Source organism: Janthinobacterium longum, from assembly GCF_051380735.1.
GTDB lineage: Bacteria > Pseudomonadota > Gammaproteobacteria > Burkholderiales > Burkholderiaceae_D > Janthinobacterium.
This window is the reverse complement of record NZ_JBNYXQ010000006.1, coordinates 1-56404: the sequence shown is the minus strand read 5'-3', so window position 1 is coordinate 56404 and position 56404 is coordinate 1. Positions and strand designations below refer to the sequence as shown.

Annotated in this window: 50 protein-coding genes, 1 tRNA gene and 1 other RNA gene; 21 read left to right on the top strand and 31 right to left on the bottom strand. The window is 62.0% G+C overall.

Annotated features, from left to right (window positions below):
- Positions 1-24: 24 nt before the first annotated feature.
- A complete protein-coding gene (locus tag ACQ4WM_RS16340) occupies positions 25-591 on the top strand; it encodes a DUF3617 domain-containing protein (RefSeq protein WP_436547737.1) in 567 nt (188 codons plus the stop codon).
- Here the strand turns inward: ACQ4WM_RS16340 and ACQ4WM_RS16335 are convergent.
- Positions 579-1700, bottom strand: a complete 1122-nt coding sequence (locus tag ACQ4WM_RS16335) for a porin (RefSeq protein WP_436547736.1) — start codon at positions 1698-1700, stop codon at positions 579-581. The two genes, ACQ4WM_RS16340 and ACQ4WM_RS16335, sit on opposite strands and share 13 nt — an antisense overlap.
- Positions 1701-2011: 311 nt before the next feature.
- Here ACQ4WM_RS16335 and ACQ4WM_RS16330 point away from each other — a divergent pair, with 311 nt between their 5' ends.
- The 3 genes from ACQ4WM_RS16330 to ACQ4WM_RS16320 are packed head-to-tail and all read left to right on the top strand — an operon-like array spanning position 2012 to position 5942.
- Positions 2012-4120: a site-specific recombinase gene (locus tag ACQ4WM_RS16330; RefSeq protein WP_436547735.1), complete on the top strand. Its 2109-nt coding sequence runs from the start codon at positions 2012-2014 to the stop codon at positions 4118-4120.
- Positions 4117-5508, top strand: a complete 1392-nt coding sequence (gene cls / locus ACQ4WM_RS16325) for a cardiolipin synthase (RefSeq protein ID WP_436547734.1) — start codon at positions 4117-4119, stop codon at positions 5506-5508. Before ACQ4WM_RS16330 ends, cls begins: the two co-directional genes overlap by 4 nt.
- An 11-nt stretch (positions 5509-5519) precedes the next feature.
- Positions 5520-5942 (top strand): hypothetical protein, encoded by a 423-nt coding sequence (locus ACQ4WM_RS16320; RefSeq protein WP_436547733.1) that lies wholly within the window; start codon positions 5520-5522, stop codon positions 5940-5942.
- A 16-nt stretch (positions 5943-5958) separates the two neighbouring features.
- Here ACQ4WM_RS16320 and ACQ4WM_RS16315 read toward each other — a convergent pair whose 3' ends face one another.
- The 3 genes from ACQ4WM_RS16315 to ACQ4WM_RS16305 are packed head-to-tail and all read right to left on the bottom strand — an operon-like array spanning position 5959 to position 8451.
- A complete protein-coding gene (locus ACQ4WM_RS16315) occupies positions 5959-6777 on the bottom strand; it encodes a metallophosphoesterase family protein (protein WP_436547732.1) in 819 nt (272 codons plus the stop codon).
- 1 nt (position 6778) lies between these two features.
- A complete protein-coding gene (locus ACQ4WM_RS16310) occupies positions 6779-7711 on the bottom strand; it encodes a diacylglycerol/lipid kinase family protein (RefSeq protein ID WP_436547932.1) in 933 nt (310 codons plus the stop codon).
- Between the two features lie 14 nt (positions 7712-7725).
- Complete coding sequence (locus tag ACQ4WM_RS16305; RefSeq protein ID WP_436547731.1) at positions 7726-8451, bottom strand: phosphatase PAP2 family protein; 726 nt, start codon at positions 8449-8451, stop codon at positions 7726-7728.
- Positions 8452-8621: 170 nt separating this feature from the next.
- Between ACQ4WM_RS16305 and ACQ4WM_RS16300 the strand changes: the two genes are divergently transcribed.
- A complete protein-coding gene (locus ACQ4WM_RS16300) occupies positions 8622-8846 on the top strand; it encodes a hypothetical protein (RefSeq protein ID WP_065307247.1) in 225 nt (74 codons plus the stop codon).
- 303 nt (positions 8847-9149) lie between these two features.
- Here ACQ4WM_RS16300 and ACQ4WM_RS16295 read toward each other — a convergent pair whose 3' ends face one another.
- The 4 genes from ACQ4WM_RS16295 to ACQ4WM_RS16280 form a co-directional block, all read right to left on the bottom strand.
- Entirely contained in the window at positions 9150-10217 is a 1068-nt protein-coding gene (locus ACQ4WM_RS16295) for an AI-2E family transporter (RefSeq protein ID WP_436547730.1), read from the bottom strand.
- 103 nt (positions 10218-10320) lie between these two features.
- Complete coding sequence (locus ACQ4WM_RS16290; RefSeq protein WP_436547729.1) at positions 10321-11502, bottom strand: DUF1501 domain-containing protein; 1182 nt, start codon at positions 11500-11502, stop codon at positions 10321-10323.
- Positions 11503-11516: 14 nt separating this feature from the next.
- Positions 11517-13046, bottom strand: coding sequence for a DUF1800 domain-containing protein (locus ACQ4WM_RS16285; protein WP_436547728.1), 1530 nt, complete (start codon positions 13044-13046; stop codon positions 11517-11519).
- 110 nt (positions 13047-13156) lie between these two features.
- The gene (locus ACQ4WM_RS16280) at positions 13157-14059 is read right to left on the bottom strand and encodes a LysR family transcriptional regulator (RefSeq protein ID WP_436547727.1); all 903 of its coding nucleotides are present in this window, start codon (positions 14057-14059) and stop codon (positions 13157-13159) included.
- A gap of 97 nt (positions 14060-14156) precedes the next feature.
- Here ACQ4WM_RS16280 and ACQ4WM_RS16275 point away from each other — a divergent pair, with 97 nt between their 5' ends.
- Positions 14157-15170 (top strand): zinc-binding alcohol dehydrogenase family protein, encoded by a 1014-nt coding sequence (locus tag ACQ4WM_RS16275; protein ID WP_436547726.1) that lies wholly within the window; start codon positions 14157-14159, stop codon positions 15168-15170.
- Between the two features lie 18 nt (positions 15171-15188).
- On the opposite strand, the gene ACQ4WM_RS16270 is transcribed toward ACQ4WM_RS16275, so the two are convergent.
- Both ACQ4WM_RS16270 and ACQ4WM_RS16265 read right to left on the bottom strand, forming a co-directional pair.
- Entirely contained in the window at positions 15189-15893 is a 705-nt protein-coding gene (locus tag ACQ4WM_RS16270) for a hypothetical protein (RefSeq protein WP_436547725.1), read from the bottom strand.
- Positions 15894-15965: 72 nt separating this feature from the next.
- Positions 15966-17246 (bottom strand): glycerate kinase type-2 family protein, encoded by a 1281-nt coding sequence (locus tag ACQ4WM_RS16265; protein WP_436547724.1) that lies wholly within the window; start codon positions 17244-17246, stop codon positions 15966-15968.
- Positions 17247-17347: 101 nt separating this feature from the next.
- On the opposite strand from ACQ4WM_RS16265, the gene ACQ4WM_RS16260 reads away from it, so the two are divergent.
- Positions 17348-17698, top strand: coding sequence for a YnfA family protein (locus ACQ4WM_RS16260; RefSeq protein WP_436547723.1), 351 nt, complete (start codon positions 17348-17350; stop codon positions 17696-17698).
- On the opposite strand, the gene ACQ4WM_RS16255 is transcribed toward ACQ4WM_RS16260, so the two are convergent.
- Both ACQ4WM_RS16255 and ACQ4WM_RS16250 read right to left on the bottom strand, forming a co-directional pair.
- Positions 17695-18099: a tellurite resistance TerB family protein gene (locus ACQ4WM_RS16255; RefSeq protein WP_436547722.1), complete on the bottom strand. Its 405-nt coding sequence runs from the start codon at positions 18097-18099 to the stop codon at positions 17695-17697. The genes ACQ4WM_RS16260 and ACQ4WM_RS16255 overlap by 4 nt on opposite strands.
- A gap of 63 nt (positions 18100-18162) precedes the next feature.
- The gene (locus tag ACQ4WM_RS16250; RefSeq protein WP_436547721.1) at positions 18163-19125 is read right to left on the bottom strand and encodes a TerC family protein; all 963 of its coding nucleotides are present in this window, start codon (positions 19123-19125) and stop codon (positions 18163-18165) included.
- A gap of 174 nt (positions 19126-19299) precedes the next feature.
- On the opposite strand from ACQ4WM_RS16250, the gene nhaR reads away from it, so the two are divergent.
- The gene (nhaR, locus tag ACQ4WM_RS16245; RefSeq protein ID WP_436547720.1) at positions 19300-20199 is read left to right on the top strand and encodes a transcriptional activator NhaR; all 900 of its coding nucleotides are present in this window, start codon (positions 19300-19302) and stop codon (positions 20197-20199) included.
- A gap of 112 nt (positions 20200-20311) precedes the next feature.
- Entirely contained in the window at positions 20312-21670 is a 1359-nt protein-coding gene (locus tag ACQ4WM_RS16240) for a chloride channel protein (protein WP_436547719.1), read from the top strand.
- Here the strand turns inward: ACQ4WM_RS16240 and ACQ4WM_RS16235 are convergent.
- Complete coding sequence (locus ACQ4WM_RS16235; protein ID WP_436547718.1) at positions 21660-22139, bottom strand: MarR family winged helix-turn-helix transcriptional regulator; 480 nt, start codon at positions 22137-22139, stop codon at positions 21660-21662. The two genes, ACQ4WM_RS16240 and ACQ4WM_RS16235, sit on opposite strands and share 11 nt — an antisense overlap.
- Positions 22129-23997 (bottom strand): lipid A export permease/ATP-binding protein MsbA, encoded by a 1869-nt coding sequence (msbA, locus tag ACQ4WM_RS16230; RefSeq protein ID WP_436547717.1) that lies wholly within the window; start codon positions 23995-23997, stop codon positions 22129-22131. Before msbA ends, ACQ4WM_RS16235 begins: the two co-directional genes overlap by 11 nt.
- 390 nt (positions 23998-24387) lie before the next feature.
- Here msbA and ACQ4WM_RS16225 point away from each other — a divergent pair, with 390 nt between their 5' ends.
- A complete protein-coding gene (locus ACQ4WM_RS16225) occupies positions 24388-25359 on the top strand; it encodes a ribonuclease Z (protein WP_436547716.1) in 972 nt (323 codons plus the stop codon).
- Between the two features lie 7 nt (positions 25360-25366).
- On the opposite strand, the gene ACQ4WM_RS16220 is transcribed toward ACQ4WM_RS16225, so the two are convergent.
- Positions 25367-26023 carry a tetratricopeptide repeat protein gene (locus ACQ4WM_RS16220; protein WP_436547715.1) on the bottom strand — a complete coding sequence of 219 codons (657 nt, stop codon included), beginning with the start codon at positions 26021-26023 and terminating at the stop codon, positions 25367-25369.
- 117 nt (positions 26024-26140) lie between these two features.
- Between ACQ4WM_RS16220 and ACQ4WM_RS16215 the strand changes: the two genes are divergently transcribed.
- Entirely contained in the window at positions 26141-26620 is a 480-nt protein-coding gene (locus ACQ4WM_RS16215) for a GNAT family N-acetyltransferase (protein ID WP_436547714.1), read from the top strand.
- 61 nt (positions 26621-26681) lie between these two features.
- Here ACQ4WM_RS16215 and ACQ4WM_RS16210 read toward each other — a convergent pair whose 3' ends face one another.
- Together ACQ4WM_RS16210 and ACQ4WM_RS16205 are read right to left on the bottom strand one after the other, a co-directional pair.
- On the bottom strand, positions 26682-26882 hold the full coding sequence (locus ACQ4WM_RS16210; protein WP_436547713.1) for a DUF3079 domain-containing protein: 201 nt from the start codon (positions 26880-26882) through the stop codon (positions 26682-26684).
- Positions 26883-26981: 99 nt separating this feature from the next.
- The gene (locus ACQ4WM_RS16205) at positions 26982-27884 is read right to left on the bottom strand and encodes a LysR family transcriptional regulator ArgP (protein WP_436547712.1); all 903 of its coding nucleotides are present in this window, start codon (positions 27882-27884) and stop codon (positions 26982-26984) included.
- Between the two features lie 101 nt (positions 27885-27985).
- Here ACQ4WM_RS16205 and ACQ4WM_RS16200 point away from each other — a divergent pair, with 101 nt between their 5' ends.
- Positions 27986-28597 carry a LysE/ArgO family amino acid transporter gene (locus ACQ4WM_RS16200; protein ID WP_436547711.1) on the top strand — a complete coding sequence of 204 codons (612 nt, stop codon included), beginning with the start codon at positions 27986-27988 and terminating at the stop codon, positions 28595-28597.
- 9 nt (positions 28598-28606) lie between these two features.
- On the top strand, positions 28607-29002 hold the full coding sequence (locus tag ACQ4WM_RS16195; RefSeq protein ID WP_436547710.1) for an ACT domain-containing protein: 396 nt from the start codon (positions 28607-28609) through the stop codon (positions 29000-29002).
- Here the strand turns inward: ACQ4WM_RS16195 and ACQ4WM_RS16190 are convergent, their stop codons facing one another.
- Positions 29003-29743 (bottom strand): hypothetical protein, encoded by a 741-nt coding sequence (locus ACQ4WM_RS16190; protein WP_436547709.1) that lies wholly within the window; start codon positions 29741-29743, stop codon positions 29003-29005.
- A gap of 183 nt (positions 29744-29926) precedes the next feature.
- Between ACQ4WM_RS16190 and ACQ4WM_RS16185 the strand changes: the two genes are divergently transcribed.
- Positions 29927-31051, top strand: a complete 1125-nt coding sequence (locus ACQ4WM_RS16185; protein WP_436547708.1) for a metallophosphoesterase — start codon at positions 29927-29929, stop codon at positions 31049-31051.
- Here ACQ4WM_RS16185 and ACQ4WM_RS16180 read toward each other — a convergent pair.
- Positions 31048-31956, bottom strand: coding sequence for an ADP-ribosylglycohydrolase family protein (locus ACQ4WM_RS16180; protein ID WP_436547707.1), 909 nt, complete (start codon positions 31954-31956; stop codon positions 31048-31050). The genes ACQ4WM_RS16185 and ACQ4WM_RS16180 overlap by 4 nt on opposite strands.
- Before the next feature lie 162 nt (positions 31957-32118).
- Between ACQ4WM_RS16180 and ACQ4WM_RS16175 the strand changes: the two genes are divergently transcribed.
- The 3 genes from ACQ4WM_RS16175 to ACQ4WM_RS16165 all read left to right on the top strand — a co-directional run bounded on the left by ACQ4WM_RS16175 (position 32119) and on the right by ACQ4WM_RS16165 (position 35772).
- The gene (locus tag ACQ4WM_RS16175) at positions 32119-32748 is read left to right on the top strand and encodes a hypothetical protein (RefSeq protein WP_436547706.1); all 630 of its coding nucleotides are present in this window, start codon (positions 32119-32121) and stop codon (positions 32746-32748) included.
- Positions 32749-32910: 162 nt separating this feature from the next.
- Positions 32911-33369, top strand: a complete 459-nt coding sequence (locus tag ACQ4WM_RS16170; protein WP_436547705.1) for a hypothetical protein — start codon at positions 32911-32913, stop codon at positions 33367-33369.
- Between the two features lie 294 nt (positions 33370-33663).
- Positions 33664-35772: a LamG-like jellyroll fold domain-containing protein gene (locus tag ACQ4WM_RS16165; protein WP_436547704.1), complete on the top strand. Its 2109-nt coding sequence runs from the start codon at positions 33664-33666 to the stop codon at positions 35770-35772.
- Between the two features lie 516 nt (positions 35773-36288).
- On the opposite strand, the gene ACQ4WM_RS16160 is transcribed toward ACQ4WM_RS16165, so the two are convergent.
- From ACQ4WM_RS16160 to ACQ4WM_RS16135, 6 genes are all read right to left on the bottom strand, one after another.
- Positions 36289-36633 (bottom strand): hypothetical protein, encoded by a 345-nt coding sequence (locus tag ACQ4WM_RS16160; protein ID WP_436547703.1) that lies wholly within the window; start codon positions 36631-36633, stop codon positions 36289-36291.
- Between the two features lie 530 nt (positions 36634-37163).
- A tRNA-Ser gene (locus ACQ4WM_RS16155) sits at positions 37164-37253 on the bottom strand.
- 64 nt (positions 37254-37317) lie between these two features.
- The gene (locus tag ACQ4WM_RS16150) at positions 37318-39357 is read right to left on the bottom strand and encodes a putative bifunctional diguanylate cyclase/phosphodiesterase (RefSeq protein ID WP_436547702.1); all 2040 of its coding nucleotides are present in this window, start codon (positions 39355-39357) and stop codon (positions 37318-37320) included.
- 1 nt (position 39358) lies between these two features.
- Positions 39359-40546 (bottom strand): HDOD domain-containing protein, encoded by a 1188-nt coding sequence (locus tag ACQ4WM_RS16145; protein ID WP_436547701.1) that lies wholly within the window; start codon positions 40544-40546, stop codon positions 39359-39361.
- 191 nt (positions 40547-40737) lie between these two features.
- Positions 40738-41373 carry a response regulator transcription factor gene (locus ACQ4WM_RS16140; protein ID WP_436547700.1) on the bottom strand — a complete coding sequence of 212 codons (636 nt, stop codon included), beginning with the start codon at positions 41371-41373 and terminating at the stop codon, positions 40738-40740.
- A gap of 12 nt (positions 41374-41385) precedes the next feature.
- Positions 41386-42756 carry a cache domain-containing protein gene (locus tag ACQ4WM_RS16135; RefSeq protein WP_436547699.1) on the bottom strand — a complete coding sequence of 457 codons (1371 nt, stop codon included), beginning with the start codon at positions 42754-42756 and terminating at the stop codon, positions 41386-41388.
- A 234-nt stretch (positions 42757-42990) separates the two neighbouring features.
- On the opposite strand from ACQ4WM_RS16135, the gene ACQ4WM_RS16130 reads away from it, so the two are divergent.
- The 4 genes from ACQ4WM_RS16130 to ACQ4WM_RS16115 all read left to right on the top strand — a co-directional run bounded on the left by ACQ4WM_RS16130 (position 42991) and on the right by ACQ4WM_RS16115 (position 50434).
- Positions 42991-45051 (top strand): carbon starvation CstA family protein, encoded by a 2061-nt coding sequence (locus ACQ4WM_RS16130; protein WP_436547698.1) that lies wholly within the window; start codon positions 42991-42993, stop codon positions 45049-45051.
- Entirely contained in the window at positions 45051-45251 is a 201-nt protein-coding gene (locus tag ACQ4WM_RS16125) for a YbdD/YjiX family protein (RefSeq protein WP_065306003.1), read from the top strand. The genes ACQ4WM_RS16130 and ACQ4WM_RS16125 overlap by 1 nt, the downstream gene beginning before the upstream one ends.
- A gap of 184 nt (positions 45252-45435) precedes the next feature.
- On the top strand, positions 45436-48270 hold the full coding sequence (locus ACQ4WM_RS16120) for a hybrid sensor histidine kinase/response regulator (protein ID WP_436547697.1): 2835 nt from the start codon (positions 45436-45438) through the stop codon (positions 48268-48270).
- Position 48271: 1 nt separating this feature from the next.
- Positions 48272-50434, top strand: a complete 2163-nt coding sequence (locus ACQ4WM_RS16115) for a GGDEF/EAL domain-containing response regulator (protein WP_436547696.1) — start codon at positions 48272-48274, stop codon at positions 50432-50434.
- Here the strand turns inward: ACQ4WM_RS16115 and ACQ4WM_RS16110 are convergent.
- From ACQ4WM_RS16110 to ffs, 6 genes are all read right to left on the bottom strand, one after another.
- A complete protein-coding gene (locus ACQ4WM_RS16110; protein WP_436547695.1) occupies positions 50403-51533 on the bottom strand; it encodes an esterase-like activity of phytase family protein in 1131 nt (376 codons plus the stop codon). The genes ACQ4WM_RS16115 and ACQ4WM_RS16110 overlap by 32 nt on opposite strands.
- On the bottom strand, positions 51526-52743 hold the full coding sequence (locus ACQ4WM_RS16105) for a CaiB/BaiF CoA transferase family protein (RefSeq protein ID WP_436547694.1): 1218 nt from the start codon (positions 52741-52743) through the stop codon (positions 51526-51528). The genes ACQ4WM_RS16110 and ACQ4WM_RS16105 overlap by 8 nt, the downstream gene beginning before the upstream one ends.
- A gap of 4 nt (positions 52744-52747) precedes the next feature.
- Positions 52748-53338 (bottom strand): recombination mediator RecR, encoded by a 591-nt coding sequence (recR, locus tag ACQ4WM_RS16100; protein ID WP_312438285.1) that lies wholly within the window; start codon positions 53336-53338, stop codon positions 52748-52750.
- A 47-nt stretch (positions 53339-53385) separates the two neighbouring features.
- Positions 53386-53712 (bottom strand): YbaB/EbfC family nucleoid-associated protein, encoded by a 327-nt coding sequence (locus ACQ4WM_RS16095; RefSeq protein WP_436547693.1) that lies wholly within the window; start codon positions 53710-53712, stop codon positions 53386-53388.
- A gap of 32 nt (positions 53713-53744) precedes the next feature.
- A complete protein-coding gene (locus ACQ4WM_RS16090) occupies positions 53745-55982 on the bottom strand; it encodes a DNA polymerase III subunit gamma/tau (protein ID WP_436547692.1) in 2238 nt (745 codons plus the stop codon).
- 155 nt (positions 55983-56137) lie between these two features.
- Positions 56138-56236, bottom strand: an RNA gene (ffs, locus tag ACQ4WM_RS16085) — signal recognition particle sRNA small type.
- Positions 56237-56404 lie beyond the last annotated feature (168 nt).

The window sequence follows — 56404 nt, the reverse complement described above, 5'->3', positions numbered from 1 at the left end:
TTTGCCTTTACCGGAGACCCCACCATGCATCTTTTCTTATCCCGCTTGTCGCTTGCCGCCTGCGCCCTGTTTGCCCTGCAGGCGCATGCCAAGGACGCCCCGCCCCCGATCAAGCCCGGCCTGTGGCAAATCGACAGCAAGATGGCTTCGCCCGATATCGCCACCGACAGCGCCATGAACATGGTGCTGCAGCAGTTGGGCAACTTGCCGCCAGACCAGCGCCAGCAGCTCGAAGCGATGGCCGCCAGCCGCGGCATGGCCATGCCGACCGTCGGTGCCGATGGCGCCGTGCGGGTAACGGCCTGTGTCACGCCGGAAATGGCGGCGCGCCAGCAAATTCCCACAGGCCAGCCAGGCGACTGCAAGTCGAACAATGTGGCCGTGCCTGGCGGCATGAACGTCTCGTTTACCTGCGCCAACCCGAAGTCCAGCGGCACCGGCAAGGTGAGCTTCCAGGGCGACCAGGCGTTCAGCATGCAATTGAATGCGACGACCAATGCGCGCGGCACGCCGGAACAGGTGAATGTGGCCAGCACCGGCAAGTGGCTGGGCGCAACCTGCCCCGTTCCACCGGCGGCTCAGAAGCCGTGACGGAAACCTAGGTTGAAGGCGGCGTCGCTGCGGCCGCTGTCGCTGGCATTGCCCACCGTATAGCGCGCGCCATTTTTGTTGTGGATTTTGGCATACGACGCGTAGAAGTCGCTGCGTTTTGACAGCGTGTACGTGAGACCGAGCGCCATCTGGTTGGCGTCGCGATTTGTCAGATCGCGGTCATCCTTGCGCACGTACGAGGCCAGCAGATTGAAGCCGCCCACCGGCACCGATACGCCCAGCAAGGTGTCGCGGCTGTCCGACGACGACATCGACAGCGCCAGCGAGCTGTAGGCACTGCTGGGGTCCCACGGCGAGCTGCCATAGCCCTTGTTGACGCCAACCGCAGCAAACGCGGTGGCCGGGCCCAGGTCCAGGTTGGCAGCGATTAGTGTATTGCGGGCCGACATGTCGATCGCCGGCACGGTGCCTTCGGCCTCGATGAAATTATTCTTGCGCTGGTGCGACACGCTGACATTCACGGCGCCGGCCGAATAGCCCAGCGTGGCGCCATAGGCGCGGTTTTGGGCGCGGCTGTACGGCGATTCGCCAAAGCTGTAGATCGCTGCGGCGCTGACGCCACGCAAGGCGGGCGAGACATATTTGACGGTGTTGTCATAGCGTTTCACGCCATAACCGGCCAGGTTGCTGGCACTGCCGGCCATGCCGCCCTTGAACGGGTCGGCCACGTCGGTCAGGGTGACATATTGCAGATTGTACTGGCGGCCCAGGGTCAGCGCGCCAAGACGGCTGTCAAGCCCGACATAGGCCTGGCGACCGAACAATCGGCCTTCTTCCGATTGCCCCGTGTCGTTCTGGATGCCAGCTTCGAGCGCATACACGGCGGCCACCTCGTTACCCAGCGCTTCGCGGCCCTGTACGCCCAGGCGCGAACCGGAGGCGACGCCGCCGGACACGCGGGTAGCGCCGCAGTTGCTTGCACAACCGTGCTCTGCCACGACGCCGGCGTCCAGCATGCCGTAGATGGTCGCGCCGCTGGTGGCGTTGCCAGGCACGCTGCTCGTTTCGGCCTGCGCGCACAGCACGAGTGGCCCGCCCGCAGTGGCCCACGATCCCATCAACACAAGCGCAAGGTACGAGGTCTTCATGATCACTATCCCGGTAATGTCAGGTAAGCTTTGCCGCTACCGATCCGCGCACGCGCTCGCGTGTCTGAACCACTATTACCTTATCCCCGTTTTTACGCAAGTAATCTGTGCGATGTACAACAGAAAGCAAATGCTCGGCGTCGTCAGCTGGCAACAACACCAAATTGCTATTCATTAACGCTGATTGCAAAACAACAAACCCTTGCTTCTGCCGGGTTCGCCATTGTCTGCGTTCGCTGCCGCACGTTACATGATCTTGCGCAGAAGGTACACTACTGGTTTTACTGACAGCGGCCCACCCGTTTTTCTGCATGCTAGCTATCCTCGAACGCATTGATCCCTACACCAGCAATATCGATTTGCTGGTGGAACTATTTAATTCATTGCGTCCCAAGCGCCCCCAGGACAGCGCAACCGCCATCGCCAATGTGCGCACCTTGCGCCAACTGCTCAAAGGAAATCCGGCCCAGGCCCGCGCCCTGCACGAATACGTGCTGCGCGTGCTGGCCGCGCGCCGCCACGCCAGCCTGTACACCGATATCGGCGTGCTGTCGAACAGCGGCTTTTTTACCGAATTGAAACGCCGCATTGCCTACCGCATGCTGCCCCCGGCATTGGGCGACGAGTATCTGAGCGACGCGCTCGACCAGGTGCTGTACCTGGAAACCGATCATCAGTGGATCAGCAATGTGCCGGCCACCGAATGGCTGGAGCTGCTTGACGTGCTGACGGCCGAAGAAGTCGAGCTGGCCGTGGGTGACGGCAATATCATGCTGCCTGGCATACTCGACGCCATCAGCACCCTGTCCTACCGGGTCTGCGCCATGGGACTGGAACCGGAACTGACCCGGTTTCACACCGAGATCGAAGTGTTCCAGTCGCCATTCGTGGTGCAGAACACGGAAGTGAATGCCTACCTTGACGCCTATACAAAGCTGCTGCAAGGCAACCTGGACCATATCGAGGATGCCCGCCACTTGCTGGTGATGCTGGACCAGTGCGACGCCGTGATCGCCAAGATCCGCAAGAAGGCGCTGTACCAGGGCACCAGTATTCCACTGACCTATCTGCTGGTCGCGCTGTCGCAAAGCATCGACCGGCTGCGCAAGCTGCTGTTCCTGGTCGACACCAGTGGCGAACTGCCCGGCTCGATCAATGTCGACATCGCCGCCATTACGCTTGACGCCACGCCCGACCTGCTCGACGCGCGGCCGGTCAGCCGCCGCCGCGCCGGCGCGGTGGCGCTGGCGCTGGAATTGATACGTGCACACAACCACAAGTACAAGGTCAGCGACCTGTTTACCGACAATATCGACTTGCTGGCCCGTAACGTGACGGAAAACGCCAGCCGCACCGGTGAACACTATATTGCCGAAAACCGGCGCGAAATGACGGCCATGTTCCTGTCGTCGGCTGGCGCTGGCGTGATTATCGGTTTCATGGCGCTGTTCAAGATCCTGATGTCGTATTTGCGCTCGGCGCCGCTGGTCGAAGCCTTCATGTTCAGCATGAATTATTCGATCGGCTTCATGTTCATCCATTTGTTGCACTTTACGGTGGCCACCAAGCAGCCAGCCATGACGGCCTCGCGCATCGCCGCCGGGCTGCACAGCAAGGACGGCCGCAATATCGACCTCGACAGCATGGCCGATCTGATCAACAAAGTGTTCCGCACGCAGAATATGGCGGTGCTGGGCAATATCGCCACGGCAATACCCACCGCCTGGCTGATCGCACTGGGCTACCATGCCATCACCGGCCACCATCTGGTGTCGCCCGAAAAGGCCATGCACCTGTTGCATGACATCGATCCGATCGGCAGTCCGGCCATTTTCTACGCCATGATCGCCGGCGTCTGCCTGTTCGTGGCAGGCTTGATCTCAGGCTACTATGACAATCAGGCGCTGTACACGCGCTGGGCCCAGCGCATCGCGCAATTGCGCGGCCTGGGCCGGGTGATCGGCCAGGACCGGCTGGTCCGGCTGGGCCTGTACCTGGAAAATAATCTGGGCGGACTGATGGGTAACTTTTATTTCGGTATCCTGCTGGGCACCATTGGCACCCTGGGGTTTTTGATCGGCCTGCCGATCGATATTCGCCACATTACATTCTCGGCGGCAAACTTTGCGACAGCTTTGGTCGGACTCGACCACAATATGAGCTGGCAACTGGCCGTCAAGTCACTGTCCGGTATCTTTGCCATCGGCACGACCAACTTGCTGGTCAGCTTTGGCCTGGCGCTGTGGGTGGCGCTGCGTTCGCGCCAGGTGCGTTTCAAGCATGGCCTGCAGTTGTTGAAGATACTCGGCAAGCGTTTTTTGAAGTCGCCTATCGTTTTTTTCTTTGGTTCCAAAAACCCGCCCCCATTGGCCCTGGCCGATGAAGTGCAAGACCCCTTACCGATAAAAGGCCAAAAATGACTGCGAAGCGTCTGCAGCCCTGTCTTACTGCTCTCCTGCTGTGCTGGACCCTGGCTGCATGCGCCTCGCTGCCCGATGTCAAGAACCTCAATACCGATCTGGAACCGGTAGCCGCGCCCAAGATCGTCAACGGCAAGGGCGCCCTGCTCAATGTCAACAGCCGCGCAGCGCTGCTCAACAAGCGCTGGGCAAAGTCCGGCATGGACCTGAAGACCCAGGCCGCGCTGGAAGAAGCGGCCACCGGCGTGCCGCTGATCAAGGGCAACAAGGTGACCTTGCTGTTCGATGGTCCGCAGACCATGAAGGAAATGCTGAAAGCCATCACCGAAGCGAAGTCAACCATCAATCTGGAAACCTATATTTTCGACCAGGATCCGATGGGCCTGAAATTTGCCGACACCCTGATCGAAAAGCAGCAATCGGGCGTGACCGTCAACATCATCTATGACAGCGTGGGCACCCTGGGCGTGCCGCAGGCCTTCTTTGAGCGCATGCGCGCAGCCGGCATCCACCTGGTGGCGTTCAACCCCGTCAATCCGGCCAAGCTCAAGGGCGAAGACTGGAAGATCAACAACCGCGACCACCGCAAGGTGCTGATTGTCGATGGCAAGATGGCGTTTACGGGCGGCATCAATATCAGCAATACCTATGCGAAAAGCTCGCTGTTCCGCTCCAAATACAAGCCATCGGACAAGAACGACGTGGGCTGGCGCGACACCCATGTGAAAATCGAAGGTCCGGCTGCGGCCGCCTTCCAGTGGCTGTTTATCCGCACCTGGGCCCAGCAGGACCAGGCTGACCTGCCCGATGCCGAATACTTCCCAATGCTGGCCGAAGTCGGCGACAAGCTGGTACGCGTGGTGGCCAGCGAACCGGGCGGCGGCTACGAAATCTACAAGGCGTATATCCTGGCCATCCAGGAAGCGAAAAAAAGCATCCATATCACCTCGGCCTATTTCGTGCCGGACAAGCAAACCGTGGACGCCCTGACGGCGGCCGCCAAACGCGGCGTGGATGTCAAGGTAGTCTTGCCGGGCGTGTCAGACAGCGGCCTGGTGTTCCATGCAGGACATGCCTTGTACGACCAGTTGCTGGCCGGTGGCGTGCGCATCTACCATTTGAAGCTGGCCGTGCTGCACGCCAAGACCGCCGTCATCGATGGCGCCTGGTCGACCGTCGGCTCGACCAATATCGACATGCGCAGCTTCATGCATAACAGCGAATTGAACGTGGTGGTGCTGGGCGACAGTTTTGGGCGCGAAATGGAAAACGCCTTCCAGGAAGACTTGCGCGATTCGGAAGAAATTACCAAGTCAAAATGGGAGTCGCGGCCGGTGACGGACCGAGTGAAAGAGTGGGCGGCCCAGTTCATGCACTACTGGCTGTAGGCGCGCTGGTCGTGAGGCGTACGATCAAGTGGCTGTGCAGCGTCATGCTGGTGCTGGGCTTGCTGGCCGGCGCCAGCGTAGCCGTTTCCGCCTGGAGCATTATCCACCGCGCCGGTACTGCCCCTGTCCTCACTGCTTCAGGACGCTACAAGATCGAAGCGGTGTCGGCGGCCGGTATTTTTACGCTGTTTGAAAAAGGCTATGTGCGCATTACCGACCTTGCCCAACCGCAGCGCGTGTATCGCTCGCCGGTGGTATTTGACGGCAGCATCGATTTTTCCCATCTGGACGAAACGCAAGACGGCCTGATCTTTGTCGGACCATTTTTTTTCGATACGCGCAAACAGCGCTTTTTCACCGACAACCAGGCCGCCGCCAGGGGCGTCTGGATGAGTTATTTCGTCAGCAATGTGCCGTGCGACGTGCTGCATTAGGCAGGTATAGCAGGCTTTACAGCGGCCGCATGCTGGCCCACACCCCGCCTGTGCGCTGGAACGCCTCGGTGCTGACTTTCTCGAAGTCGGCGGTTGCTTCATTCCAGCTGTAGCGCTCGACGCGGATCGCGCTGTCTTCGATCAGGATCACATTGAACGAGTTCGATTCGCCCCGGCCGCGCGTGGAGGTGGCCGTGCCGGCCTGCACCATCAGCGCCGCGTAGCCGTCGATCTTGTAGCGCTGCGCCGTGTTACCGGCCACGCTGGCGTGCAGGTGACCGGCCAGCAGCAGGTCGACGCCGCATTCGGAAAACATCTGCAGTGCCTGCGGCGCGCGGTCGACCAGGTCGTCCTTGTCGAAATTGTCGGGCAGGTCGAACGGGTGGTGCGTGACAATGATACGCGTCAGGCCTTGCGGCAAGGCTGCCATGCGCGTGCGCAGGGCGGCGATCTGTTCATCGCTGATGCGGCCGTCCTTGAAGGTCAATGAACGGGCCGTATTGATGCCCAGTACGGCGATTTCATCGTCGACATACTCGGGCGACAAATCATCTGTCACATAGCGCTGGTATTTCACCAGCGGCGTCAAAAAGCGGCTGAAAATATTGTACAGCGGCACGTCGTGGTTGCCTGGTACCACGATCTGCGGCCCCGGCAAACTGTCCAGGTAGCCGCGTGCGGCCTGGAATTCGGCGCTGCGCGCGCGCTGGCTCAAATCCCCCGACACCACCACCACGTGCGGTTCGAGCTGATCGATCAGTTTGCGCAACGGCGCCAGCAGGGCCTGGTCGACCTTGCCGAAGTGCAGGTCGGATAAATGGATGATGGTGCGCAATTCAATTCTCCTCTACGGATGCGGGTACTGACGCCGGCACAGGTCGGGGCACAAGCACCTCGAGCGCGGCCGGACGGATGCGGTATTGCAGCGGCGTATTCATGACTGTCACTTCGCCATCGGTGGCCACCCGCAGGCGGTGACGGCGGGTGGCGATTTCCACCTCGGTGGTGGTGACGATATCGAAATCCCTGGCCTGGCTCAGCTTGCCGAACAGCGCATGCAGCGCCAGCTTGAGCAGACCCAGGCGGCCCGGGCGCTGCGCCACGTACAGGCTGAGCTTGCCAGCGTCCAGACGCTCGCGCTCGCCGATATTCAAGCCTTCCATCCGGTATTCGTTATTGCCGATAAATACAAAGGGCGTACGCCGCGCATGCATCTTGCCGTTCAGGCCCAGCTGCACGTTGAGGAAGGGATAGCGGCGCAGCGCCGCCAGCAGGGCCCAGCTGAAGGCCAGCCACTTGCCACGTCCCAGCCGCCGCTGCTGCTTTTCGCGGTCGCGCACGATGTCCGGGTACAGGCCCAGGCTGGAGTTGTTCAGAAAGATGCGGCCATTGACTTCGCCCACGTCAACCTTGTGCAGCACGCCCTGCGCCACGTTGGCGATGGCCGCGTCGAGGTCGAGCGGAATATTCAAATCCTTGGCGAAATGATTGAGCGTGCCCAGTGGCAGCACGCCAAATGGCGTACCGCTGCCGACCACCACCGAGGCCACCGCATTGATGGTGCCGTCGCCGCCGCCAGCGACCACGATGGGTGCGCCGTCCTTGATGGCCTTTTCGGCGGTGGCGATCATTTCCTCGCCGCTGGCGGCCAGGGTAATGGCGGCGTCGAGGCCGACGCCGGCGAAAGTCGCTTCCAGTTGCTGTGCCCAGTCTGATGCGTAACCGCAACCGGCGCCGGCGTTGATAATGACTGCGACCTTGGTAACCAGAATATTCCCCCTTGTTATTTCGTTTGACGAATATGACGGCGGCGGCGCAGGGTCGACACGCCCGCGATACAGATCGCCAGCCAGCCAAAGCTTTCAGCCATCGCCGCCAGCACATCGCTCAGGTAGTGCGCCCCCAGGTAGATACGGCTGAAACCCACCAGCGCCGCCATCAAAAACGCCGCCAGCGCGATGACGATACGCCGGCGCCATTGCCGATGGTCAAGCTGGCACACCAGGTAGGCACCGAGCAAACCATACAGCGCCGTGGCAGTGGCCGTATGGCCACTGGGAAAGCTGTAAGTACTCAGCGCGGCGAGCAGTGGCTCGTCGAAACTGGGCCGCGCGCGTCCGAATAGATACTTTAACAAAACGTTGAGTATCATGACGCCCGGCATGGTAATGACCAGGGTGAACAGCCAGTAGGTGGCCCCTTTGCGGTGCAGATACCATGCCAGCAGGCAAGCGAGGGTAATCGCGCCGATCACGCCATGCAGGTGCGTGATCACCAGCAAACACCAGGTGATCCAGGGCACAGCATTCTGGTTGAACCAGTGCGCCACCTGCTGGTCGATCACAGTGATCTGTTCCATGCCCATGACCGCCTCGGCGATTTCATGGAACACCACGATGGCGATCAGCATCAGCACCACGCCCACTGTCATATGCAAACCCAGCTCGCCCTCGGGCGACAGCCGCGCCTCGACAAAACGGCGCAGCCGGCTTCCCCAGGTAGTGGTCATGCTCGTGTCATTGTTGTGAGGCAAACTACATTCTCCTTGTGTTGTGCGGCATGATCAAAAAAACCACAGCCAAAAAAATATACTGTTTATCCATACAGTTACTGTGTTTTCATACAGTAGTTGTGCTATTCTGATGACTCGTTCAACACATCTCCCTCAAAGGAATTGTCATGGCAACATTGAATAGCGGTTTTGGCTCACGCTTCGGCCTGGAATACGCCCCAAGCTCCTTCCTGGTTCGCATGGGCAAGCGCGAAATCCTCGTTTGTCGCGACTTTCGCAAGCGTTTTTATACCGTCAATCCTTTGATCGAGTGCGGCACGGGCATCGAACCGGGCTATGTTGAAGTGCTGCTGATGCGCCGCTGGCTCCTCATCCTGTCCAAGGCGCACTAGGAACTGGCGACAGTTCCCACCCGGCTCGCCCGCCGCACACCGGTACTGGCCAGCGTTCATGCGCCGGCCACCCCCTCATTACCGTGTGCGTGGCGGCGCGGCCGGCTGGCAGGTGTGGCTTGCGCCAGCAGCAAGCCAGGCCACAAGCACAGAAGCAAAATATTTTAAAGCCCCAGTCGCCCGCACAGGCTTCTCGGGCCAAGCTCGCGTCTCTGCCCGCCATTTTTACGTTTGTACGTTTGTACGTCTTTAGGCTTTTACTCTTTTACGCCTTACGCCATTCAATGCAGTGCGTCAGACAGCTTAATTAACCGGCATACCAGTCTCACCCGAAACATAAGCTTCATCCCATAAAGTAACAAACAGCACCATAACTACGGGGCCTATAAACAAGCCCACCAGGCCCAGCGTTTCCACGCCGCCCAGGATACCGAACAAAACGGCCAGAAACGGCAGCCGCGTAGCGTTGCCTATCATGCCGGGGCGCACAAAATGATCGGCCACAAACAGCACCATGGTGCCCCAGGCGGCAACACCGATGGCGCCCGGTACACTGCCCTGTATCACCAGCAATGCGGCCGCGCCAATATAGGCCAGTGGTGCGCCGAAGGGAATAATCGCCAGCACGCCGGTGGCAAACGCCCACAGGGCCGGCGAAGGCAGGCCGGCAAGCGCATAGGCGATGCCGATCAGCACGCCTTCGGCCAGGCCGACCAGCACCAGGCCGTTGACGGTGGCGCGGATGGCGGTCGGCACTTTCTGCGAATAGCGGCTCCAGCGTTCTGCTTGCAAATAGTGGCTGCCGATGCGGGTGATCTGGCGAGTCAGCGCTTCGCCATCCTTGTAGAAGAAAAACAGGCACAAGAAGGCCAGGCCGAAGTCGACCAGCCGGTGCAACATGTCGGCACCGAGGATTTTTACCAGGTCGCGCGCAGAATGAAAACCGCCCATGGTGCTGCCCGACAGCACATGGGCCAGGCCATGGGGCTGGTTCAGGGTAACTTGCCACCAGTCGTTGATGGCGTTGCCAGCCAGCGGAATGCTGGCCACCCAGCCAGGCACGGGCAAGCCGTCGGCATTGGCGCGCATGAGAAAATCGGCCAGCACCGGCACTTCGCGCGCCGCCTGTGCCACGCCCAGCATGACGGGAATAATGAAGATGCAGGCGAAAGCCAGCGTCAGCAGCGCCGCCGCCAGGATCTGCCGCTGCCCCAGCGCGTTGCGCAAACGCGCATACAGCGGCCAGGTCGCCACGCATAAAATGCCGGCCCATACCAGCGGCAGGAAAAAGCGCTGCATCACGAACGCCGCCAGTGCAATCAGCACCAGGGAAAAAGCTGCGCCGACCAGGTCGCGCCGGGGATCAACCATACTGCTCCATTCCGCCCGGCGCCGCCTGCGCGGGAGGCCGGGATTATCTACGCGCCGATTGCGCAGCCGTAGCGTAACACGGAGCCAGCTGCATGGACACAGGCTACACCAGCCCCAGGTCCAACGGTTTCACGCCCGCAAACACCTGGTTCAGCTGGGCGGTATTTAAACCGAAGGTGCGCTGCAGCAAGCCACCGAGCACGGCGCGATATTCATTGAGCACCGGCATGTCGCGGTTCTGGAACAGGTTCGCTTGCGTGATCGCCACCTGCTCACCCACCACCTGCTTGCCATGGATGCTGCCACCGAGCACCCAGAACACGCTGCCGTGACCATGATCAGTGCCACGGTTGCCGTTTTCGCGGAAAGTACGGCCAAATTCACTGACCACCACCACCACGGTATTGCTCCAGCCTTCGCCCATTTCCTGCGCATAAGCGGCCAGGCCCCGTCCCAGTTCTTCGAAGCGCCCCGCGAGGTAGCCGCTGGCCGCGCCCTGCCCTACATGGGTATCCCAGCCGCCCACATCGACAAAGCCGAGGTTGTATTTATCTTTCATCAGCCGCGCGATGCGCTGTGCTTCCAGTTCGAAGCCCTTGGCGCTGATGGCGTTGCGGTTCGCTTCCGTCATTTCGCCGATCAGCCCCTTGGCCACATCGTCGCGTACCACGAAGCCTTCGCTGACCGGCCCTTGCAACGATGTTCCTTTGTACATGGCGGCAATAATCTGGCTCTGGCGCGCATCGATGCCGGACTTGCCGACCGAGCGCAGCGCCATGTTCGGCACCTGCAAGCCACCCTGGAAAATCAGCGGCAACTGGTCCGTGAAGGCAATCGCACCCTTTGCGTTCAAGGTCTGCGCCAGCCGGTTCAGGAAGCCTGAACGGAAATCGCGCCGCCCTGCCAGGTCCTGGCCCAGTTCAATGCTGTCCTGGGTCTCGAAATGGCTGCGCGACAAATCCGTGGTGCCGGCAAACGCAATAAAGGCCGCGTCGCCGCTTGTGTACAGCGGGTAGATGCTGTCGCGCAGGGCCGGATGCAAGGCCCAGTCGCCGTTCAGCGGCAGCGCACCGTTTTCCGCGCCCGGCTTGGCGATGGCGATATTCGGCCGCGACGCATAGTAAAAATCACTGCCGACAGGCACCAGCAAGTTATTGGCGTCATAGCCGCCACGCAGGAACACAAACAGCAATCTGGCATCGGTGGCGGGCGCCGCCATCAGGCTGCCGGCGGCACCGAACAAGGGAGCGGCGGCCAGCGCTTTCAACAAGTCACGACGGTTCATGGGGGTTCTCCCGGTTAGCGGTGCATCATTTCTGGCGAAGACAACAGGAAGGTATTCCACTCCTGCGGTGTACCGGCCTGCTGCAAGGCCTGGCGCGTGGCGGCGCTCAGGGTCGGCTCGATGCTCTGGAAATACACGGCGCTGGCCAGTTGCGGAAAAGCCGGTTTTTCCAGCGGTTGCGGGCCGTCAGTCTTGAACAGGCCGGCGCTGCCCGAGGCGATGGTACGGGCGATATCAAAACGCGTCGTCATCTGCCCCGGGCTGGCCCAGGCGGTATCTTGCAAAGGATAGCCGTCGGGTGTCTGGCGTTCATATAAAGACTGGCCCATGCGAGACAGCCAGCCCAGCATCGGCGCGGCGTTCAGGATCGGCTTGTCGTCATAAGACAGGCGCACGGCCGACACCACATAGTGCATCGGGTCCTTGAACTTGCGGCCCAGCGATTGCTTGAAAGCGTCGCTGGCAAACATGGTCTGCAGCACGCCGGCGATATCGCCGTCGGTCTGCTGGAACGTTTGCGCCATGCTGGCCACCAGCGCCTCAGGCGGCGTATCGCCGACAAAATACTGGGCCAGCTTGCCGCTGATAAAGCGCGCCGTGGCCGGACTGCGACTTAAACGGTCCAGCGCTTCATCGAGCTCGGCCAAACCGCGTCCCTTGACGGTTTGTCCCAAAAATTGCTTGTCGCCATAATCGTGGCGGTTAGGATTGAATTCGAACAGGCCACGTCGTACATATTGAGCCTGCAGCGCCGGCTTGACCTTCGGCGTGTCCGCACCCAGGTTGACGCCGACACCAGTCAGGATGCGCGCCAGCTCCTGCACGTCCTTCTGGCTGTAGCCGCCATTCACGCCCAGCGTGTGTAATTCCATCAGTTCGCGCGCGTAGTTTTCATTGATGCGGTTGGCCGCGTTTGCTTCATTGTCCAGGTAACGCAGCATGGCCGGATGGTGCACGGTGGCGGCAAGAAGATCGCGGAACTTGCCCAGCGCATGGGGCGCGATGGCATTCATCTCGTAATCGCCGACCATGGCGCGCAGGTTGTGCTTGCCTTCGTGCACGCTGAAATGGTTGAGCCAGAACCAGCTCATTTGCTGCTGCAATTGATTTGGCGAATACACGTCCAGCAGCAGCGAACGGGTGGCCGCCTGGCGTGCCAGGCGGTTCAGTTCCTGCTGGTAGTCTTTCTGTGCCTGCTGCTTGGCCATATCGTCGACCACCGCACTGGCATCCTTGCGGCGCTGTTCGATGCCCATCACCAATTGATCCATCGGCGTCTGGCTGATGGTCATTGTATCGATCTGCGCCTGGATGGCGGGCGGCAGAACAGCCTTGCCCGGATGCAGCTGTGCCTGCAGATAGCGGTCCCAGCCTTGTTGCTGCAGCTGGCGCACGCTGCCGGCATTGATGCCCCACGTTACGCGCTGCTGCATCGCCAGCGCTTGCGCTGCAGGAGGCTGCCCGGGTTGCACGGTAGTGCTGGCGCACCCGCCCAATACTGCACCCGCAAGCAAAATCGTCAGTAGTTTCTGTCGCATGGCCATTCCTCAAGCGGTTTGATCAGGGGCCCAGCTTACGCGCCCTTCCACCGCAGCATCATTGCCATTTGCAACGAGTTGTAATGATTGATGATTAACTGAGGATGAACTTGGGACTAACTTGGCAAGGAACATTGCTCTCTTAGAAAGTCGCGCAACTGCAGCACCAGAGGCGTCACCTGCGCGCGGTGCATGCACACCAGGTGCAAGGGCGCCGCTTCGCCAGCCACCTCGGGCAGCAGCGCCTGCAAACGGCCAGCCGCCAGGTCTGCATGCACATCGAGCCGCGATTTATAGGCCACGCCGAGCCCTGCCACGGCCCAGCGGCGCACCAGGTCGGCATCGTCGGCGCTGCGGTTGCCGCTCACCTGCACACTGATCTGTTCTCGCTGCGGCAGGCGATAAAAAGTCCAGCGGTCGTGCAAGCCGTCTTCGAGCGCGAAGCGCAGGCAGTTGTGGTGCTGCAAGTCGTCCAGTGTGGAAAGTGGGCCGTGCGCGCGCAGATACGCGGGCGACGCCACCAGCACGCGGTGATTGGCCGGTGCGATCGGCATGGCGATCAGCGAAGAATCATCCTGCTCGCCATAGCGTATGGCGACGTCAACCTGCTGGCGCACCATATCGGCCAGGCGGTCGCTGACTTTGATCTGGTACTGCAGCTTGGGATGGCGCAGCTGGAAGGCATCGAGCCAGCCCAGCAGCAGATTGCGCCCCAAGTCCGACGGCATGGCTATTTTCAAGGTTCCGCCGAAACTGTCCTTGCCCGCCGCCAGTGCATCGCTGCCCGCGCGCAGCAGTCGCAGCGCTTCGCGCGCATGCTCGATATATTGCGTGCCTTCGGCCGTCAGGCTCAGCGACCGCGTGGTGCGCACGAACAAGCGCAAGCCCAATTCCCCTTCCAGGCGCTTGACGGCGGCGCTGGCCAAGGCCGGTGAAATACCGATCTCGCGCGCACCTGCCGACAGGCTGCCGCGGTCGGCCGTGCAGACAAATACCTGCAAATCATCAAGGCGCAGCAATTTTCAGCATTCCTTTGAAAGTGTTTCGCTACCTGCCCTCTTTTTCCCGGGCAGGAAAATCACCATCATACGGTATCTCCACTCTTCAAGGACCGCCATGAAAGCCATCGCCTACCATCACAGCCTGCCCATCACCGACGACCAGGCCCTGCTCGACATCGAACTGCCCACGCCTGTCGCCACCGGGCGCGACCTGCTGGTGGCCGTGCACGCCGTGTCCGTCAATCCGGTCGACACCAAGATACGCAGGAACCGCCAGCCGAAAGACGGCCAGCCGGAAGTGCTGGGCTGGGATGCAAGCGGCGTGGTCACCGCCATCGGGCCGGACGTTACCCTGTTCCAGGTCGGCGACAAGGTCTGGTATGCGGGCGCCATCAACCGTCCCGGCAGCAACAGCGAGTTCCAGCTGGTCGACGAGCGCATCGTCGGCCATATGCCGGCCAGCCTCGACTTCGGCCCGGCCGCCGCGCTGCCGCTGACCGCCATTACCGCCTGGGAATTGCTGTTCGACCGCCTGCAGATCAGTCGTGACACGGCTGCCTGCGGCAAGTCTCTGCTGGTGATCGGCGCGGCCGGCGGCGTCGGCTCCATTCTGGTGCAACTGGCGCGCCAGCTGACCGGCTTGACGATTATCGGCACCGCCTCGCGCCAGGAAACGTCAGATTGGGTAAAACAACTGGGCGCCCACCATGTGATCGATCACAGCCAGCCACTGGCTGCCGGGATCACCCGCCTGGGCCTGCCGCAGGTCGACTATGTGATCAGCCTGAACCAGACCGACAGGCATTTCGAGCAGATCGTCGAACTGATCGCGCCGCAAGGCAAGTTCGCCCTGATCGACGACCCCGAGCAGATCGACGTGCGCATGCTCAAGACCAAGAGCGTGTCGCTGCACTGGGAACTGATGTTTACCCGCTCGCTGTTCCAGACCGACGACATGCTCAAGCAGCACGAACTGCTGGAAGAACTGGCGCAACTGGTGGACGCCGGCACCATCCGCACCACGCTGGCCGAACGTTACGGCAAGATTGACGCGGCCAACCTGAAGCGCGCGCACACCATGCTGGAGAGCAATACCGCGCGTGGCAAGATCGTGCTGGAAGGCTTTTGATGCAAACCGGCCGGCCGCTTACTGGGCCGACTGCTTGGCATACACGCCCCTGGCCAGGCCGTTTTCTGAATCACTCACTTGCAGACCGCCTTCGACCACGCGCAAGGTCAGCTTCTGGAACGCCGGCTTCATCAGCCACTGGCGGTCGGTAACGGCAAACGCGGCAATGCGTTCACGCGCACGCCCGGCCGGCACCGGCAGCCACTGGTACTCCTCCTTGGCGCCTTCCAGGCGCAGGCCGGCCCGTACCCATTCTTCCGATGACGGCATCTTGACGATGGCATCGCCATTCTGCAAGCTGACGGCGGTGGCCGTCTTGCCGCTTTTTGCTTCGAATTTCACTTCCACGCCGGCCATCGGCCCCAGCTGGGGAAAGCCGACGATGGCCACCCACTGCCCCGCTGCGGCCGGTTTGCGTATCCGCATTTCCTCTTCGTCAAACACGCGAAACTGCGGTGCCTTGCCGGGACTGGCCGCTCGCAGTGTCACTTCCTTGCCGGCTACGCTCCAGTCGCCGCTGGCTTGCTGGTCGACATTGCCGTAGGCCAGCATCCATTCGAACTTGCCATCTTCTTTCAGCAGCAATTCGGAGCCGACTTCGGTCACGCCCTGCAGATAATAATGCCCGGGCAGCGAGGACGCCGGCTGGTCGGCTGCGATGGCAGAAAAGGTCAAGCTCAGCAGGCCGGCGCAAGCGAGCAGGGAAAACAGTGATTTTTTCATGGGGTGTCCTTTTTGATATGCCATCATAGCAACTTGATTTAGTTGCAAGCACACAATAGAACAACGCCAGTATTACGCTCCGGCAGCCGTAATCAGGATGGCGCGGAAATCATTTACATTGGTCAAAGTCGGGCCCGTGATCACGCTGTCGCCCAGCGTCTGGAAAAAGCCGTGGCCATCGTTATTGTCGAGGCTGTCGCGCGGACGCATGCCCAGCGCCCACGCGCGCTGCAAGGTGTCGGGCGCCAGCCAAGCGCCGGCGATTTCCGCCTGGCCATCGACGCCGTCGGTATCGCCCGCCAGCGCATGGACATGGGCTTCACCGTCAAGCGCGATACCCAGCGACAGCAGGAATTCCACATTGCGCCCGCCGCTGCCATCGCCGCGCACGGTGACGGTGGTTTCGCCGCCCGACAGCAGCACGCACGGCGTGGCGAAGGGCTGGCCGCGCCGCGCCACCTGCTGGGCGATGCCGGCCATGACCTTGCCCACATCCCTCGCCTCGCCTTCCAGGCTGTCGCCCAGGATATACGGTGTCACGCCGGCCGCGCGCGCCACTGCGGCCGCCGCCTCCAGCGCCATTTGCGGCGTGGCGATCAGTTTGATGGTGGAATTGGCCAGGCGCGGGTCGCCGGGTTTGACAGATTCGCCGCGTCCGCTTGCCAAAGCCTCGCGTATGCTGGCCGGCAAGCTGATGCCATAGCGGCGCACGATAGCGAGCGCGTCCTGGCAGGTGGTGGCGTCGGCCACCGTGGGGCCGGAGGCGATATCGCCTGGCTTGTCGCCCGGCACGTCGGAAATTGCCAACGTCAGCAGCTGCGCCGGATGGCAGGCGGCGGCCAGCCTGCCGCCCTTGATGAGGGATAAATGGCGCCGCACGCAGTTGATCTCGCCGATGCTGGCGCCACAAGCGAGCAAGGCGCGGTTCAGGTCCTGTTTTTCTGCCAGCGTGATGCCTGCCAATGGCAGGGCCAGCAATGATGAGCCGCCGCCGGAAATCAGGCACAGCACGGTGTCATCACAGCTCAGATTGCCCACCAGCGCCAGCATGCGCTGCGCGGCCTGCATGCCGGCCGCGTCCGGTACCGGATGCGCCGCTTCGGCGATCTCGATGCGTTCGCAGGGCACGCCATAACCATAGCGCGTGACCACCAGGCCCGACAATTCACCGGGCCAGTGCTGCTCCACGGCTTGCGCCATGGCGGCCGAGGCCTTGCCGGCGCCGATCACGATCAAGCGGCCTGTCGGTACGGCCGGCAAGTGTGGCACCACGCAGTGCGCTGGCTGGGCTGCGGCAATCGCGGCGTTGAACATGGCGTGCAGCAAAGCACGCGGAGTCTGGTCGTCTGACATGTCGGTCTCCTCGATTTTAATCATGCGGCACGGGCCATCGTACAATCGGGCAGCCCGGCAGTCCATGCAGGAGCAATATTAACCCTTGAGATCGACATCCCATGCAAACAAGCATCGAGTGGGCCAGCCTGGCCCGCACCTTCGGACTATTTACCGTCACGGCCGTGGCCGAACTGCTGGGTTGCTACCTGCCGATGCTGTGGTTGAGCAACAAGGGCAACGCCTGGCTGCTGCTGCCGGCCGGCATCAGCCTGCTGGTATTCGTGTGGCTGCTGACCTTGCATCCGGCCGCCAGCGGCCGGGTCTACGCCACTTATGGCGCCATCTATATCGCCACCGCGCTGGCCTGGCTGTGGCTGGTGGACGGCGTCACGCCGGCCTGGACCGATATTGCCGGCGTGGGCCTGGCGCTGTCCGGCGCTGCCGTGATTGCCATGGGACACCGCACTTAAGCTGCCGTGTGTGCGCGGAAGTTCGTCTCTGACGACCAGGCCGTGCCGGCACGCGCCAGCAATACCGCTTCGCCATCGGCCAGCCAGTCGTCGGCGTCGGCGATCTTCCACATCGTTTGCAGCAGCTTGCGGCGCAGGTCGGGATCGGTGATTTCTTCCAGCAGGCTGTCGATCACCGTATTGCTCAGTTGTACCGAACCGTGCAAGGTCGAGGTCAGCATGTCATCGCACAAGTCTTGCAGCAGGCTCTGGAACTGACTTGTTTCCAGTTCTATATGGTCGAGGATCTTGCTGCGGTCCAGCGCTTGCAGTTCGGAACTGTCCAGGTTGCCGTCGACGATCATCATCAGGGCCAGAATACGGCCGGCTGCCTGGGGACTGTTTTTTGGGTAGCTACGCATAGTTTGTTTCCATTCATGGTTGTTGGAGCTAGGCGCCCGCCGTGGCGGGCGCTGCAGAAAAGATTACTTGTCTTCTTTCTTCGGTATAAACACGCTGGCCAGGCAACTCGCGGCGATCAGCACAGCCACCACCAGCAACGATGCTTCGACCGGCACGTGGTACCACGGCATGATCAGCATTTTTGCGCCGATAAACACCAGCACCATCGCCAGGCCAAACTTGAGCAGATGGAAACGGTCAGCCACATCGACCAGCAGGAAGTACAAGGCCCGCAATCCCATGATCGCAAACAGGTTCGACGTGAAGACGATAAACGGGTCGGTCGTGATGGCGAAAATTGCCGGGATCGAATCGACCGCGAAAATCAGGTCCGTCACCTCGATCAGGATCAGCACCAGGAACAGCGGCGTGACATAACGCAAGCCATCCTTGACCACCATGAACTTCTCGCCGTGGTCGCCGTCAGCCACCCGCAAGTGGCGGCGGGCAAGGCGCAGCACCGGATTGTTCGCCACATCCGGCTCGGAATCGGCCGCCACCAGCATGCGCACACCGGTAATCAACAGGAAAGCGCCGAACAGATACAGCACCCAGCTGAACTCGCTGACCACCCAGGCACCGGCCAGTATCATGACCGCCCGCATCACGATCGCACCGAGCACCCCGTAGATCAACACGCGGCGCTGATACTGGATCGGCACCTGAAAAGCCGTGAAGATCAGCAGGAACACGAACACGTTATCGACCGACAAGGCCTTTTCAATCAGATAGCCGGAGAAAAACTCCAGCGCCTTCTGGTTGGCAATCTCGGCGCCGACCGTGCCGTTCAAATACCACCACAAGCCACCGTTGAAGAGCAGCGCCAGGCTGACCCATACCAGCGACCAGATGGCCGCTTCCTTGACGCCGACCTTGTGTGCCTTGTTACCGCCGAAGACAAACAGATCGAGCGCCAGCATCACCAGCACGAAGGCGATAAAACCGGCCCACATGGGCGCGGTTGCAATGCTTTCCAAACCGTTCATGGTTGGCCTCCCTGGTTAAATTGATCAATACTGAAACACATGATGTTTCTCCTCAAATAAATACATGAAAACACATGAGCAGCCATCATAGGGTGAATTACAACATCGAACAAATCGAATATAATTGAACGATACATCGAAAAAAACGATATATAAATCTCCAGGAAGCCAACCATGTCTAACTTGAACTTCAAACACTTGCGGTATTTCTGGATGGTCGCGAAAACCGGCAGCATTGCGCGCGCGGCCGAGCAGCTGCACCTGACGCCGCAATCGATCTCGGGCCAGCTCAGCGAGTTTGCCGATACGCTGGGCGTGGAACTGTTTCGCCGCGCAGGGCGCAGCCTGGAGCTGACCGATACGGGCCGGCGCATTCTTTCCCACGCCGAAGAGATATTCAGCACCGGCGACGAGCTGCTGGAAATCGTGCGCGACCAGTCGCGCACCACGACCACCACCTTTCGCGTCGGTTGCGCCGATTCGGTGTCGAAACTGATCGCCTGCCGCCTGGTGGAGCCGGCCCTTGGCCTGGCCGAACCGCTGCGCATTATTTGCCGCGAAGGCCGCCTGGCCAGCCTGCTGGCCGACCTGGCCGTGCACCGGCTCGACCTGATCATTGCCGACCGCCCCATGCCGGCCCACCTGAGCGTGCGCGGCTTTAACCATTTGCTCGGCGAAAGCGGCATGACGCTGCTCGGCACCAAGGCCCTGTCCACCACCCTCTCCGGCGATTTTCCGCGCTGCCTGCACCGCGCGCCGCTGTTGCTGCCCGGCGAAGACTTCGCCATCTACGCCCGCCTGCTGCAGTGGCTCAGCGAAAACAATTTGCACCCGCGCATCGTCGGCGAATTCGACGACAGCGCCATGATGAACGCCTTCGGCCAGTCCGGTGCCGGCCTGTTCTTTGCCCCCACCGTAATCGCGCACCAGGTGTGCGAGCAATACAATGTTGTGGCGCTGGGCCGGGTCGACAGCCTGGTCGAGCAGGTCTACGCGATCACCACCGAGCGCCGCCTGAGCCACCCGGCCACGCTGGCCATCAGCCAGAGCGCGCGGCGCGATCTGTTTGTGTAGGCCTGTTTCGTACACGCCACGAAATACGCTGACGAGATACATTGAAGCAAATATATCGCTATAATGGCAATCCTCCCGACGCCACGCGTCACCCCCTCCCGGATTTGCCACCATGAAGCACTTGCACGATATTCCTTCTGCCTTCAAGCATGAATTTGCCGACCCGCGCCTGTGGTGGTCGCGCGCGGTGGTAGTCGGCATGGCGGCCATCGCCGGCCTGGTGGTGGTCGGTTTTACCTGGCTGGCGGAAGAGGCGCTCGATCTGTTTCACTTTTTCAATGCCAAAGCCTGGTGGTTCACCCTGCTGTGGACACCGCTGTGCGCCGCAGTGCTGGTATGGCTGACGCGGCGCTACGCGATCGGTGCAGCCGGCTCCGGCATTCCGCAGGTGATGGCCGCGCTGGACCCGTCGGTGGGTGCCGGCCAGCGTTCGCTGTATGTATCGTTGAAACTGTCGGCCGCCAAGATTGCTCTGACGGCCGGTGGCATGCTGGGCGGGCTCTCGCTGGGCCGCGAAGGGCCCTCGGTGCAGATCGCCGCCGGCGTAATGCTGGCCGCGCGGCGCTGGCTGCCGCGCCAGTCGTCGGTGTCGCCCCATTCCCTGCTGGTGGCCGGAGGCGCGGCCGGTATCGCCGCCGCCTTCAATACACCGCTGGCCGGCGTGATGTTCGCCATCGAAGAATTGTCGCGCTCGCCAGAACAGCGCAACAGCGGCCTGATCGTCGCCGGCATCGTGCTGGCCGGCATGATGGCGGTCTCCATCCACGGCAACGCCACCCACTTCGGGGTGATCCACCCGGGCCCGATCGGGCTGGCGCTGGCCCTGCCGGGCTTGCTGGTCACTTTGGTGGCCGGCGTGGCCGGCGGCCTGTTCGCGCGCTTGCTGCTCGCTTCCACGCGCGGCAATCCCTTGGGCAAATTATCGGCCTGGCGCCATGGCCGGCCAGTACTGTTCGCCGCCGCCTGCGGCCTGGTGGTGGCGGCGATCGGCGTGGCCAGCCATGGCGCCACCTTCGGCAGCGGCACCGTGGCCACGCGCGCCATGCTCGACGGCGCGGCCGATGTGCCGGCCGCCTTTGTTGCCTTCAAGTATGTGGCGACCTGGCTGACGGTCTGGTCGGGCGTGCCGGCCGGCATTTTTGCTCCGTCGCTGGCGATCGGCGCGGGCATCGGCCACGATGTTGCGCTATTGCTGCACTACCCGCATGCGCCGGCCCTGATCGCGCTGGGCATGGTGGGCTTCCTGGCGGCCGCCACGCAAGCGCCATTGACGGCGTTTATTATTGTGATGGAAATGGTCGACGGCCACGGCATGGTGCTGAGCCTGATGGCGTGCGCGGTGGTTGCCAGCACCGTGTCGCGCGTGCTGAGCGAACCGCTGTATGGCGCGCTGGCGCAGCTGCAACTGCAGCGCCTGCCCAGGACGCCCGTGCCGGCGCCAGCCCAACCGGACGCGCCAGCTACATCGTAAACGCCAGTGGCTGCAGGCCCGCCTGGCGGTCGGCCGGTGACACCACCGCCAGCAAGGCCGCCAGGCCCGTGTTCAGTTGCAGCAGGCTGTCAGCGTCAAGCCGGCCCAGCGCACTGGGCAGCAAGCCGCGCGCCGGCTGTGGCGCGCCGGCAATCACGGCCTGGCCGCTATCGGTCAGGTGCAGGGTTACCACTCGTTGATCGGGCTGGTCGCGCGCCTTGCGCAGATGCGATTTTTTCACCAGTGCATCGACCAGGTTGCTGGCAGTAGTCTGGTGGATCGACATTTTAAGCGCCAGTTCGCCGATGCGCAGGCCGGGCTGGTCGAACACCTCCTGCATCACCCACAATTGCGCGCCGGACACGCCACACTGCTTTTCGATCTGCATCGAATGGCGCTGCGCCGCGCGCATCAGCACGCGCAGGTTTTGCAGCGCCAGGCTGCGCGCCTGTTTTTCATCAAGCTCCATGACTGCCTTCCCCTTGCGTCGCCGCTGCCGGCAGCACCGGCTCGCGCGACAGCTGGCTCGCATGCAGGCGCGCATAGGCGCCGCCGCTGGCCAGCAGGGCCGCATGGCTGCCGGACTCGACCAATTGCCCGCCCTGCATCACGACGATGCGGTCGGCGCTTTCTATGGTCGACAGGCGGTGGGCGATAACGATGGTGGTGCGGTTGCGCATCAGCACTTCCAGCGCCGCCTGCACTTGCCGTTCCGATTCCGTGTCCAGTGCGCTGGTCGCTTCGTCCAGCAGCAGAATCGGCGCGTCCTTGTACAGGGCGCGCGCGATTGCCAGGCGCTGGCGCTGGCCGCCGGAAAAGCGCGAGCCGTTCTGGCCGGCAGGTGTTGCATAACCCTGCGGCATCTGCATGATGAAGTCGTGCGCATAAGCGGCGCGCGCAGCCGCTTCGACACGCGCCTGGTCGGGTGCCGGATCGCCATAGGCAATATTGGCCGCCACCGTGTCGTTGAACAGAATCACATCCTGGCTGACCAGCGCAAACTGGCGCCGCAGGGCCAGCAACTGGTAGTCGCGCAGGTCAACCCCGTCAAGCAGGATCTGGCCGCCGCTCACATCATAGAAGCGCGGCAGCAGGCCCAGCAAGGTCGTCTTGCCGCCACCGGAGCCACCCACCAGCGCCACCGTTTCGCCGGCCTTGATATCGAGCGAAACATGCTTGAGAGCGACCGGCGCCTCTGGGTCGTCCGTGTTGTAGCGGAAGTTGACGTTCTGCAGCGACAGATTGCCCTGCACCACCACCGGCGCCGCCTGGCCAGGATCGGGTTCCAGCGCTGTATCGATCAGGCCGAATACGGACTCGGCGGCAGCCAGGCCACGCTGCAGGGGTTCGTTGATTTTGGTCAGGTTCTTGATCGGCGACTGCATCGCCATCAGCGCGCCCATGAACGCGACAAAGGCGCCCGGCGTAATGGCGCCGCTCTGCGCGCGCAGCAGGGCGAAATAAATCACCGACGACAAGGTAATGCCCACCAGCATCATGATAATGCCCGAGTTCATGGCGGAAGTTGCAGCATGCTTGACGGCCAGCTGGCGGTTGCGCTTGACGACGTCGACAAAGCGCGCCTGTTCGTACATCTGCCCGCCAAAGATTTTCACCACGCGCTGGCCGCCGATGCTTTCATCGAGCACCGAGGTCAGCTCGCCCACCGCCTGCTGCGCGCTCTTGCTCAGGTGGCGCATGCGGCGTCCGGCCAGCGTGACGATGATGGCGATAATCGGCATGGTGGCCATGCAGAACAGCGCCAGCTTGACGTCTATGCTGAACAGCAATACCAGGTAGCCGATGGTGGCCACCGAATCGCGTACCGCCACATTGAGCACGTTCAGGCCCGCCTGCGACACCTGGCTGGCGTCGAAGGCCACGCGCGATTGCGTCAGGCTGGTGGTGGTGGTGTCAAAAAAGCGGCTGGGCAGGCGCATGATGGTGGCAAACATCTGCTCGCGCAGATCGGCCTGCACCCGGCTCGACAGCCAGACCGAACCGTAGTCGCCGGCAAAGCTCGACACCATGCGCATGATCGCCAGGCCCAGAATAGTGGCCGGGATCACCCATAAATCGACCTGGCCCGCCTGTGCTGGCAGGAAACGGTCGACCCAGCCCTGCAACAGGCCCATGACGCCGCTGGTGGCCGGCGACATGTGTTCGCTGGTGGTACGCATGGCGTCGACGACATTTTGCAACTGGCGTATCAGCAGCACATCGGTGGCCGAGGCAATGCCCACGGCCAACAGGGTGACGGCAACGATCGCGCCATAGCGTAGAAATTGGCTGCCCAGGCGGAAAAACAGGTGGCGGCTTTGCTGCATGTGGTTGGGAATTGAAAGGGAAAGCGTGATTCTAACGCGTGCAGGGGATTCCTACGGACAATGCAGGGGTAATTACGCAGCAGACAGGAACCCGGGACAGTCGCGGCCCGGGTCCGTATATTGAGAAGATGCCGTGTTACAGGCCGCCGAATCCGGCAGCAGTTGCCACCACCAGCGCGGTCAGCGCCAGCACGGTGAGGATTTTCTTGGTTGGGGTGGGCATGCTGTACTCCTTGGGGGTGGGTGATTACAACGCGTAGCGTATCAATGCGATGCTCGGGCACCGTCTGCTGTATTCATTGATTGTACATTTTGCATGGCAGATTGCACGTTCAGTTACGTTTCGTTGTAATCACGCACAAAACACTTTGCGTAAAGCATAATTGCGCCATGTTCAAACTGACTTTTCTCGGTACCTCGTCGGGCGTGCCTACCCGCTACCGCAACGTCACTTCGCTGGCCGTGCAACCGGCCCTCGGACGCGACTGGTGGATGGTCGATTGCGGCGAAGCCACCCAGCACCGCTTGCAGCGCCTGCCTTTGTCGGTGCACGACCTGGCCGGCATCTGCATCACCCATGTGCATGGCGACCACAGCTATGGCTTGCCGGGCCTGCTGGCCAGTGCCTCGATGACGGGGCGCAAGCGGCCCCTGATCATTATCGCGCCACCGGCCATCCGCGCCTGGCTGGACGCCACCTTGCTGCATACGGAACTGTTCCTGACCTACCCGTTGATCCATGTCGACGTCAACAGCGCGCAAATCGTGCACCAGGAAACGGGCCTGACGATCAGCCAGCATCCGCTGTCGCACCGCGCGGCCAGCGTCGGCTTTCGCTTCGCGCTTGAAACGAGCAAGTCAACACTGGACAAGGCGGCACTGCTGGCCCACGGCGTGCCGTCCGGCCCCGTCTGGGGGCAGTTGCAAACAGGCCAGGATGTGGTGCTGGACAATGGCCGGCAACTGCAAAGCACCGACTTTCGCATCACGAAAACAGACCGGGCCGCCATCGTGGTGGGTGGCGACAATGACACGCCCGCCCTGTTGCAAGAGGCCTGTCAGGGTGCGCAATTGCTGGTACATGAAGCCACCTACACGGAAGCGATGCTGATCAAGGCGGGGCCGGGACCGACCCACAGTTCGGTGCAGCGGGTGGCCCAGTTTGCCGCCAGCTGCGGCATGCCGAATCTGATACTGACGCACTTCAGCGCGCGCTACCATCACCGTGACGGCATGGCCGAACTGGAAGCGGAGGCGTGCCTGCACTATGCGGGCACCTTGTTCCTGGCCAACGATTTCGACAGCTATGCACTCGACGCCGCTGGCGTGCTGAGCAAGGTTGACGCGCGCAAACCTGATTGATCAATGATCAGTAGGGATCGCTGCCGTACAGGCTGGCATATTCCTTCGCCAGCGCCTTCGCTTCTACCAGCTGGGCGGGCGTGAGGATTTCCAGCAACTGGTCGCGGTTCTTGATGGATTGCTCGTCGCCCGCCTCGGCCGGCATGGCGATCCAGGCATACGCTTCCACGTAATCGAGTTCCACGCCCTGCCCTTGCGCATACAGCAAGCCGTACTCATTCTGCGCCGACAAGGAACCGGACTCGGCCGCCGCCCGGTACCAGTAGGCAGCCTGCTCGAAATCCTGCGCGATATCGACGCCGCGCCGATACGCCTGCGCCAGGTTGAATTGCGACTGCCCATCGCCAGCCTCGGCCGCCTGGCGCCCGAACACCAGCGCCTGCTGCACATCTTGCTCGACGCCATCGCCACTGGCATACATCAGCGCCAGGTTGGCCAGCGATGGCGGATAACCGGCCTCGCCTGCCTCCTTGAACAGCGCCACCGCCTTCGCCAGGTCTTGCTTCACGCCCTGGCCCTGGTAGTACAGGCTGGCCAGGAAATGCTTGCCGGCCGCGTCGCCCATGCTGGCCGACGCGTAAAACTGCTTGTAGGCCTCGGCGTAATTATCGTCGTTATAGGCGTCGATGCCGGCTTCGTTGAGGGATGCGGCGGATACAGTCATGCAAGCTCCTTGTCTGGTGGCGTTTAATGGATGGCGACCATTCTAAGACGCCGGCGCAAGGCTTGAGTGTTCAGTTGAAGACGGGTACAGTTGCGCGCACAACCAACAAGAGACCCCATGCCGATACCGATACAACTCGCCACCCTGACATTTCAAGTGGCGCAGGCGCAAGACGCGGCCGCCTTTATCACCGTGCGCGGCCAGACCCGGCAAAACGCCGTGTCAGCGGAACGCCTGGCCGAATTCGGCATCACGGCCGCCTCGTGGGCCGAGCTGATGCAATCGGGCAAGCTGGCTGGCCATACCTGCCACGCAAATGGCAAGCTGGCCGGCTATTGCTTTGGCGACCTGGACACCGGCGAAATCGTCGTGCTGGCCCTGCTGCCGGAAGTGGAAGGCATGAACGCCGGCAAGACCTTGCTGGCGCTGGTGATGCAGGATTTGCGCGCGCACGGCCATCAGCGGCTGTTCCTCGGCTGCTCCAGCGATCCCGCCTCGCGCTCCTGGGGCTTTTACCGCCACCTGGGCTGGACGGCGACCGGCGAGACGGATGCGCATGGCGATGAGGTGCTGGAGTTTTTCTTCGACCAGCGGTAATCAGCCCGTTCGCCTGCCGCAATGGCAGCCTGCCTGTGACCGGGCATTGAACCTGCCCGGCTCAGGCGCTATCGTCCGTCTTGACTGCGGGTTCAGGCGCACTGAGCCCCCATTCATTCCAGCCCTCGCCGAAAAGTTCAACCGGATGCTGGGTGCGCTCCGAGCCATTGCCGCAGGCCATGGCGTCCGGTGAGCAATATTTATCGCAGCCCCAGCAGATGCGTTCGGGGTTCTTCGGGTTGACGGGGAAAGGTTTGGCCATGATCGGGCACCGGGCTGGAAGCAACAGCAATTACTGTAGGCCTGGCCTGGCGCACGGTCAAACAGTGTCTTGTGATGGTCTTGAGTCAGGTCAAGGATATCAAAGGATGCTTGCCCGATCCTGCTGCAGCCACTTCGCTGCTGTTGCCACGATGGCGTCATTGAGCGTCCTGGTCAGCGCCGTCTCGATATTCCAGCGGTGCCAGTACAGGGCCACGTCCACTTGTGTGCCCGGTGCCAGATCGAGCAGCCTTCCGTCAGCGAGTTCCTCGCGCACCTGAATCACGGGCGCCATGCCATAACCAAACCCGGCCTGGACAAAGGCCACGAACCCTTCCGAGCTGGGAAAGTAGCTGTGCGGCACATTCTCGTTCAAGCCCATCTGCGCCAGATAGCGCGCATGCAGGGTGTCGCTGCGGTTGTAGATCACGGCCGGCGCCTTTGCTGCGGACTGCGGGTTAAGACCGTCGGGAAACCAACGCCGTGCAAACACCGGCGTAGCCACGCAACGATACGACATGATGCCCAGCGACACCACCGAGGTGCCGGCCACCGCATCCGGCGAGCTGGTGATGCAACCGACCACCCTGCCCTCGCGTAACTGGCGCAGGGTCTGGTCCTGGTCGTCCAGCAGAACATCGACCCGGCAGGCAGGCTCGGTCAGCACCGACGCCAGGGCTTCGAGCAGCCAGGTGGCGGCGCTGTCGGCATTCGAGGCGATGGCCAGTTGCGGCAAGGCGGCCGGCTCGGGCGCTTGCGCATTCAATCCCGCTTCCAGCAGCAGCACCTGCCGGTAATGGGCAATCAGGCGATGGCCGCGCGCGGTAGCTTGCGGCGGCTGGCTGCGAATCACCAGCAGCTCGCCGGTCGCCTCTTCCAGCGCGCGCAGCCGGTGCGAGACGGCCGACTGTGTAATCGACAAGGCGGTAGCGGCCCGCTCGAAACCGCCTTGTTCCACCACCGCATCGAGGGCCGCCAGGCCCCGGTAATCCAGCACGCTCATACCCAGCACCCCATGAATTTTACGAATGAATCACGAATAACATTCATTATACTAATGTTGTGCCATCTTTTATGCTGGTTACCTTTTGCGGGGGAGCAGCAATGTTGAGCGGCAGTTTTTTCAAGGGCATGGCCATGGGTGGCGGCTTGATCGTGGCCATCGGCGCGCAGAACGCGTTTTTATTACGGCAGGGCATACAACGCCAGCATGTTCTGTTGTGCGCCGCCGCCTGCATCGTGGGCGACATTGTGTTGATCAGTCTGGGCGCCGGCAGTGTTGGCCGGCTGGTCGCCGCCACGCCATGGCTGCTGGGCGCCATCCGCATCGGCGGCGCGCTGTTCCTGCTCGAATACGGGCGGCGCGCAGCCTGGTCTGCCTGGCGCGGCCACGATCAGGCGCTGCAGGCGGCCAGCAGCGCCGTCAGTGAAGCGGGCCCGGCCCTGCGCGCGGCCATCGCCCTCAGCCTGCTCAACCCGCATGCCTGGCTCGATACCGTGGTGCTGCTGGGCGCCATTGGCGCGCAACAGCCCGAACACGGCCGCGCCTGGTTCTCGGCCGGCGCCATGACTGCCTCCGTGCTGTGGTTCAGCGCCCTGGCGATGGGCGCGCGCCTGCTGGCGCCCGTATTTGCCAACCCACGCGCCTGGCGCGTGCTCGACGGCCTGATCGCCGTGACCATGTGGGCGATTGCCGCCTCGCTTTTCATCCAATAAGGAAAACAGATGAACACCGAACTGCACAGCATTACCCTGGAACACGCTGCGGGCGAATATGCCGTCAGCCGCCTCGACGCCAGGTCGGCCATCCCGGCCTGGGCCGATGGCGACGGTTTTGTCAGCATCAGCCGATCGGGGCATGAATTGTCGATCGTCTGCGCAGCGCAGCGCGTGCCGCCGGGCACGGTATCGGAAAGGGAATGGAGCTGCTGGCGCTTCGTGGGGCCGTTTGCCTTCGGCGCGACCGGCATCGTGCTGTCGGTGGTGCGGCCCTTGTCGCTGGGCGGGCTGGGCGTGTTCGTGGTTTCTACCCATGACGGCGACCATCTGCTGCTCAAGACGCAGGACCTGCCGGCCGCCGTCCGCTTGCTGAACGACGCCGGCCATGTTTTGATACCCTGATCAGTCGTCCTTGCGGAAGGCGAATTGCTGGGAAATCAGCGCCTGGGTGACAAAATCGGCGTCAAGCGGAATTTTCGCGCGGAAAAAGGATTCCTGAAACAGTGGAATGCCATCGAATTTCTTCGAACGGAACATACCGCGATTCCTGCGGATCTCGCTATAGCGATCGCCCTTGAACTGGCGGTTGACCGAGGTAAATGGCAGCAGGTTTTCCGCCAGGTCGCCGTAATTCAAATCCGGCTGGCGCGCCTTGAATTGCTCGAATATCTCGAACTGATCGCTGCAGACGACCTGGATCGCCGTTTCCGGAAACCTGTAGCACTCGCTCCACATCACATGCCAGCCGGACTCGATGCCGTTGATGAAATCGGCCAGGCGCGGGCTCAATATATAGGCATCCGATTCGATATGGATAATCTTGTCGGCGCCCAGCTCCCTGGCCAGGGTCACCGAATGCAGAAAGCTGCGCCACCAGCCCGGATAGACCGACATGCTTTGCCGCCCCAGGTTATTGTCAAAGCGGACGATCACCTTGTCGTCATTGAACAGCGACAGCGGCGCAGTAAAGGGCACGGTCTTGATCAGGTCCGGCGGCGGCAAATACGGCGAGCCATCGTCGATCATGATCTTTTTGGACGCCGCTATCGGGCCATCCTCGTAGTAATCGAGCCAGCGCTGATAACGTTCCTGCCAGGCCTGTTCATTCCTGATATAGCTGGTGCAAAATAAAATCGATTTCATTGGCCGCAAGATGAGATGCTGTATGGAGGCCGGTGGCGCACACGCCCGGACAGTCTGGCGATACTATCATATGAAAACACGGCGGTTACGGGACGGCAAGAGGCAATCGCCGCAAGCCGTGCCGCCACCTTATTGCCACTGCCGTGGTTAAATGCCCCTTCGCCAACACGAAGCTTCACCTCCATGATCCGATTTCACCTGATGTTCGCCCTGCCCTGCCTGTTCGTCATCGCGCGTTTCCTGTGGCCGCTGCCGTGGTCCGTGCGCTCCCGGTTGGCTGCGGCCGTTGTGCTGCTGCTCGCCTCGCAATATCACTTGTACAGCCGGCTGTCGTCCGGCAGCGTGTTCTCGCCCGAATTTCCCAAAGCAATAGTGATCGCCTTTAACTGGGCCTTCAGCGCCATCCTGCTGCTGGCGCTACTGCAGCTGGCGATCGACCTGCTGCTGCTCGTTGCCAGCCTGGTGCGCTGGCGCCGCCTGGCAATTTCCCCCAGGCTGCGCTATGGCCTGGCTGCTGCCGCCATGGTGCTGGCCGCCATCGGCGTGCACCAGGCCGTCCGCGTGCCGCCGCTGAAGGAGGTCGAGATCCATATTGCAAAGCTGCCAGCGCAGTTTGACGGCTACCAGATCGTGCAACTGACCGACATGCATATCAGCCGCCTGTTCGACGCCCCATGGACGCGGGCGGTGGTCGCCGACGCAAACGGCCTGGACGCCAACCTGATCGTCGTCACGGGCGACATGATTGACGGCGCCATCCGCGACCGTGCGGGGGATGTGGCGCCGCTGCGCGGCCTGCATGCCAAAGATGGCGTGTATGTGATTCCCGGCAATCACGAATATTTCTTCGGCCACGATGCCTGGATGCAGTATTTCACCGACCTGGGAATGACGGCCCTCGACAACAGCCATGTCGTAATCGAACGCGGTGGCGCGCAACTGGTACTGGCCGGCGTGACCGACGTGACGGCGCCGAACACGGGCTTGCCCGCTCCCGACGTGGCGCAGGCGCTCAAGGGCGCGCCAACGAACACGGCAGTGGTGCTGCTCGATCACCAGCCCAGGAACGCACGCCACGCCGCCGCCCTGGGCGCCGACGTGCAACTGTCCGGCCACACACACGGCGGCCTGATCGCCGGCCTGGACCGCCTGTTCGCGCTGGCCAATGGCGGCTTCGTGTCAGGACTGTACGAGGTGGACGGCATGCAGCTCTACGTCAACAACGGCACCGCGCTGTGGCCCGGGCTGGCGTTGCGCCTGGGACGGCCGTCGGAACTGACGCGCATTACGCTGCGCAAAGCAAACTAGCGCGACCGCTGCAGCAACTTGAGCGCCATCTCTTCGATATCGTCGCGCATCGCCAGCGGCGCCAGCCACGCTGGCGGGATCGCTTCCACGCCGTAATAGGCGCCGGCGATCTGGCCGGTGATCGCGGCGGTCGTGTCGGCATCGTCACCAAGATTGGCGGCGCGCAGCACGGCTTCTTCAAAACTGCCGGTATTGAAAAAGCACCACAGCGATGCTTCCAGCGAATCGACGCAATAGCCGGTGCCGCGGATCTGCGACTCTTCCCTGACGATGAAATTGCCGGTGACCAGTTCTTTCAACTTGGGCTCAGTTGGTTTCCAGGTGATGCTGGCCAGCAGGTCTTGCTTGCCGGTTCCCATCAGCGCGCTGCACAGCAGGGCTGCAAACAGCTGGCAGCTTTCCACCGCTTCCGGTGCGCCGTGGGTGGTGCGGGAACTGTCTGCGGCCAGTTTTATCGCCGCGTCGATATCGGGAAAGGCGAACAGCACCACCGGCGCCAAGCGCATCAGCGAACCGTTGCCGGCCGTGTTCGGAGAGGTGTCGCCGCTGTACGGATTGCCGGTGTCGGCGAACTTGTCGAGCGCAGCGCGCACTGTCATGCCGATGTCGAAACAGCTGCCGGTGGAGCTCAGATAGCCCCATTGCCACCAGTTCAGGTAGCGGCCCATCTGATCGGCCGGGTCGAATGCGTTTTTGGTGATCAGGCTTTCGGCAAGGCACAGCGCCATCGAGGTGTCGTCGGTCCATTCGCCGGGTTTTAAATTGAAGGGGCCGGCGCCGGTCATGGTGGTGAGCGGTCGAAAACTGCCACGCGGAGAAAATTCGACGGTGGTGCCGAGCGCGTCGCCGGTGGCCAGCCCAAGGAGCGTGGCGCGGTAGCGCGAGTTCAAGGTAATTTCAGGCATGAATGGCTTTGGCGTTGGGATATGGCGCCAATTATAGAAGACCTGCGCAATCGCCAGAGCACGCCAGCCTGCGCGCCTGGCTCTTGCCCAAAGCGTTATAGTCGCAGGGTGTCCATGGCGCACCAACCAAGCCATCAACCTTGCATCAGAAAGAAACGCACCTTGCGCACATACTCCCCTGCCTTATTACTACTTGCGGCCAGCGCCGCATTGACAGTCATGCCGGCGAGCGCCGCCCCGATTACTTCAGGCGACTACGACGGCCTGTTGGTCGGCGTCGACAAGCAAGGCGTCCTGACCGCCTATTATGAAAGTTCGACTGGCGCTGGGCAGTTCAGCTGCATCTTTTTCATGCGCGGCAAAGTGAGCGAGCCGGCAACCCACATCGACACATGGTTCCCGCCAGACCGCGACACCGATAACGTCATTTCCGGCACCATGCAGGCGACCAGCGAAAACGGCAAGCCCGCCGTGAGCGCCAGACTGAAAGAAGACCCGCCCGGCTGCTGGAACGTACAGCACTTTGCCGCAGAACCGGTGTCATTCAGGCTGGCCGAACAGGGAAGCTGGCAAGCAATCCGGATCGTCTCGGCGAAAAAAGCCTATTTTCACGACCAGCCGTCGACTGCGAATCGGCGCAAAGCCTATGCCGTCGACGGCAACGCGCTGCGGGTATTCGAGACCCAGCCCGGTTGGGTCAACGCCGAATATGTCAGTCCGGAACGCAAACGTACCAAGGGCTGGATACAGGAACGTGATTTGTATTTGAGCGGGAAGCCGGGTGGTAAATAAGGCGCGGGAGGCAAATAAGGCGCAGAGAGCCTTGCCATCCTCTTCACGCGCGACCAGTTGCCTTAATCCATGGGAGGATTGTCAGCGGTCACAGTGGTGATATGATGGAGTGCTCCGCGAAGCGGATGGGCTTAAAGGGCGCTCGCCCTTCCAGGGCCACACATGAAAATTCGTTCTCGCCTCAAGCATTGCGCCTCCGGTATTCTTGCCAGATTCATCAGCCGTAACAATGACTACCAGGGTTTCTGGACACTGGGTGTGCTGTATGGCACCGTACGCGTGGCACCATGGCGTGTCGAGTTCAATCTCATTTCCGGCGATGCCTGTCCAGACAATAAAATAGCCGTCAGTGTCGCCACGGAGCAATCGGCATTCTTGCGGGCTGCTCTGGCAAAGCAAAAAGTCGCCTGGCATTGCGTAAAACGAGCGACGCTCACTGTGCAGTTTAATGCTGATGTGCGGGTCGGCTATACCGATACCGTAGGCGAACCCTTTGTGTGCACTGTCGGCCTTGAGTCCATAGCAGGCCATAGCGCAACTGTCAGCTTCGCTGGCCGTTGCGCAGCGTGGAAGCCACACCTTTTTTCGGGAAGGGCTGGCCACGTATTTCCGCAGATTTAAGCAAGGTGGCGCAGCTTTCATAGGCATCCTCGACCATTGCCGACACCCGCTCGTAAATGTACGCAATTGCCTGGGGGATATCCGGCAAATTCGCTCGGCAAGCCACGGATCTGATTGGCCTGATTGGCCTGACCGGTCGGCCCGGCGCATGACTGTGTCCTCGGGCACCTCGCCCTCGATACGCGCAATCGATTTCGACACCGTGCGCAGCGATATAGTGACTATCATCTTGTCATGAACTCGTCACGGTCAGGCAATAGACTGATTGCTTCTCTCTTTTGCGAGCACCAAGTCATGAAACAGCCCGGCGAAAAACCATCCTTCATCACTCCTGTCGACATTGCTGACACGCAAAGTGCGCAGCGGCGCACGCTGCTGAAAATGGGACTGGCATCTGCGTCCGGGCTGTCCCTCGGCGGCCTGCTGGCCGGCTGTGGCGGCGGCAGTGACGACAGCGGCAGCGCGCCACCGGTGGTGGTGGCGCCGCCGAGCACCCTCATCTCGAGCTTCGCCGTCGCCGTGCTGCCCGATACGCAGTTTTACTCGCGCTATGCGACTTCCTCGGAAAGCAATCAATACCAGCGCCACTATGGCAATGAACCTTTCGCCGCGCAGACCAACTGGGTGGCGCGCAACGCGGCGACGCTGAACATCCCTTTCCTGATCCATCTGGGCGATGTGGTCGACCAGGTTGGCAAACCAGAGCAGTGGAAGGTAGCCGACAGCGCGATGCAGGTGCTGGAAGTAAACAAGCTGCCCTATTCCATACTTGCCGGCAACCACGACGTTGTCAACGATCTCGACTACCAGGGCGACCAGAGCAAGGGGACCGATGCCCAACGGGTGCTGGCCAACGAGCCCTATCTGCAATGGTTCGACACTCGCCGCGCGCAGCGCCAGGCCACTTTCGGCGGGCGCGACACGACCGGCTTCCACGAATACCATATCTTCACGGCGCAGGAGCAGAAGTTCATGGTGCTGTCGCTGTCCTGGCGCATCTCCGACACCGCTATTGCCTGGGCGCGCAAGGTGATGGCCGACAACCCGAGCTTGCCGGTGATACTGGTCAACCACCAGTTGCTCAACATCGCAGCGGACGCCGTCAGCCCGCTGGAAACCGACTACGGCAAGATGCTGTGGGAAAAACTGATACGCGATAACGACCAGATCTTCATCACGCTCAACGGCCACCATCACGGCGCCGCACGCCTGACCAAGACCAACAACTTCGGCAACCCGGTCGAGGAAATGGTAGTCGATTACCAGATGGACTATCAGGGCGGCAACGGCCTGATGCGCCTGTACGAATTCGACCTGACCAACAACCAGATCAAGGTGCTGTCGTTCTCGCCATGGGTGCCGATGAAACCGGCCGACACGCGCAACAGCTTCGACCGCGCGGTGCTCACCGAGGCCAAGGAAGCATTCACCATCAACATCAATTTCGCCAAACGCTTCGCGCGCTTCAACCCCACATTCGGCACCGGCAAGGCGACGGTGGCGTCGTCACTGGTCGACCAGGCCAGGGCGATGGTGCTCAAGGGCTACACGGAGCCGGCCGTGGTGGAGCCGGTGGCGCCGAAGGACGCCGACGATTATCCGAAAGTGGCGTCGACTGTGGCGCACTGGCGTTTCTTCGGCGGCGCCGAGGGCGCGGCCGTGGCGCCAGGCGCGCGCATCGCCGACGTCACCGGCGCCAATGCGCTGACGCGCGATGGGCTCAACAAGGGCGGCATCGTTGGCGCCGAGGCGGGCGACATAATCTGGAGCAGTGACCGCCACCGGCTGTCGTCTGCGCCGGGGTCGGTCAGTTTTCTCAACACCGACAAGAACGTGCCGCGCCTCAGCTATTTTGTTACCGATCCGTCGGCACCGATCAACGCGCAAACGTTCGCCACGACCGGCTACACGATCGAAGCTTTCGTCAAGATCAACCCGGCGTGGGACAAAACAAAGCACGCGTGGATGAACATCATGACGCGCGACGGCAAACGTGGCGACCTGGCCGGCTTCATTGGTGGCGACCCGGAGTCGCCGCCGCTGCTGTTTGCCATTTCCAGCCTGCGCGAGGTGCAGTGGGAGGTGGTGCCGGACGTCAGCGGCAAGCGCGATGCGCTGTCGAGCTGGTCGGGCGAGATCATCGCCGGCACCTGGGTGCATATCGCCATCGTCAACGACCCGGCCACGCATGACACGGTGATGTATGTCGAAGGCGCACCGGTGCTGCGCAACAGCAGCAATGTCGTCGGGCTGGCAACGTTGTCGGCAAGCTCGCCCTGGGTGGTGGGCGGCGGCTCGTGGGACGGCGCAAGGGCGGACGGCTTCTTCGGCAATATCGGCGAGGTCAGAGTTGCAGCAGCGGCGCTGGCGCCGGGGCAGTGGTTGACGGCGCGGCGGGCATGAAGCAGCGCGCGAGCAGCGCAGGAGGGTCAGGTCTGCCATTGAGACACGGACTGATGCTTTGAAGCTCGTGGAAGCTGGCTCAGTCGAGAAGCTGATTGGCAAAAGCAGGGCGCGGGGTCAGATCCGCCATTCGGACACGGACAGATGTGTACAGCGGCGTGGAAGCGAGCTCAGTCGAAACCTGATCAGAACCACGAACGCGCGCGGCGCGCGCGAAGCTGCCGCGCAGCGGCAGCAGATGGAGGATTCGGAGCGGGCTGGGCAGATACGCCCAGCCCTTCGAATCTCACACGCAGGGCGCGCAGGCGCCCTGCTGGCTTCCGCCAGGCAATAAAAAACCGCCCGAGGGCGGTTTCTTTATTTCCTGGCGGAAGCGGTGTAATGCAAATACCTATACTCCATCAGCTCTATAGAGCGATTACTTCACTTCATACCTACAACCATATCTACTTAGAAATTTTTTCGCCAATCGTTGCGACATACCTGCTTCACTAAAAAATTGCGCTTGCTAACCAACTATTTTTGCAACAATGGAAGGAGCAAGCTGACGATGGATGCCAAGTTACCTCCTACAGAAAGCATGCTCTCTAACCGTGACCCTCTAAGTGCTGAAACCTGTCTCTCGATAGGTGCGCTCTGAACACCCTTTAAAAGCGTCAAAGCTTCGATGACAACTTCCGGTGGCGTAGATGGTGGCAAGCCAAGGCTACTCAACAGGCTTTCTCGGGGAGCGTCACGAACTTCAACAGCAACACCTACATCGGTAGTGGTGAGTGCTCCAATCTCGAAGTCACTTGTTCCTGCGCCCAAGGAGACACCAATACGCGCCCCCCTGATATTCGCAGTGCCAATTTTTATCATTACTTTCTCCTTATTAATTTGTCTCAAAGATAACATGAAAACATACCAACTGGAAAATTTGAAGGAAGTACTATTCTACGAATAGGAACGCGCGAGGAAATCATGCATGATGCTTAAAAGCACCACTTGAGCTACCGCGTGATTTAGGCCGAACATTGAGGCCATGTAACCTCAAGGAAAAAACAGCGTAAAGTGCGTCAAAACGCGTCAAATCGCAAGCCCACCAACCGCCCCGCCGCGCCAGTCCTCATGCGTCTTCGGCCATAAGCAGGGCGCGGGGTCAGGTCCGCCATTCGGACACGGACTGATGTGTACAGCGCCGTGGAAGCAAGCTCAGTCGAAACCTGATTAGGACCACGAACGCGCGCCTACGGCGCGCGAAGCTGCCGCGCAGCGGCAGCAGATGGAGGATTCGGGGCGGGCTGGGCAGATACGCCCAGCCCTTCGAATCTCACACGCAGGGCGCGCAGGCGCCCTGCTCGCTTCCGACAGGCAATAAAAAACCGCCCGAAGGCGGTTTCTTTATTTCCTGGCGGAAGCGGTGAGATTCGAACTCACGAACAGTGTAACCCGTCGCTAGTTTTCAAGACTAGTGCCTTCAACCACTCGGCCACGCTTCCGGAGCCTGCATTATACATAAAGGTGGCGGGCTTACCAATGGCTGTGCTGAAGATGGCGTGATGTTTACAAGTCCCAGTTCTTGCGCAACGCGCGCTCGAAGTCTTCTGCTGCCAGCGGGCGCGAGAAGAGGTAGCCTTGGACTTCGTCGCAGCCGGAGCTTTTCAGGAAGGCCATCTGCTCGGCTGTTTCCACGCCTTCGGCGATTACCTTGTGGTGCAGTTGCTGGGCGATGCTGATGATGGTGGTGGCAATCGCGCAGTCGCTGGCGTCGGAGGGGATGCCGGTGGTGAAAGAGCGGTCGATTTTCAGGGTATCGATCGGGAAGCGCTTCAGGTATGAAAGGCTGGAGTAGCCGGTGCCGAAGTCGTCCAGCGACAGGGCCACGCCCAGCGCGGTGATGCGGTCCATGATGCCGATGACGCGCTCGATGTTGTGCATCAGGGTGCTTTCGGTGATTTCCAGTTCCAGCCAGGCTGCTTCCAGGCCGTAGCGCTCCAGCGTGGCGGCTACCCGGGCCGGCAGGGCCGAGGTGAATTCGCGGGCGGAGACGTTGACGGCGATGCGGATAGGCGGCAGGCCGGCCTGCTTCCACGCTTGTGCCTGGGCGCAGGCCGCTTCCAGTACCCATTCGCCCACTTGCACCACCAGGCCGGTCGATTCGGCCAGCGGAATGAATTCGGCGGGCGGGATCATGCCTTGCACGGGGTGGCGCCAGCGCACCAGCGCTTCGGCGCCGATCATGCGCCCGCTGCTCAGGGCGTATTTGGGCTGGTAGTGCAGCAGCAGTTGCTGTTCGGCCAAAGCATGGCGCAGGCCGGTTTCCAGGCGCATGCGCGCTTGCATGCCCAGGTTCATGTCCTGGCTGTAGAAGGCCACGCTTTCGGCTTCGCCGCCGCTGTCCTGCTTGGCGCGGTACATGGCGATATCGGCCAGGCGCAGCAGGGTTTCGGCGTCGTGGCCGTCTTGCGGGTAGACGCTGATGCCGATGCTGGCGCCCACGCGCAGGTCGTGGCCTTCGATCAGGAATGGTTGCACCAAGGAACCCAGCAGCTTTTGCGCCACTGTGCTTGCTTCGAAATGCTGGCTGATGTCGAACAGGCCGACGGCGAACTCGTCGCCGCTCAGGCGCGCCACCAGGTCCTGGTCGCGCAGCACGTGGCGAAAACGCACGGACACCTGGCGCAGCAGTTCATCGCCGACGCGCCGGCCCAGGGTGTCGTTGATCAGCTTGAAACGGTTCAGGTCGATAAACAGCATGCAGCCCAGCATCTTGCCGCGCTGGGCAACGGAGAGGGCCTGGTCCACCAGCTTGGTCAGCAGGGTGCGGTTCGGCAAGCTGGTCAGTGCGTCGTAATAGGCCAGGTGGTGCAGGCGCTCCTCGGCGAGCTTGCGTTCGGTAATGTCGGTCAGATAGGCGATCAGGCCGACCGGGCGCTCGTCCAGATCGCGCAGCGGCGACAGCGACAGGCTGGCCCAGAAGACTTCGCCCGATTTTTTGCGGCGCCGCACTTCCATCAGGCGCCCGCCCTGCTCCAGGAAGGCGTCGTGGAAACCGGTATCTTCGTCGTCATATAAAAACAGGATGTTGCGGCCCACCGCTTCCACCGACGAGTAGCCGAACAGGCGTTCGGCGCCCTTGTTCCAGCTGGTAATGTAGCCAGTCAAGTCCATCGTCAGCACCGATTCATGCAGCTGGTCGAGGATTTGCGTCTGCTGCGCCAGCAGGGCTTCGACCTGCGCAAACGCATGCGTGGAGCGCTGCGCCAGCGAGTGCACCTGCAGCACGCCGGCCGTCAGCGACGCCAGGCTGGACAGCTGGCGGCGGTCAGTCTCGTCATAGCTGTGCTTGCCGGCCACCCGGTAGTGACCGAAGCAGTGGCCGTCGAAAGTGATTTCCTGCAACAGTGCGGAAGGTGCGGGACCAGGCAGCACTGGCGGCGTGTTGTCGCTGGCCGACGGCAGGAACTCGCCGTGCGCGCTGCCCATCACACTGCCGGCGATGCGGCCCAGTTCCGTCACCAGGGCCGCGCCGCGCAGGCGTACCACGGCGTCGCACAAGGCGGCGCTATCACTGAGGGTATTCGACACCGGCAATATTGTCATGCTAGACGTTCCGGCTCACCGTGATGGCCCACTGGTAGGCTTGCAGCAGGCTGCGCCAGTAACTTGTGTCATCGATGCCGGCCCGCAGCAGGCTCGCTGGCTCCGGCGTGGCACCGCTTTCGGCCAGGGCCAGCATGGCGCCCAGTTCACCGCTGCGTTCAAGCAAGGCGCTGCTGACGGCCGGGTCCAGGTTCAGGGTGGCAATGATATCGGCCATGTCCATGCCCAGCAAGGTGTCGAGCAGGGAAAACACGCCCGTCATGAAGGCCAGGTCCTGCGCCGCGCGGTCGCCGCCGCGCAACTGGCACAGCGACTCCATCTGCGCTGCACGCAAGGCCGCCAGCGGCAGCAGGGGATTGATCTTGCCATCATCCTGCTGGCGCGCATACAGCAGCAGTTGCAGCCAGCGCTGCAGCTGGCGCCGGCCCAGCAGGGTAATGGCCTGGTGAAAGCTGCTGATCGTCGCCGTTAAACCAAAGGCAGCCGAGTTGACCAGTTTGAGCAAATGATAGGCCAGTACGGGGTCTTGCTTCAGCGGCACTTCAAGTTCCTGCACATCGGCGTCGCGCGCCAGCAGACCCAGCAGCGCCAGCAGGCGGCGGCGTGCGGTGCCGTCTTCCGCTTCGCTGTGGCCACGTGCGCTGCGCAGCGCATAGTCGCCGGCAAACCAGCTCACGCCCAGCGCCGACAGCCCGGCCAGGCTGTTGGCATCGGTAATATTGCAGGCCAGGTGCGGGCCTGGCAAGCTCATCAGTTGATGCAGGCCCGGCAGTTCGTATGCGGCATCGATGCACAGCGCACGCGCGTCAACCTGGCCCGCCATCACGGCATCGGCGCCCGGGCCGTCGAGCATGATGCGGTAGCCGGCCTCGCGCCATTGCAAACAGGTTTGTTGTACTTGCTTGTTCGCCACTGCGGCAGCGCTCAGGCGCAAGATGGTGCGCTGTGGCACCAGCTGCGGCATCAGCAGCGCCAGCTGTGCTGCGTCAGCGCCCTGTGGATCGGTGACAGGAATGATGCAGTCCAGCGGCGCCAGGTGCGCATAGACGTCGGCGCTGGCCAGTGCGGCAAGCAAAGCCCCTGGGCCTTGCTGCGGTAGATGGAAGCTGACGGCGACCCACTCGTTGTGTGCATTGGCAACTGCCTGCAATCCCACCAAAGGAAACAGGTTTGATTCAGACGTGGACATCGATCATCTCGCGTGGGTAAGGCAAAAAGTGTTCATCAACTGGCGGTCTATCAATAAAGCCATGAGACATGACAGTTAGACAGCAAGAATCATTCTATCCGAATCTCACAAATGAAACAGTTTTAAATCAGCAATAAATGTTCAAAAATAATATTTCCACGAGAAACTGCATTGACCGCTTGCGGCAACCGTCATGCGGCGCCGCCGTCAAACTGCGCATGTTCGACCGCGTACTTGATCAGTTCGGCCTGCCCTTCGATGCCCAGCTTGCGCTTGATGTTCAGGCGGTGGGTTTCCACCGTGCGCACGCTCAGGTCCAGGTCGCGCGCGATCTGCTTGTTCGACTGGCCGCCGGCGATATGCTGCAGCACCTGCTGTTCGCGCAGGGTCAGGAAGGTGTCTTGCACTTGCGGGCGTGACAGCTGCCGCGCCAGCGCTGCGCTGTAATAAATGCCGCCGGACATTACCGTCTCGATGGCGAAAACAATGTCCTTGCCGGGCGCATCTTTCAGCACATAGCCGCGCGCGCCGGCGGCAATCGCCTGCGACACGTATTCAAGCTTGTCGTGCATGGACAGGATCAGTACGGCAATCTGCGGAAACGCCTGCTGGAACAGGCCGGTCGCTTCAATCCCGTTGGTGCCGCGCATATTGATGTCCATCAGCACCAGATCCACCTGGTGCGCGCGCGCCTGCTGCAAGGCTTCATCGGCGCCGCCGGCCTCGGCCACCACATCGAAATGCGGCACCGCTTCCAGGCGCGCGCGCAAGCCGTCGCGCACCAAAGGGTGATCGTCGACCAGCAAAATGCGTATGGTTTCATTCATCAGTCTGTTCCGTCACCGTTGTGGATTGAAGGGCAGGCGCGCCAGCACCATCGTGCCGCCCGGTGTCGAGGCGATATGCAGGCTGCCGCCGATGGCTTCCATGCGTTCCGTCATGTTGCGCAGGCCGATGCCGCGCTGCGGGTGCAGCGCGATGCCGTCGGCGTCGAAACCGCCGCCATTGTCGGCGATGCGCAGCTCGAGCGCAGCGTTCGCTTCGCGCAGGCTGACCATCACCTCGCTGGCATCGGCATGGCGCTCGCTGTTGGTCAGCGCTTCCTGGGCGATGCGGAACAATACGGTATTGACCATGTCCGGCAGGCCTTCGCCGGCACCGGGCGGGCTGGCCGCAAAGCTGGCCTGGGCGCTGCTGCTGTCATTGTATTCGTGCACCAGATGGTCCAGTGCCGCCGCCAGGCCCAGGTCGTCAAGAATGGCCGGGCGCAGATTGTGCGAAATGCGGCGCACTTCGCCCAGCACCTTGTTCAGCTGCTCGGCGGCCCGTTCAAACGTGGCCGGCGCACGGGCTCGCTGCTCTGCATTGCCGGACAGGCGCGCAATGCCGGCCTCGATCTGCAGCTTGATCGACACCAGCCACTGGCTGATGCCGTCATGCAGATCGCGCGACAGCCGCGCCCGCTCTTCCTCCTGCGACTCAACCACCCGCTGCGCCAGCACTTTCAGCTTGGCGTCGGCCACGCGCAGTTCGCGGATATTCAGTACCAGGCCACAACCGGCCACCACCAGCGCACCGAGAATGGCGATGGCGGCGATCCACAGCATGGTCGAGCGGATATTGGCGAATTGCTGGGCGCCAACCTTGGCCAGCGCCTGGTCCACATCGTCCATATAGATGCCGGTGCCCATCATCCAGCCCCATTCCGGCATCAAAATCACATAGCCGAGCTTGGGCGCCGATTTGTTGCTTGACGGCTTGACCCAGTTATAGCGCTCGAAGCCGCCACCACTTCTGGCACGCTGCATCAAACGCTGGATGGTCAGGTTGCCGTCGGCGTCGCGCAACTGCCACAGGTTCTGCCCTACCAGCTCAGGCTGGCGCGGGTGCATCAGAGAGTTGCCCTGTAAATCGTAGATAAAGAAATAGCCGTCGTCACCATAGCTGAGGGCGGCCAAGATGCGCTTGGCTTCTTCCTGGGTGGCGGCGTCCTTGCGGCCCGACTTGACCAGTTTGGCAATCGAGTGGCTGGCCAGCGTCACATAGTGTTTGAGTTCGGCTTCCTTGCTGGCCAGGTAGGCCTGCTCGATGGTGGCGCGCTGCTGCTCGGCCAGGATCAATGCTTGGTGGCGCACGGCAAAGGCGATCGCGCACATGGCCAGTATCAGCGGCGTGATGGCCAGGAAGATGACTTTCTGTCGTAGTTTCATGACCTGGCGCAATGGTAACGGGATTGAAAAGTCGAAACGGCGATTTTACGCGGCGCCATGCCGCCAGCTCTGCGTAGTAATACTGAGTCTTACTGCGTAGTGCTGCGCTTGCCAGCATTATACGATTGATGAATACTCGGCATAAGCTGCGCTTACTGAACAAACTGGCAATGACCAGGGCAATACAGGGTAACCGACACAGGGTGCAGCGCCCGTCAAATTTCTGGAGGAAGCATGAACCGCATTTTCAAACAGCTCGGCTGGGCAGCGCTTGCGCTGGCTGGCGCAGCGTCATTGGGCGTGGTCGCCCTGCAACGCGGCGAACCGATCAGCGCCATCTGGATCGTGATCGCCGCCGTCTGCGTGTATCTGATCGCTTACCGTTTCTACAGCCTGTTTATCGCCGACAAGGTGCTGGGCCTGGACGCACGCCGAATGACCCCGGCATTCAAGCACAACGATGGCCTCGACCATGTTCCCACGAATAAATACGTGCTGTTCGGCCACCACTTCGCGGCGATTGCCGGCGCCGGTCCGCTGGTCGGCCCGGTGCTGGCCGCGCAAATGGGCTATCTGCCCGGCATGCTGTGGATACTGGCCGGCGTGGTATTTGCCGGCGCAGTGCAGGACTTTATCGTGCTGTTTATTTCCATGCGCCGCGACGGCCGCTCGCTGGGTGACCTGATCAAGGCCGAGCTGGGCGAGATTCCCGGCATGATCGCCCTGCTCGGCTGCTTCATGATCATGGTCATTATCCTGGCCGTGCTGGCCCTGATCGTCGTCAAGGCGCTGACCGGCTCGCCATGGGGCAGCTTTACCGTGATGGCGACCATCCCGATTGCCCTGTTCATGGGCGTGTACTCGCGCTTTATCCGTGTCGGGCGCATCGGCGAAGTGTCGGTGATCGGTTTCATTTTGCTGATGCTGGCCATTATCGGCGGCCAGTATGTGCAGGAACACGCGGTGCTGGGCGCCATGTTTACCTTTACCGGCACCGAACTGACGTGGATGCTGATCGGCTACGGCTTTATCGCTTCCGTGCTGCCCGTGTGGCTGCTGCTGGCGCCGCGCGATTACCTGTCCACTTTCCTGAAAATCGGCACCATCCTGGGCCTGGCGATCGGCATTATCGTCGTCGCGCCTTACCTGAAAATGCCGGCCATGACCAAGTTCATCGACGGCTCCGGCCCGGTCTGGTCGGGCAATCTGTTCCCCTTCCTGTTCATCACGATTGCCTGCGGCGCCGTGTCGGGTTTCCATGCGCTGATCTCGTCGGGCACCACGCCGAAGATGATAGAAAACGAAAGCCATGCCCGCTTTATCGGCTATGGCGCCATGCTGATGGAGTCGTTCGTTGCCATCATGGCTTTGGTGGCCGCCTCGACCATCGAGCCAGGCATTTATTTCGCCATGAACAGCCCGGCCGCCCTGATCGGCAGCACGGCAGAATCGGCCGCACAGGCGATCTCGCAATGGGGCTTTTATGTAACGCCTGAAATGCTGACCCAAACGGCCAGGGACGTCGGCGAACACACCATCATCTCGCGCGCCGGCGGCGCACCGACGCTGGCGGTCGGCATGGCGCAAATCCTGTCTGGCGCCATGGGCGGCAAGGCCATGATGGCCTTCTGGTACCACTTCGCCATCCTGTTCGAAGCGCTGTTTATCCTGACCGCCGTCGATGCGGGCACCCGTGCCGGCCGCTTCATGTTGCAAGACTTGCTGGGCAGTTTTGTTCCAGCGCTGAAACAGACCGAAAACGTGATCGCCAACCTGCTGGCCACCGGACTGTGCGTGGCAGCCTGGGGCTACTTCCTGTACCAGGGCGTGGTCGATCCGCTGGGCGGCATCAACACCTTGTGGCCGCTGTTCGGCATCGCCAACCAGATGCTGGCGGCAATTGCGCTGATCCTCGGCACCTGCGTGCTGTTCAAGATGAAACGCGGCCAGTATGCGTGGGTGACGATCACGCCGACCATCTGGCTGCTGCTATGCACCCTGACGGCTGGCTGGCAAAAGATTTTCGACGCCAATCCACGCGTCGGTTTCCTCGCCCATGCCGACAAGTATTCAAACGCGCTTGACGCCGGCCAGTTGCTGGCGCCAGCCAAGTCGGTGGCGCAGATGCAGCAGATTATCTTCAACGACTACCTGGACGCAGGCCTGGCCGGCTTCTTCGTGATCGTGGTGATCAGCGTGCTGTGCTTCGGCATCCGCACCATCATGAGGGCGCGCGCCGACAGCAAACCGAGCACCAGGGAAACGCCGTACCAGGCCATGCCGACGGTGCCATAATGATCGACGAGCTCCTCAAGGCAGGCCGCTATCTCGGGCAAAGCATGCGGCTGATGTGCGGCCTGCCCGAGTACGATACCTATGTGGCGCACCGGGAAGTCACCCATCCCGGCGAGCCGATGATGACGTACGAGGAATTCTTCCGCGAACGCCAGGAGGCACGCTACGGCGGCGCCGGCAAGCGCGGCGGTTGTTGCTGATACTAGATGTTTTATCAAGGCCAGTCTTCCAGACTGGCCTTTTTTATTTGGTTCCCCTCCCCTCGGTGTCTTTAGACCCACGTCAACATGACGGGTTGTCATCACGCTTATATTTTTCCCATGAGAATTAATTAATTACCAGCAGTAATTACCAGCAGTAATTGCCCGAAGGATATTCCTGTCCATGTTCAATTTTCAACGCGCCAGCATCAGCCAGAAACTGACCATGATCTCGGTGTTATCGTCCGGCAGTGCGCTGCTGCTGGTGTTCGTGGCGTTTGCCGTCACGGCCGTGGTCAGCCACAAGGAAGACGAGAGGGGCCAGTTGCTGTCGCTGGCCGGCGTAATCGGCGCAGCCGGTACGGCACCCATGCTCGCTGGCAAGACAGCCCAGGCGCAGCAATTGCTGGCTGCCCTGCAGGCGCGCGACGAGATCGTGCAGGCGGCCCTGTATGACCGGCGCGGCAAGGTGTTTGCCCTCTATCGCGCCGACTATCCGCGGCTGGCCAGTGCGCCGGCCGAAGCGATGGCGCCGCAGCAGTTGGCTGCGCTGCTGGACTCTTCCATGATGCCGGGCGCGCGCGCCGCGCTGGCCCGTTCGATGCGGCTGTACCGCCCCGTACTGCACCACGACGAAGTGATCGGCGCGATCATGATCGAAACTGATCTACACCCGATGTGGCGCGATATCGCGCGCCATCTGGGCGCCATCAGCGGTGCCACCTTGCTGTCGTTCCTGGTGGCGCTGATACTGGCCAGGCGTTTCAAAAGCCTGATCGCCGAGCCGATTTCCAAGCTGATCGAGACGGCAAAAAAAGTGTCGAACAGCCAGACCTATGGCCACCGCATCGCCCACCAGCGCAGCGACGAGCTGGGCGTGCTGATCGACAGCTTCAATGACATGCTGGCACAGATCGACAGCCGCGACAGCACCCTGGCCACTTACCGCGAGCAGCTGGAGCGGCAGGTGGGCGTGCGCACGGCGCAACTGGAAAAGGCCAAGGATGCGGCCGAGGCCGCGAGCCAGGCGAAAAGCGCCTTCCTGGCCACCATGAGCCATGAAATCCGCACCCCCATGAATGGCGTGCTGGGCATGACGGAATTGCTGCTGGCCAGCCCGCTCACGCCCCAGCAGCGCCACTACACCAGCATGGTCCAGCGTTCCGGGCAGAATTTGCTGGTGATCATCAACGACATCCTCGACTTTTCCAAGATCGAGGCGGGCAAACTCACAGTTGAATATATCCGCTTCAATTTCCGCGAACTGCTCGACGATATAGAACATGTGTTCATGCCGCAGGCACAGGCGAAAAATATCTGCCTGGAATTCGATATCGCCAACGATATTCCGATCGCCATCTGCGGCGACCCGCACCGGCTGCGCCAGATTATCGTCAACCTGCTGGGTAACGCCATCAAATTCACCGAAACGGGCAAGGTCACGGTCAAAGTGGCAGTGTGCCGCGAGGACCATCCCAGCGTGGGCCTGCGCTTCGAGGTGCACGACACCGGCATCGGCGTCTCGAGCGAGGCGCGCTCGCGCATTTTCGATTCGTTTTCGCAGGCCGATGGTTCCACCACGCGCAAGCATGGCGGCACCGGCCTGGGCCTGACGATCTCGAAGCAACTGGTGGAGCTGATGGGCGGGAAAATCGGTGTCGATAATGCTTTAACGCAAGGCTCCATCTTCTGGTTCGACGTAAATTTCGATAAACGGCGCGTCGACAGTGACGATCCATCTTTCAATCTGAACACCACGCGAGGACTACGCGCCTTGATCGTCGACCACACACCCGCCAGCCGCGCCGTGCTGGAACGCCAGATGGCCAGCTGGCACATCGCCAGCGACAGCGCCAGCTCGGCGGGCGACTGCCTGGCCCGGCTGCACGCTGCGCTCGAGGCCGGCCAGCCCTACACGGTAGCCCTGCTCGACATGGACTTGCCGCGCACCAGCGGTCTGGCGCTGGCCGCCACCATCAAGAGCGACCCGCAGCTGGCCGAGCTGAAACTGCTGCTGCTCAGTACCGAACGCGATGCGGCTGATCCGGTCCAGCGGCGCGAAGCGTGCGTCGCCTTCCAGCTGATCAAGCCGGCGCGCGAATGCGATCTGTTCGACTGCATCGTCACGCCGCCGCGCGCCAGCGAAAGCCTGCGCATCCATCCACCGCATGTTCCCAGGCAAGCGAGCCGCCGGCAGCGGCGCCGCGTGCTGCTGGCCGAAGACAATCCCGTCAACGTCGAAGTGACGCTGGCCATGCTCGACAGCCTGGGACTGGACGTGGTGTGCGCCCACAACGGCGAGCAAGCGCTGCAGGCAGCCCGCGCCGAAGAGTTCGACCTGGTGCTGATGGATTGCCAGATGCCGGTGATGGACGGTTTTGCGGCCACCGCAGAAATCCGCCGCCATGAACAGCAGGCCAGTCACGCGCGCATGCTGCCGATCGTGGCCATCACCGCCAACGCGCTGCAGGGCGACCGCGAATCGTGCCTGGCGGCCGGCATGGATGATTACCTGAGCAAACCTTTTACCCAGCAGGAACTGGCCAACACCGTGGCACGCTGGATCGCCCTGCCGCGCGCGGCCACCGTGCATCATGCGGACGAGGCGATGGAAGCGCCGGTGCTCAAGCCGCAGCCGGCCAGCGTGGTGCTTGCCGAACCTCCGGCCGAACTGAATCTGCAGGCACTGGACAATATCCGCGCCTTGTCCGGCAACGGTGCCGATGCGCTGCTCGAAAAAGTCATCAACGCATTTATCGGCGATACGCCGCGCCAGCTGGCCAGCTTGCGCACCGCCATAGCCGCGCACGATACCGAGGCCATGCGCAGGGTGGCACACAGCCTCAAGTCCGGCAGCGCCAACATCGGTGCCGACGTGCTGGCGCTGCAGTGCAAGGAGATGGAAAAACTGGGCCGCGCCGGCAGCACCGATGGTGCGGCCAGGCTGCTGCAAAGCATGGAGCAGCAATTCCTGGCGGTGCGCGACGCCCTGGGCCGACTCCTCGTGAAGGAAGAATGACATGACAGCGCCTCTTTCCCCCAAACGCGGCCTGGTGCTGGTGGCCGACGACGACCCCGTGATGCGCATGCTGATGCGGCAAATGCTCACGCAAGTGGGGCTGGACGTGATCGAAGCCGAAGACGGCACGCAGGCGCTGGCAAGCTACAAGCTCAAAGGCCCCGACCTGGTCATGCTCGACGTCGACATGCCGGCCATGGACGGCTTCGGCGTGTGCCGCGAAATCCGCCGCCAGGAAGGCAATAGCACCGTGCCCATCATTATGGTCACCGGCGGCGACGAACTGGAAGCGGTCACGCATGCCTATGAAGCGGGCGCCACCGATTTCATATCCAAGCCGATCAACTGGCCGATCCTGGGCCACCGCGTGCTGTACGTGCTGCGCGCCAGCGACGCCATCGCCCGCCTGCGCATTGCCGACGCGCACAACCGCGCCGTGCTGGCGGCGATTCCCGACACTTTCTTCCGCCTCAACCGCGAAGGCTATTATCTCGACTACGAACGAGGCCACGACGCCAGCGCCGGCTTTTTCATGGAGCACTGCGTCGGCAGCCATATCAGCGACGTGCTGCCGGTTGAAATTGCCGCGCGCCTGGTCGAGCAGATGCACAAGGTGCTGGCGACCCAGCATATCGGCTCGGTCGACTATACGCTCACGCATGCCGGCAGCACGCGCCACTTCGAGGCGCGACTGGTATCGACCGGTCCCGACGAAGTGCTGGGGCTGGTGCGCGATATCAGCGAACGCAAGCGCACGGAAGAACAGATACGGCGCCTGGCCTATTGCGACAGCCTGACCGGCATCCCGAACCGGCAAGCGTTCCTGGAAACGCTGGAACGCGAACTGCGGCGCTCGAAAGAGCACGACAAGAAATTTGCCGTGCTGTTCATGGACCTGGACGCTTTCAAGCGCGTCAACGATACCCTGGGCCATGACGTCGGCGACCATCTGCTGAAAATCGTCTCCGAACGGCTGCGCGACACCGTCCGCCCCAGTGACCTGGTGCTGCGCGCCGAACATGAGCTCGATGGCCAGTGGGGTGGCAGCAACCTGGCGCGCCTGGGCGGCGATGAATTCACCATCCTGATCCCCGACCTGGAACGGGTGGAAGACGCGCTCAATGTGGCGCACCGGGTCAAGGAAGCGATGCGACGGCCCTTCATGATCGCCACGCATGAAATTTTCGTCACCGCCAGCATCGGCATTTCGCTGTACCCGGAAGACGGCGAAGACTGCAATTCGCTGCTGAAATATGCCGACACCGCCATGTACCACGCCAAGAGCTGCGGCAAGAACAACGCCAAGCTCTACAGTTCTTCGCTGACGATGGAAATCATGAGCCACGTGAAGATGGAAGTGGGCCTGAGGAAAGCCTTGCAGAACAACGAACTGTACCTGCTGTACCAGCCGCAGATCGACGTGCCCACCACCCGGATCGTCGGCGTGGAAGCGCTGGTGCGCTGGCGCCATCCGGAACGCGGCATCATCTCGCCCACCGAGTTCATCCCGCTGGCGGAGGAAACCGGGCTGATCGTGCCCATCGGCGAATGGGTGCTGCGCACCGCCTGCAGCCAGGCCAAGGCATGGCAGCGAGGCGGCCGGCAGGCAATACGCATGGCAGTGAATCTGTCGGCCAAGCAATTCAAGGATGAAAACCTGATGCAGATCGTGCTGTCGGCGCTGGCCGATACGGGCCTCGACGCGCGCCTGCTGGAACTGGAACTGACGGAAGGCACGCTGATGGACGACGCGCGCGCCACCATGGTGACCCTGGAGCAACTGCGAGGCATCGGCGTCTACCTGTCGATCGACGACTTCGGCACCGGCTACTCGTCGATGAATTACCTGAAACGCTTCGATGTGCGGGCCTTGAAAATCGACCGCAGCTTTATCGCCGGCCTGCCGCAGGATGCGGAAAACGCGGCCATTACGCGCGCCATTATCGCCATGGCGCATGGCCTGAAAATGGTGGTGGTGGCCGAAGGCGTGGAAACCGACGAACAGTTGCTGATGCTGCAACAATACGGCTGCGACATGGCCCAGGGCTACTTCCTGGGCCACCCGTCGCCGCACGATGCGATCACGACCATGCTGGCCCGGCAGGCGCATCCGCCCGCCAGCACGGCAAGCCTTACAAGACTTCGAAGACGAGGAGCTGCGTGACTTGCTGGGCGTTGAAGTTATCGTCTGACACCATCACCAGGCTGCGCCGGCCATTGGCCAGGCGCGGACCCCAGGCGATGCCTTCCAGGTTGTCCACCCGCGGCAAACCGATCTTTTCCAGGTCCAGCAGCAAACGCTTGCGCGCCGGCACGTACTTCGCGCCCTTTAGTGCCGGCAGGCCCTTGATATCGGTGGCGCCGGCCACATCCATCTCGTAGATGCGCACATGGTTGGTGTACTGCCCCTTGGCATTCTCCACCCCGGCCCGCTCGACGATCAGCAGGCGGTGATCGTCGATGGCCAAGATTTCCGACACGCCATTGTCCGCATCGCGCCCGGGCGCCGGCGCAGTGGCAATCGCTTCGATAGCATACGCATACTGTGCCAGCACCTTGCCGGCAAGGTCCAGCTGCGTGATGCGTACCACGGAGCCATGCTCGGGCGTGGCCAGCGGGCCATCTTGGTAGAGGGCCGCTTCCATGCCCAGCCACAGGCTGTTGCCATCGGCCGAAAACGACAGTCCCTCGAAGCTCATGTTATTGCGCGAACCCAGCTCTTCCTTGCTGACCTTGAACATCGGCGGCGTGGGCAAGGTTGCCAGGTAGCCGCCGTCGCGGCTGGCGTGCGCGACAAACGGATCAAGGCCGACCTTGCGGTTGCCTTCGCTGCCGTACCACAGGCTGCCATCTTTCGGGTCGACACGGATGGTTTCGATATCGGGCACCTGGTCGCCACGGTCCAGCCTGGCGTGCGCCAGGTTCGGATAATTGCCACCATTGGCCTGCTTGAAAAAATGCACGCTATTGAAAGTCACGCCGGAAAAGCCGTTGCTGTCATAGTTCAGGCTGGCGCGATAAAACCGCGCCGGATTGAATTCCGAGCGGTCATCGCTTTCCAGCACCCAGTCACCGCTGGCGGCATCGTAGTCGATGCCCGACAGGCCGCCGATCAGGGTGCCATTGAACGGCTGCTTCAAGGCAATTCGCTGCTCGCCGATCAGGCGCAGGCTGGCAATCGGCGCATCGGCACGCATGCTGGCGCAAGCCGACAGCAGCAGCGACGCCGCCAGCAAGGGAACAATCTTCTTTATATTAAACAACGCCGTCCGCTTTCAATTGCGCAATCCTTGCCGCATCAAACCCCAGCGACGCCAGCACCTCGTCGTTATGCTGGCCCAAGGTCGGCCCCAGCCATTGCGTCTTGCCCGGCGTGGCCGACAGTTTGGGCGTGATGGCCGGCAGCTTGACGGGGGTGCCGTCGGCAAACTGGTGCTGTTCGAACATCTCGCGCGCGAGAAACTGCGGGTCGCTCATCATGTCGCGCACCGAATAAATTTTGCCGGCCGGCACATCGGCCGCCTTCAGCACGGCCAGCGCGCTATCGATGGTGTGGGTAGCGCACCAGGCGCCAATGGCGTCGTCGATTTCTTGCGTGCGCACGACACGCCCGTCATTGCGCGCCAGTTGCGGGTCGCCGGCCATGTCGATGCGGCCCATCGCCAGCATCAAGCGCTTGAAGATGGCGTCGCCATTACCGGCGATCACGATATTTTCGCCGTCCCCGGTGGTATAGGTATTCGACGGCACGATGCCGGGCAAAGAGCCGCCCGTGCGTTCGCGCACCACACCGGCCTGGTCGTATTCGGGCACCAGGGATTCCATCATGTTGAACACCGCTTCGTACAGCGCCACGTCGACCATCTGGCCTTCGCCGCGGTCACGGCCACCGGTCACGTCGCGATGACGCAGCGCCATCATGGCGCCGATCACGCCATGCAGGGCCGCCACCGAGTCGCCGATGGAAACCCCTACGCGCACCGGCGGGCGGTCGGCAAAGCCGGATACATAGCGCAGGCCGCCCATAGCTTCGCCGATCGCGCCAAAGCCGGGCAAGTCTTTCATCGGGCCGGTCTGGCCGAAACCGGACAGGCGCACCATGATCAAGGAGGGCTTGTCTTTCTTCAGCTGCTCGTAGCCGAGATCCCACTTTTCCAGCACGCCGGGCCGATAGTTCTCGATAATGATGTCCGCTTCCAGCGCCAGCTGGCGCGCGATCGCCCTGCCCTCGGCTGCCTTCAGGTTCAGTGTCAGGCTTTTCTTGTTACGCGCCTGCACCGACCACCACAGCGAGGTGCCGTCTTTCAGCACGCGCCAGGAACGGATAGGGTCGCCGCCATCGGGCGACTCGATCTTGATCACGTCGGCGCCGAATTCGGCCAGCATGCGGGCGCAGAATGGCCCGGCGATCAGGGTGCCCAGTTCCAGCACCTTGATGCCGGCCAGGGGTCCGGTGGAAGTCGTCTTGTCCATGGGTTTATGTCGCCCTGCGGTCCAGCATTGCGCGCGCAATCGTGCCCGCGTCGACGTATTCGAGTTCGCCGCCCACCGGCACGCCACGCGCAAGGCGGCTCACGCGCAGGCCGCGTGCCTTGAGCATTTCGCTGATGTAATGGGCGGTTGCTTCGCCTTCATTGGTGAAGTTGGTGGCCAGCACCACTTCCGTGACCACGCCATCGTTGGCGCGGCCCAGCAATTTTTCAAGATGGATATCTTTCGGGCCGATGCCGTCGAGCGGCGAAAGCCGTCCCATCAGCACGAAATACAAGCCCTTGTAGGTCAGCGTCTGCTCGATCATCAGCTGGTCGGCCGGTGTTTCCACCACGCACAGCAAGCGCTTGTCGCGCGCGTCGTCAAGGCAGTTCTCGCAGATCTCATGTTCGGTAAAGGTGTTGCACAGGGCGCAGTGATGCACGGCATCGACGGCCTGGAACAGGGCGCGCGACAGCATGGACGCGCCTTCCCGGTCGTGCTGCAACAAATGAAACGCCATGCGCTGCGCCGACTTGGGGCCGACGCCGGGCAGGCGCCGCAGCGCCTCGGTCAGAAATTCCAGCGACTTGGACATGGATCAGTCCTGTCCGGCCGCACTGATCAGACGCATGCGGCTGGTCATCAGAATGGCATTTTGAAGCCGGCTGGCAAATTCATGCCACCCGTCAGCCCTGCCATTTTTTCGGCGGAGGTCGCTTCGGCCTTGCGCACGGCGTCGTTGAAGGCGGCGGCAACCAGGTCTTCCAGCATGTCCTTGTCGTCGGCCAGCAGCGACGGGTCGATCGACACGCGCTTGACGTCGCTCTTGCAGGTCATCACGATCTTCACCAGGCCGGCGCCCGACTGGCCTTCCACTTCGACCAGCGCCAGTTGTTCCTGGGCTTTTTTCATATTGTCCTGCATTGCTTGCGCTTGCTTCATCAGGCCAGCCAGTTGATTTTTCATCATGGGAAATGCTCCGTATTATCTAATTAAGTTAATCAATGCAGGGTCGGCGCGGTGCCGGCCGGTGCAGGTGTAATCGTCCCCGGCACCACGAAGGCGTCGAATGTACGCTTCATATCGAGCACAAAGGGGTCGGTTTCAATGGTTTCTTCGGCTTGCCGCTGGCAGGCCTCGCGATGCGCCTGCGCTTCGGCACTGGCCGTGTACCAGACGGCGCCCAGTTCCGTATCGACATTGACCTTGCGGCCAAAGCGTTCGGCCAGGGCGGCGGCCAGTTTTTCCACGTTGGCCGGGCTGCGCCAGGTGTCGATCGGCACGCGCAGGCGGAAGGTGGTGCTGTGGCCATCGTGCAGGCATTCGATCAGCTCGGATTGCAACGCCAGCTGCTGGGCCACGCCGCGCAGCGGCAGCACGGCCGCCACGGCCGGCCAGTTGCCATCCCAGTCCAGGCCCGGCACGGGCGTGATCACATACGGCGCGCTGGGTGCGGCCTGCCGGGGCGCGCGCTGCGGCATCACCACGGCGGGCTGCTCGCCGCTGGCCTGGGCCGGTGCGCTTTGCACGGTGGCCGAGGCGCTGTCGTCGGAAAATTCGGTGACCCACGGCGGCAGGTCGTCATCGGGCTCGGATGGTGGCGGCGGTGCCGATGCTGGCGCCTCCTGCACGGCCACGGCCGTAACCTTCACCGCCTCCGTCACTGGCGCATCATCCCACGGCGCGGGCGACCTGGCGGCGGCGACCGGCGGGCTGCGCACTGGTGCAGCTGGTGCAGCGGCTGGCGCAGGAACAGGGACAGGTGCTTTCGGTGCGGAAGCCGGTGCCGATGCTGTGCTGCCGGGACGGCCTTTCGATGCAGCGCGGGCCGCTTCGAGCGCCGCATTGATGGCGGCGCGAGCCGAGCTGACCGGCGCTGCCGGCGCTGCAGCAGCTGCGACCGGCGCAGGTGGCGCTGGTGGTGCTGGTGGCGCTTCACTGCGCGCTACCGTTGCAGCCGCAGCGGCCACGACCGCTGGCGGTGGCGGCGGTGTCACGGCAGCATGGCTGGCCACGCTGTGGGCAGCAGCGCGTGCCGGCGGCGCCGGCTGGGCTGCTGCACGCGCGGCGGCAACAGCGGCCGGACGGTTCACTGGTGCGCTGGCAGGCGCGGCAGCAGGCAAGCCCTGATCGCCGCCCATGCCGGGACGAAACGCCAGCATGCGCAGCAAGGTCATGGAAAAGCCCGCATATTCATCGGGCGCCAGGCCCAGTTCATTGCGGCCATGCACCGCGATCTGGTAGAACAGCTGCACTTCCTGCGCGTCAAAAGCCTGTGCCAGGCGATTGATATCGGCGTACTCGGGCAGGTCCTGCGGCACGGCGGCCGGCACGCTTTGCGCCAGCGCGATCCGGTGCAGCAAGGTGCCGAGGTCCTGCAGGGCATTGTTGTACGACAGGCTGCGCGAGGCCATCTCGTCGGCCACGGCCAGCAAGTCCGCACCGTCCTGTTTCGCCAGTGCATTGAGCAAGCGCACCAGATAGGATTGGTCAAGCGCGCCGAGCATGCCTTGCACGGCGTCGAGCGTCACTTCGCCGGCCGCATAGGCGATCGCCTGGTCGGTCAGCGACAGCGCGTCGCGCATGGAACCGTGTGCGCCCTGGGCCAGCAGGCGCAAGGCCGGCTGCTCGAAGGCGATGCCCTCTTGCCCCAGGATATAGTCCAGGTGGCTGATGATATGGCCGGGCGGCATCTGCTTGAGATTGAACTGCAGGCAGCGCGACAGCACGGTGACCGGTATCTTTTGCGGGTCGGTGGTGGCCAGGATGAACTTCACATGTTCGGGCGGCTCTTCCAGCGTTTTCAGCATGGAATTGAATGCGTGATTGGTCAGCATGTGCACCTCATCGATCATATAGACCTTGAAGCGCGCATTGCTGGGTGCATACACCGCTTGCTCGAGCAGCTGCGCCATTTCATCGACGCCGCGGTTCGATGCCGCATCCATCTCTATATAGTCAACGAAGCGGCCCGCGTCGATCGCCGTGCACGCTTCGCACTGACCGCAAGGCTGGGCCGTGATGCCGCCGGTGCCATCCGGGCCGATGCAATTGAGCGACTTGGCCAGGATACGCGACAAGGTGGTCTTGCCGACCCCGCGCGTGCCCGTAAACAGATAGGCGTGATGCAGCCGGCCGCTGTGCAGCGCATGCGTCAGCGCGCGCACGACGTGCTCCTGGCCGACGAGCGTCTCGAAATTCTTGGGGCGGTATTTACGGGCGAGGACTTGATAGGACATGCTGAGATTTTACCATGCGATGTTGCGGTGATCCTGCGCTGCGGGCGCAAGCCTCATGGCCGGGCCAGCCAAGGCGGCAATTGTATCGCATGACCATAATGCATCGCCAAAACAAAAAAGCTGCCCTGGGGCAGCTTTGCGATTTGTTTCCCGAAGGAGGCGAGCCTGATCTGCGGCACTCATGGTTAATAGCCGTGGCTGCTTCGTTCCCGACCTGACCAGGTTAGCCATGCCACGATGCGCAGGGGCCCGCCGGGGATAATTATAACCGGTCTGCAGCCAATTGGGGAAGCAAGCTGAAATCCGGGGTCAGACCCTAATGCCGTTAAGTTAAGCCTTTCGATTCAAGACAGATTGTAAACAGCGGCAAATAATGTTAACTTTCGGGCAGTTATGGACTCTACTGCCTTTTTACTTGCCGC

Coding starts and splice junctions, on each gene's coding strand:
- ACQ4WM_RS16115 (WP_436547696.1), top strand. CDS start 48,272: ATGACAGCGCCTCTTTCCCCCAAACGCGGCCTGGTGCTGGTGGCCGAC.
- ACQ4WM_RS16125 (WP_065306003.1), top strand. CDS start 45,051: ATGATCGACGAGCTCCTCAAGGCAGGCCGCTATCTCGGGCAAAGCATG.
- ACQ4WM_RS16090 (WP_436547692.1), bottom strand. CDS start 55,982: ATGTCCTATCAAGTCCTCGCCCGTAAATACCGCCCCAAGAATTTCGAG.
- ACQ4WM_RS16120 (WP_436547697.1), top strand. CDS start 45,436: ATGTTCAATTTTCAACGCGCCAGCATCAGCCAGAAACTGACCATGATC.
- ACQ4WM_RS16290 (WP_436547729.1), bottom strand. CDS start 11,502: ATGAACCGTCGTGACTTGTTGAAAGCGCTGGCCGCCGCTCCCTTGTTC.
- ACQ4WM_RS16305 (WP_436547731.1), bottom strand. CDS start 8,451: ATGACCACTACCTGGGGAAGCCGGCTGCGCCGTTTTGTCGAGGCGCGG.
- recR (WP_312438285.1), bottom strand. CDS start 53,338: ATGTCCAAGTCGCTGGAATTTCTGACCGAGGCGCTGCGGCGCCTGCCC.
- ACQ4WM_RS16150 (WP_436547702.1), bottom strand. CDS start 39,357: ATGACAATATTGCCGGTGTCGAATACCCTCAGTGATAGCGCCGCCTTG.
- ACQ4WM_RS16160 (WP_436547703.1), bottom strand. CDS start 36,633: ATGATAAAAATTGGCACTGCGAATATCAGGGGGGCGCGTATTGGTGTC.
- ACQ4WM_RS16295 (WP_436547730.1), bottom strand. CDS start 10,217: ATGGTTGATCCCCGGCGCGACCTGGTCGGCGCAGCTTTTTCCCTGGTG.
- ACQ4WM_RS16275 (WP_436547726.1), top strand. CDS start 14,157: ATGAAAGCCATCGCCTACCATCACAGCCTGCCCATCACCGACGACCAG.
- ACQ4WM_RS16335 (WP_436547736.1), bottom strand. CDS start 1,700: ATGAAGACCTCGTACCTTGCGCTTGTGTTGATGGGATCGTGGGCCACT.
- ACQ4WM_RS16255 (WP_436547722.1), bottom strand. CDS start 18,099: ATGCGTAGCTACCCAAAAAACAGTCCCCAGGCAGCCGGCCGTATTCTG.
- ACQ4WM_RS16250 (WP_436547721.1), bottom strand. CDS start 19,125: ATGAACGGTTTGGAAAGCATTGCAACCGCGCCCATGTGGGCCGGTTTT.
- ACQ4WM_RS16190 (WP_436547709.1), bottom strand. CDS start 29,743: ATGAAATCGATTTTATTTTGCACCAGCTATATCAGGAATGAACAGGCC.
- ACQ4WM_RS16170 (WP_436547705.1), top strand. CDS start 32,911: ATGAAAATTCGTTCTCGCCTCAAGCATTGCGCCTCCGGTATTCTTGCC.
- ACQ4WM_RS16210 (WP_436547713.1), bottom strand. CDS start 26,882: ATGGCCAAACCTTTCCCCGTCAACCCGAAGAACCCCGAACGCATCTGC.
- ACQ4WM_RS16200 (WP_436547711.1), top strand. CDS start 27,986: ATGTTGAGCGGCAGTTTTTTCAAGGGCATGGCCATGGGTGGCGGCTTG.
- ACQ4WM_RS16105 (WP_436547694.1), bottom strand. CDS start 52,743: ATGGACAAGACGACTTCCACCGGACCCCTGGCCGGCATCAAGGTGCTG.
- msbA (WP_436547717.1), bottom strand. CDS start 23,997: ATGCAGCAAAGCCGCCACCTGTTTTTCCGCCTGGGCAGCCAATTTCTA.
- ACQ4WM_RS16165 (WP_436547704.1), top strand. CDS start 33,664: ATGAAACAGCCCGGCGAAAAACCATCCTTCATCACTCCTGTCGACATT.
- ACQ4WM_RS16185 (WP_436547708.1), top strand. CDS start 29,927: ATGATCCGATTTCACCTGATGTTCGCCCTGCCCTGCCTGTTCGTCATC.
- ACQ4WM_RS16330 (WP_436547735.1), top strand. CDS start 2,012: ATGCTAGCTATCCTCGAACGCATTGATCCCTACACCAGCAATATCGAT.
- ACQ4WM_RS16130 (WP_436547698.1), top strand. CDS start 42,991: ATGAACCGCATTTTCAAACAGCTCGGCTGGGCAGCGCTTGCGCTGGCT.
- ACQ4WM_RS16240 (WP_436547719.1), top strand. CDS start 20,312: ATGAAGCACTTGCACGATATTCCTTCTGCCTTCAAGCATGAATTTGCC.
- ACQ4WM_RS16135 (WP_436547699.1), bottom strand. CDS start 42,756: ATGAAACTACGACAGAAAGTCATCTTCCTGGCCATCACGCCGCTGATA.
- ACQ4WM_RS16225 (WP_436547716.1), top strand. CDS start 24,388: ATGTTCAAACTGACTTTTCTCGGTACCTCGTCGGGCGTGCCTACCCGC.
- ACQ4WM_RS16205 (WP_436547712.1), bottom strand. CDS start 27,884: ATGAGCGTGCTGGATTACCGGGGCCTGGCGGCCCTCGATGCGGTGGTG.
- ACQ4WM_RS16195 (WP_436547710.1), top strand. CDS start 28,607: ATGAACACCGAACTGCACAGCATTACCCTGGAACACGCTGCGGGCGAA.
- ACQ4WM_RS16260 (WP_436547723.1), top strand. CDS start 17,348: ATGCAAACAAGCATCGAGTGGGCCAGCCTGGCCCGCACCTTCGGACTA.
- ACQ4WM_RS16235 (WP_436547718.1), bottom strand. CDS start 22,139: ATGGAGCTTGATGAAAAACAGGCGCGCAGCCTGGCGCTGCAAAACCTG.
- ACQ4WM_RS16265 (WP_436547724.1), bottom strand. CDS start 17,246: ATGTCAGACGACCAGACTCCGCGTGCTTTGCTGCACGCCATGTTCAAC.
- ACQ4WM_RS16180 (WP_436547707.1), bottom strand. CDS start 31,956: ATGCCTGAAATTACCTTGAACTCGCGCTACCGCGCCACGCTCCTTGGG.
- ACQ4WM_RS16145 (WP_436547701.1), bottom strand. CDS start 40,546: ATGTCCACGTCTGAATCAAACCTGTTTCCTTTGGTGGGATTGCAGGCA.
- ACQ4WM_RS16285 (WP_436547728.1), bottom strand. CDS start 13,046: ATGGCCATGCGACAGAAACTACTGACGATTTTGCTTGCGGGTGCAGTA.
- ACQ4WM_RS16270 (WP_436547725.1), bottom strand. CDS start 15,893: ATGAAAAAATCACTGTTTTCCCTGCTCGCTTGCGCCGGCCTGCTGAGC.
- ACQ4WM_RS16340 (WP_436547737.1), top strand. CDS start 25: ATGCATCTTTTCTTATCCCGCTTGTCGCTTGCCGCCTGCGCCCTGTTT.
- ACQ4WM_RS16140 (WP_436547700.1), bottom strand. CDS start 41,373: ATGAATGAAACCATACGCATTTTGCTGGTCGACGATCACCCTTTGGTG.
- ACQ4WM_RS16095 (WP_436547693.1), bottom strand. CDS start 53,712: ATGATGAAAAATCAACTGGCTGGCCTGATGAAGCAAGCGCAAGCAATG.
- ACQ4WM_RS16220 (WP_436547715.1), bottom strand. CDS start 26,023: ATGACTGTATCCGCCGCATCCCTCAACGAAGCCGGCATCGACGCCTAT.
- ACQ4WM_RS16300 (WP_065307247.1), top strand. CDS start 8,622: ATGGCAACATTGAATAGCGGTTTTGGCTCACGCTTCGGCCTGGAATAC.
- nhaR (WP_436547720.1), top strand. CDS start 19,300: ATGTCTAACTTGAACTTCAAACACTTGCGGTATTTCTGGATGGTCGCG.
- ACQ4WM_RS16215 (WP_436547714.1), top strand. CDS start 26,141: ATGCCGATACCGATACAACTCGCCACCCTGACATTTCAAGTGGCGCAG.
- cls (WP_436547734.1), top strand. CDS start 4,117: ATGACTGCGAAGCGTCTGCAGCCCTGTCTTACTGCTCTCCTGCTGTGC.